The organism is Phytopseudomonas dryadis (genome assembly GCF_004327355.1).
Classification (GTDB): domain Bacteria; phylum Pseudomonadota; class Gammaproteobacteria; order Pseudomonadales; family Pseudomonadaceae; genus Aquipseudomonas; species Aquipseudomonas dryadis.
Map to the genome: position 1 here is coordinate 170608 of NZ_QJUM01000004.1, position 57671 is coordinate 228278.

Consider the following 57671-nt stretch of genomic DNA (forward strand, 5'->3'; position numbering starts at 1 on the left):
AGCAGGAAAGCTGGGAGCCCATGCTGCGTGAGCTGCAGGGCGCAGGGGAGCAACTGATCCTCAAGGACGTGCCGCCCGGACGCTTCGCCCTGCAGTTGTTTCAGGACAGCAACGGCAACGGTCGCCTCGACCTCAGCCCGCGAGGAATTCCCCTCGAGCCAGTCGGGTTTTCCAGCAACCCGTCACTGTTCAAGGGCAAGCCCAAGCCAAAGGACGCTCAGTTCGAGCACGGTGAAGAGGACACTCTGATCGGCGTACGCCTGCACCAGCCCCGAGGTGGACGCCAGGCGGACTGATGCCGGTCAGCGGTGATACTGAGCGGACAGCTCGTGCACGGCCTCGAGGAAGGCGCCGGCATGGGCCGGGTCGACTTCCGGGGTGATGCCGTGTCCCAGGTTGAACACGTGGCCGCTGCCAGTGCCGTAGCTGGCGAGAATGCGCGCGACCTCGGCGCGGATCGCCGCAGGCTTGGCATACAGCACGGTGGGATCCATATTGCCTTGCAGCGCCACCTGGGCGCCGACGCGGCTGCGCGCTTCGCCGATGTCACAGCTCCAGTCCAGGCCCAGCGCGTCGGCACCGGTAGCCGCCATCGACTCCAGCCACAACCCACCATTCTTGGTGAACAGGATCACCGGGATGGTGCGCCCGTCATGCTCGCGAATCAGGCCGTCGACGATCTTCTGCATGTAGGCCAGGGAGAACGTCTGGTAGGCCGCCGAGGACAGGTTGCCGCCCCAGGTGTCGAAGATCTGCACGGCCTGGGCGCCGGCGCGGATCTGCCCGTTGAGGTAGGCGGTGACCGATTGCGCCAGCTTGTCGAGCAGGGCGTGCATGGCCTCGGGGTTGTCGTAGAGCATGGCCTTGATTTTGCGGAAGTCTTTCGACGAGCCGCCCTCGACCATATAGGTCGCCAGCGTCCACGGGCTGCCCGAGAAACCGATCAGCGGCACACGGCCACCCAGTGCCGACTTGATGGTACGTACCGCATCCATCACGTAACCGAGATCCTTTTCCGGATCGGGAATCGGTAGCGCGTCGACATCCGCGGCGTTGTCGATCACCTTGCGAAAACGCGGCCCCTCGCCGGTCTCGAAATACAGGCCCTGGCCCATGGCGTGGGGAATGGTGAGGATGTCGGAGAACAGGATCGCCGCGTCCAGCTGCGGATAACGATCCAGCGGCTGCAGGGTGACTTCGCAGGCGAACTCGGGGTTCATCATCAGGCTCATGAAATCGCCGGCCCTGGCCCGGCTGGCCCGGTACTCGGGCAGGTAACGACCGGCCTGACGCATCATCCACACCGGCGTGACGTCGACGGGTTGCTTGAGCAGAGCACGCAGGAAACGGTCGTTCTTCAGGTCAGTCATGGCACATGGATTCCAGGGACGGCAGACCCGCCATTGTCGCAAAGCACGGCGAAAAAGACACGGCACCCGGGGCCAGCTGCGGCTTTTGGCCACGGCAAAAGGGGTCTTTATATTCCCTGATTAGGTAAAAGAAAGAAAACGATATATCTAAAACAGAGATTAGACGTGATCGTTAGTTCTTTCTGGTTCTATATTGGAGGCCATCTATAACGAATCGAATCTCGGAGTTCAGCATGGCCCGTCACTTCCGCCTCCCCAGCCGCCGCGCCTTCACCCTGGGACTGCTGGCGGCCGCCAGCGCCTTGTGGCTGCCCTGGCAAGCGGCCCACGCCGAGGGCGCCAAGACCCTGCGCATTGGCTATCAGAAGTTCAACAGCGTGAACATTCTCAAGGGCAGCGGCGCCCTGGAGAAGGCGCTCGAGGCTCAAGGCGTGAAGGTGAGCTGGTACGAGTTCGCCGCCGGCCCGCAACTGCTGGAAGCGCTGAGCACAGGCGCCATCGACCTGGGCCACGCCGCCGATGCGCCCTCGGTATTCGCCCAGGCAGCCGGCAAGCCAGTGGTCTACCTGGCGGCCGAGCAGCCCTATCCCAAGGGCATCGGCATCCTGGTGCAGGATCAGGGGGATATCCAGAACATCGCCGACCTCAAGGGCAAACGCGTAGCCACTGGCCGGGGCTGGAATGCCCAGTACCTGCTGGCCCTGGCCCTGCAGGAAGCCGGCCTGAGCTACAGCGACATCACGGCGGCCTACGTCAACAATGCCGCCGATGCCATCGCCGCGCTGCAATCGGGCTCGGTGCAGGCCGCCACGCTGTGGGACCCCTTCCTCGCCGCGGCCGAGAAGACGCTGGCGGTGCGCAACCTGCGCGACGGCCAGGGCCTGACCAACAACCGCACCTTCTACCTGTCCACGGCCGACTTCAGCAAGGCCAACGCCGCGCTGGTGAAAACCTTCTTCGCGCAACTGGCCGAGGTCAGCGACTGGGCCAACAAGAATCCCCAGCAGGTCGCCGAGCTGCTGGCACCGCAACTGGGCATCGCCCCGGACGTGCTGCTACTGGCCACCCAGCGGCGTGACTACGCGGCCGAGGCCATCACCCCGGCCATCGTCGCCGAGCAGCAGAAACTGGCCGACACCTTCCTGGGCCTGGGGCTGATCCCGAAACCACTGCGCGTCGACGACGCCGTCTATCCAGAATCGCTGTTGCCCTGACCCGGGCGAAGCAGGCGCCTGTCCCGAGGACGGCCCGTCCCGCCTGAACGGCGGGGCGCATCGTTCATCCCGCCTGCGCCCTGTCCTTGAACCGCACCACGGTAGAGCCGCCATGACCTCACGCAAACCGATTCGCTTCAATGCCTTCAGCATGAACGCCGCCAGCCATCAGTCACCCGGCCTGTGGCGCCATCCGCGCAATCGCAGCCAGCAGCACAACCGCCTGCCTTACTGGCTGGAACTGGCGCAGCTACTCGAACGCGGGCTGTTCGATGCACTGTTCATCGCCGATGTGCTGGGCGTCTACGACGTCTATCAGGGCAGCCCCGAAGCAGCCCTGCGCGGCGGCGTGCAGGTGCCGGTCAACGACCCGTTGCTGATCGTACCGGCCATGGCCGCCGTCACCCGGCACCTGGGCTTCGGCGTGACCTTCTCGCTGACCTACGAACACCCCTATCCCTTCGCCCGGCGCATGTCGACCCTGGATCATCTGAGCGACGGCCGGGTCGGCTGGAACATCGTCACCGGGTACCTGGACAGCGCAGCGCGCAACCTGGGGCTCGACCGGCAACTGGGCCATGACCAGCGCTACGAGCTGGCCGAGGAATACCTGCAAGTCCTCTACAAACTGTGGGAGCGAAGCTGGGAGGACGGCGCGGTCAACCGCGGCAATCCCCACGGCCCGTACATCGACCCGGACAAGGTGCACCCGATCGGCCACCACGGCGCCCATTACCAGGTGCCCGGCATCCACCTTTGCGAGCCATCCCCGCAACGCACCCCGGTGCTGTTCCAGGCCGGCGCCTCGCCCCGGGGCCAGGCCTTCGCCGCCCGCCATGCCGAATGCGTGTTCATCAGCGGCCCGACCCAGACCGTGCTCAAGGGGCTGGTGGACGGTCTGCGCCAGGCCCTGCACGACGCCGGCAGACAAGCCGAAGAACAATTGATCTACGCCCAGGCGCTGGTCATCGTCGCGCCGAGTCGCGCCGCCGCCGAAGCGAAACTGGCCGACTATCGCCGCTACGTGGACGTCGAAGCCGCACTGGCGCTGCTCTCCGGCTGGACCGGCATCGACCTGTCGAACCTGCGCGGCGACCAGGTGATCGAGTACCTGGAAAACGATGCCGGACGCACCGCCCTGGCGTCCTTCACCCGCAGCGACCCGAACCGCCAGTGGACGGTGGCCGAGGCCGCCGAGTTCGTCTGCCTGGGTGGCCGCGGGCCGGTCATGCTCGGCTCACCCGGCGAGGTCGCCGACCAGTTGGAGGAATGGCTGGACGCCACCGGCATCGACGGCTTCAACCTGACCTACGCCGTCGCCCATGACGACCTCGACGCCGTCGTCGACCTGCTGGTGCCCGAACTGCAACGCCGCGGCCGCTACCGGCAACACTACGAGGCCGGCAGCCTGAGGCACCAGCTGTTCGGCCGGGGCGACCGGCTCGAGCCGCGCCACGCCGCCCATCAGGCGGCTATTTAGCCAGTTCGAGGCGACGCCGCCCTTCGGCATCAGCCGTGCGCATGGCCGCCAGGACACTGCGGGCATCCACCGGGAAGGGTTCGTTGTGGATGCTCTCGCCCACCGCGCAGGCCAGTTCGGCGGCACGCAGCAGGTAGTCGTCGCCAACCTCGCTCAGGCCGATATCGGCCAGGGTCACGGGCAGGCCGATGGCGATGCAGAAGGTGTACACCTCATCGATCAGGGCCGGCTCGCTGTCGCGCAGCATCAGCATGCTCAGCACGCCGAAGGCGACCTTCTCGCCATGCCAGTAGTCATGGGTTTCGTCGAGCGCGGTGAAGCCGTTGTGGATCGCATGGGCCGCGGCCAGGCCACCGCTTTCGAAACCCAGGCCGGACAACAGGGTGTTGGCCTCGATGACATGTTCCAGCGCCGGCGTCACCACCTGCTGCCGACAGGCCTGCAGAGCCAGCGGGCCGTACTCCAGCAGTGTGTCGTAGCACAGCCGGGCCAGGGCATGGGCCGTACGCGGCCCCGGACGGCCGGTCATGTTGGCGGCGCCGCGGATGCGGCAGTCCTCGGCCTCGAACCAGGTGGCCAGGGCATCGCCCATGCCGGAGACCAGAAAGCGCGCCGGGGCCTGGGCGATGACCTGGCTGTCGACCAGTACCAGATCGGGATTGCGCGGCAGGATCAGGTAACGCTTGAAGGCCCCCTCGGCGGTATAGATCACCGACAGCGCGCTGCACGGCGCATCGCTGGAGGCCAGGGTCGGCACCACCGCCACCGGCAGGCCCAGCTCATGGGCCAGGGCCTTGGCGGTATCCAGCGCCTTGCCGCCGCCCATGCCGACGATGACCTGGGGCTGGCTGTCGCCAGCCAGCGTCACCAGGCGGCCGATTTCCTCGTCGCAGCATTCGCCGGCGAAACGTACCTTCAGGCATTCGACATGACCGGCACAGGCCTTTTCCAGGGACGCGCCCAGATGGTCGTCGGCGAAGGGATCGAGCAGCGCCAGCGCCTTGCCGCCGAAACGCGACAGCTCGACACCGAGCTGTTCGAGAGCGCCGCGCCCCTGGACATAACGGGATGGGAAAATGGCAGTGGTAAGCATGGGAACCTCCTGAGAAAAGCTCTGGAGGTAGTGTAGAAGCGGGGCGGGCGCGACCTATTGCCTCAGGTCAGCAAAGTGGCGGAAACGACGAGGCCGGCTGATCGCCGGCCTCGAAGCGGACTGCCGAGATCAGACCTGCAGGTAATCCAGGATGCCTTCGGCGGCATTGCGGCCTTCGAAGATCGCCGTCACCACCAGGTCGGAACCGCGCACCATATCGCCACCGGCGAAGATCTTCGGGTTGCTGGTCTGGTGCTTGAACCGACTCTGCTCGGGGGCGATCACCCGGCCCTGGCTGTCGGTCTGGATCTGCAACGCGTCGAACCAGGGCGCCGGGCTCGGACGGAAACCGAAGGCGATCAGCACGGCTTCGGCCGGGATGATTTCCTCGGAACCGGGGATCGGTTCGGGGCTGCGCCGGCCACGGGCATCCGGCTCGCCGAGACGGGTCTCGACCACCTTCACGCCTTCGACCCGGTCTTCGCCGACGATGGCGATGGGCTGGCGGTTGAAGAGGAATTTCACCCCTTCTTCCTTGGCGTTCTTCACCTCCTTGCGCGAGCCGGGCATGTTCTCCTCGTCGCGGCGGTAGGCGCAGGTCACCGACTTGGCGCCCTGGCGGATCGAGGTGCGGTTGCAATCCATGGCGGTGTCACCGCCACCGAGCACGACGATACGCTTGCCCTTCATGTCGACGAAGTCTTCCGGCGACTTCTCGAAACCGAGGTTGCGGTTGACGTTGGCGATCAGGAAATCCAGGGCGTCGTGCACGCCCGGCAGGTCTTCGCCGGGGAAGCCGCCCTTCATGTAGGTGTAGGTGCCCATGCCCATGAACACGGCGTCGTACTCATCCAGCAATTGCTGCATGGTCACGTCCTTGCCGACCTCGGTGTTCAGGCGGAACTCGATGCCCATGCCGGTGAAGACTTCGCGGCGGTTGCTCAGCACGCTCTTTTCCAGCTTGAACTCGGGGATGCCGAAGGTCAGCAGGCCGCCGATTTCCGGGTTCCGGTCGAACACCACCGGGGTCACGCCATTGCGCACCAGCACGTCGGCGCAACCCAGGCCGGCCGGGCCGGCACCGACCACGGCGACACGCTTGCCGGTCGACTTGACCCTGGACATGTCCGGGCGCCAGCCCATGGCGAAGGCGGTGTCGGTGATGTACTTCTCCACCGAGCCGATGGTCACCGCGCCGAAGCCGTCGTTCAGGGTGCAGGCACCTTCGCAGAGGCGATCCTGCGGGCACACGCGGCCGCAGACTTCCGGCAGGGTGTTGGTCTGGTGGCTCAGTTCGGCGGCGGCGAGGATATTGCCCTCGGACACCAGCTTCAGCCAGTTGGGAATGAAGTTGTGCACCGGGCACTTCCATTCGCAATAGGGGTTGCCGCAGCCCAGGCAGCGGTGCGCCTGGTCGCTGGCCTGAGCCGGCTTGAAGTTGTCGTAGATCTCGACGAACTCTTTCTTGCGCTGACGCAACAGCTTCTTCTTCGGGTCTTTGCGCCCGACTTCGATGAACTGGAAGTCGTTATTCAGACGTTCAGTCATAAAAACCTCTTAACAGCAGCGGCAAGCTTCAAGCTGCAAGCCGCAAGACAATCACGGTGGCCGGCAAGCCCGCTGCTTCTAACTTGCAGCTTGAGGCTTGCCGCTTGCAGCTGCTTCATTGCGGGTTGGCCCGGGTACTGGACAGCAGCGATTTGAGGTTCGCCGCCTTCGGTTTGACCAGCCAGAACTTGCGCAGGTAGTCGTCCAGGTTCTCCAGCAGATTGCGGCCCCACTCGCTCGACGTCTCGTCGACGTATTCGGCCAGTACGCGCTGCAGGTGGCTGCGGTAGGCCTCCATGGATTCGTTGTTGATCCGCTGGATCTCCACCAACTCGTGGTTGACCCGGTCGTAGAAGCTGTTGTCCAGGTCCAGCACGTAGGCGAAACCGCCAGTCATGCCCGAGCCGAAGTTGTAGCCGGTCTTGCCCAGTACGCAGACGAAGCCGCCGGTCATGTACTCGCAGCAGTGGTCGCCCACGCCCTCCACCACCGCATGGGCGCCGGAGTTGCGCACGGCGAAACGCTCGCCGGCGGTCCCCGTGGCGAACAGCTTGCCGCCAGTGGCGCCATACAGGCAGGTGTTGCCGATGATGGCGCTGTCCTGGGTCTTGAACGGGCTGCCCTTGGGCGGCACGATCACCAGCTTGCCGGCGGTCATGCCCTTGCCGACGTAGTCGTTGGCGTCGCCTTCGAGGTATAGGTTCAGGCCGCCAGCGTTCCACACGCCGAAGCTCTGCCCCGCGGTGCCCTTGAAGCGGAAGGTGATCGGCGCCTTGAGCATGCCCTGGTTGCCATGCGCCCGGGCGATCTCGCCGGAGACACGGGCACCGATGGAACGGTCGCAGTTGCAGATGTCCAGGTTGAACTCGGCGCCGCTGGCGCTGGCGATCGCCGCGCTGGCCATCTCGACCATCTTCTCGGCCAGCAGGCCCTGGTCGAACGGCGGGTTCTTCTCCACTTCACAGAACTGCGGCTTGTCCGCCGGGATGTGGTCGCTGCCCAGCAGCGGGCTCAGATCCAGGTGGTTCTGCTTGGCGCTCTCGCCCGGCAGCATCTGCAGCAGGTCGGTGCGCCCGATCAGCTGTTCCAGGCTGCGCACGCCCAGCTTGGCCAGCCACTCGCGGGTTTCCTCGGCGACATAGGTGAAGAAGTTCACCACCATGTCGACGGTGCCGATGAAGTGATCCTTGCGCAGCTTGTCGTTCTGCGTCGCCACGCCGGTGGCGCAGTTGTTCAGGTGACAGATGCGCAGGTACTTGCAGCCCAGGGCGACCATCGGCGCGGTGCCGAAGCCGAAGCTCTCGGCGCCGAGGATGGCGGCCTTGATCACGTCCAGGCCGGTCTTCAGGCCGCCGTCGGTCTGCACCCGCACCTTGCCGCGCAGGTCATTGCCACGCAGGGTCTGGTGGGTCTCGGCCAGGCCCAGTTCCCAGGGCGCACCGGCGTACTTGATCGAGGTCAGCGGCGAAGCGCCGGTGCCGCCGTCGTAGCCGGAAATGGTGATCAGGTCGGCATAGGCCTTGGCCACACCGGCGGCGATGGTGCCGACGCCGGCTTCGGAAACCAGCTTGACCGAGACCAGGGCCGACGGGTTGACCTGCTTGAGGTCATAGATCAGCTGCGCCAGATCCTCGATCGAGTAGATATCGTGGTGCGGCGGCGGCGAGATCAGGGTGACGCCGGGTACCGCGTAACGCAGCTTGGCGATCAGGCCGTTGACCTTGCCACCGGGCAGCTGGCCGCCCTCGCCGGGCTTGGCGCCCTGGGCCACCTTGATCTGCAGCACTTCGGCGTTGACCAGGTACTCCGGGGTCACGCCGAAACGGCCGGTGGCTACCTGCTTGATCTTGGAGCTGCGGATGGTGCCGTAACGGGCCGGGTCTTCACCGCCCTCGCCGGAGTTCGAGCGCCCGCCGAGGCGGTTCATCGCTTCGGCCAGGGCCTCGTGGGCCTCGGGCGACAAGGCGCCCAGGGAGATACCGGCGGCATCGAAGCGCTTGAAGATCGCTTCCAGCGGCTCGACCTCGTCCAGCGGCAGGGGCTGGTCGGCCAGCTTGACCTGCAGCAGGTCGCGCAGCATGGACACCGGACGGGTGTCCACCAGGGCAGTGTATTCCTTGAACTTCTCGTAGCTGCCCTGCTGCACGGCAGCCTGCAGGGTGTTGACCACATCCGGGTTGTAGGCGTGGTACTCGCCGCCGTAGACGAACTTGAGCAGGCCGCCCTGCTGGATCGCCTTGCGGTTGTTCCAGGCTTCGCCGGCCAGCGCCTTCTGCTCGGCTTCCAGGTCGACGAAGCGCGCGCCCTCGAGGCGGCTCGGCACACCCCGGAAGCACAGCTCGGTGACCTCGTCGGCCAGGCCGACGGCTTCGAACAGCTGGGCGCCGCGGTAGGAACCGACGGTGGAGATGCCCATCTTCGAGAGGATCTTCAGCAGGCCCTTGGAGATGCCCTTGCGGTAGTACTTGAACACCTCGTAGAGATCGCCCAGCACTTCGCCGGTACGGATCAGGTCGCCGAGCACTTCGTAGGCCAGGAACGGATAGACCGCCGAGGCGCCGAAACCGATCAGCACCGCGTAGTGGTGCGGGTCACGCGCGGTGGCGGTTTCCACCAGGATGTTGCAGTCGCAACGCAGGCCGGTCTCGGTCAGGCGGTGGTGCACCGCGCCGGTGACCAGCGCCGCGTGGGCCGGCAGCTTGCCCGGGGCGATATGGCGATCGCTGAGTACCAGCAGCACCTTGCCGCCGCGCACGGCTTCCTCGGCCTGATCGGCCATGTTGCGCACGGCCGCTTCCAGGCCGATCGACTCGTCGTAGTTGAGGTCGATGATCTGCCGCTCGAACCCCGGGCGATCCAGGTTCATCAGCGTGCGCCACTTGGCCGGCGAGATCACCGGCGAGCTGAGGATCACCCGCGAGGCATGTTCCGGCGACTCCTCGAAGATATTGCGCTCGGCGCCGAGGCAGATCTCCAGGGACATGACGATGGCTTCGCGCAGCGGATCGATCGGCGGGTTGGTGACCTGGGCGAACTGCTGGCGGAAGTAGTCGTACGGCGAGCGCACGCGCTGGCTCAGCACCGCCATCGGCGTGTCGTCGCCCATGGAGCCGACCGCTTCCTGGCCCTGTTCGGCGAGCGGGCGCAGCACCTGGTCGCGCTCCTCGAAGGTGACCTGGAACATCTTCATGTACTGCTTGAGCTGGTCGGCTTCGTAGAAGGCCGAGCCATGGTCGTTGTCTTCCATGGTCGCCTGGATGCGCAGGGCGCTCTTGCGCAGCCATTGCTTGTAGGGGTGGCGCGACTTCAGGCGGTTGTCGATGTCGTCGGTTTCCAGCACCTGGCCGGTTTCGGTGTCCACGGCGAGGATCTGCCCGGGGCCGACACGGCCTTTGGCGATCACGTCTTCGGGCTGGTAATTCCACACGCCGATTTCCGAGGCCAGGGTGATGTAGCCATTGCGGGTGGTGACCCAGCGCGCCGGGCGCAGACCGTTGCGGTCGAGCAGGCAGACGGCATGCCGGCCATCGGTCAGCACCACGCCGGCCGGGCCGTCCCAGGGCTCCATGTGCATGGAGTTGTATTCGTAGAACGCGCGCAGGTCGGCGTCCATGGTCTCGACGTTCTGCCAGGCCGGCGGAATGATCATGCGCACGCCGCGGAACAGGTCGATGCCGCCGGTGACCATCAGTTCGAGCATGTTGTCCATGCTCGAGGAGTCGGAACCCACGCGGTTGACCAGCGGGCCCAGCTCGTCCAGGTCGGGAATCTGGCCATTGGCGAACTTGGTGCGACGCGCCTGGGCCCAGTTACGGTTGCCGGTGATGGTGTTGATCTCGCCGTTGTGGGCGAGGAAACGGAACGGCTGCGCCAGCGGCCACTTCGGCAGGGTGTTGGTGGAGAAGCGCTGGTGGAATACGCAGATGGCGGTCTGCAGGCGCTCGTCACCCAGGTCCGGGTAGAACTGCTGCAGGTCGGCCGGCATCATCAGGCCTTTATAGATGATGGTCTTGTGCGAAAAGCTGCAGATGTAGTGCTCGCTGTCGCCGGCATTGGCCACCGACGAACGGCGCCGGGCGCTGAACAGCTTGATGGCGAACGCCTGATCGCTGAGGTCGTCACCGGCGATGAACACCTGCTCGATCTGCGGCAGGCGCTCGAGAGCCAGGCGGCCGAGCACGCTGGTATCGATCGGCACCTTGCGCCAGCCGACCAGGGTCAGGCCGGCCGCCTGGATTTCGCGGTTCATGTGTTCGCGGGCCACGTCGGCCTTGGCCGTGTCCTGATTGAGGAAGACCATGCCCACCGCATACTGCTTGGGCAGCTCGACGCCAAAAGTATCCTTGGCCACCGCCCGCAGAAACAGATCGGGCTTCTGGATCAGCAAGCCACAACCGTCACCCGTCTTGCCGTCGGCGTTGATGCCCCCACGGTGAGTCATGCAGGTGAGCGCTTCGATCGCGGTCTGCAACAGGTGATGGCTCGCCTCACCTTGCATATGGGCAATCAGGCCGAAGCCGCAGTTATCCTTGAACTCATCAGGATGGTACAGACCTGCTTTCATAGGGAACTCTCACCAGACTGCCTCTAAATTCAGGCATTTTTTCTTTCTAAATCAGACTATTACCTTGCGCGCAGGACGATGCGCCAGCTTTGCGCAGGCAAAAGGGAGGTCATTGTACATATCCGGACAGGGCGTCACAAATCTATTGTGACGAAACAACAGAAGCCAATGTCGCAAAATTGAAAGAATGCTCGCTACAGCCATGCTAGCCAATACGGCTGCGCGAGCATTATCCAATCAACGCTACGGCGTGATCTCCTGGGTGACGCTGGCGAAGGTGCGCGGCCAGGGCTTGCCCGCCTGCACCTGGGCCGGCAGCGCTTTCAACGCGGCCTGGGCGGCATCGCGACTGGCAAAGCTGCCGTAGGTCACGACGAACAGCGGCTTGCCCTGATGCTGCTTCTTGAAATAGCGGTATTGCCCGCCATTGGCACGAACGAAGGCCTGCGCACTGCTTTCCGAGCTGGTGCCCAGAATCTGCAGGGTGTAATGCGACGCCGTTTGCGTCGAGTACCAGGCCGAACCCGAAGCCGCCTGAGCGGGCGGCGCGGGTGCGGGTGCCGCGGGCTTAGGCGCCTGCGCCACCGGCTTCGGTGGCTGAGCGGCCGGCGCCTGGGCCGGTGGCGGCGTGACCACCGGCGCCGGCTCGGGCGCAGCGGGCGGCAAGACAACGGGTGGCGGTGCATTGGCGATCGGCTCGGCAACCTCGGCCTCGCCATCCCCATCGACCTCGCCGGTCGCCGCCTGCGCCAGAGGCTGACGAATCACCGGCTGAGACTGGCCGACCAATGGCAAAGGCAACGGCTGATTGCTTCCGGCGAACTCGATGGCCGGAGCGGGCTCCTGGGCGTTGCCCGCGGGCGCAGCCGGTGCACTCGGCTGCGCAGTCTGGCCAAGCGGCACCTGCGCCACTGGCTGCGCGACATCGGCCGGGTCGGAGCGCCCCTGCATCAGCCAGGCAGCCACCACGCCGATGCCCACGACGGCCAGGGCCAGCAGGTGTTTCTTCGGCAGGCTGAAGGCGAAGCCGGAGCGCTTGGCCGCGCCACGGCGGCTGGCCATGGCGTCGATCAGCACCTCCCGCGCCACGCGGTTGATCTCGCCCGGCCAGCCGCCGGAACGCTCATGGATCGACTCGATCTGCTCGTCGGAGAACACCTCCAGCCCCTGGGCAGCGCCTTCCAGACGCTGGGCCAGGTAATCGCGCGTCTCGTCTTCCTCGTAGGGCTGCAGTTCGATGACGTGGAAGGCTTCCGCGCCATCGGCCATGGCATCCAGACGTTCGATCAGCTCGCTGTCGGCGAACAGGAACACGTGGGCACGGCCATCGCCATTGCCCTCGGCCAGGGCCAGCAGGGCCTCCAGTGCGGCATCGCTGAGCTCCTCGGCATCGTCCACCAGCAGGTAGACCTCCTGGCCGGTCAGCGCCAACTGGCCAACCTGCGCCAGCAACGCGGCCGTATCGGTCTGCTGAGCGTTCAGGCCCTGGGCGACATGGCGCAGCAAGGTCGCCGGGTCCGCCGCCCCCTGGGCCGAGACCACGACATTGTGTACCGCCTGCTTGTTGGTGCTGGCCACCAGGGCCTGACGCAACAGGGTCTTGCCGCTGCCCTCCGGCCCCGTCACCACCAACAGCAACTGGCTGTAGCGCGCCAGATGATGCAGTTGCCCGAGTACCGGCTTGCGCTGGGCAGGAAAGAACTTGAAGCCCGGCACCCGCGCGGCAAAGGGGTCATGGGTGAACTGATAGTGATCGAGAAACGCTTCGTCGGCATGCAAACTGGTCATTGAACACTCACTGATTGTTAAGCCGAGCCACCAACGCCGCGTAATCGGCGCTCAACGTGGCATTCAAGATGTCCCGCGGGTACTCACTGGTGACCACCGCTTCACCCACTGCACGCAACAGCACCAGGCGCAGTTGGCCATCCTGCACCTTCTTATCGACCGCCATATGCTCAAGAAAGTGCTCCGGCGTCATCTCCGCCGGTGGCACCACCGGCAAACCGGCGGCCAGGAACAGGCGCATGCAGCGATCCCGCTCGTTGCTGTCGATCCAGCCGAGGCGGCAGGACATCTCCAGCGCCATGACCGTCCCTGCCGCCACCGCCTCGCCGTGCAGCCAGACGCCGTAGCCCATATGGGTCTCGATGGCATGGCCGAAGGTGTGCCCCAGATTGAGCGTGGCCCGCACGCCCGACTCGCGCTCGTCGGCGCCGACCACCCGCGCCTTGGCCGCACAGGAACGCTCGATGGCCGCCGTCAGGGCCACCTGATCCAGCGCGCGCAGGGCCGTCATGTTGGCTTCCAGCCAGCCGAGGAAGGGCTCGTCGCAGATCAAGCCGTACTTGATCACCTCGGCCAGTCCCGCCGACAGCTCGCGCGGCGGCAGGGTGACCAGGCTGCGGGTATCGATCAGCACGGCCTGGGGCTGGTAGAACGCCCCGACCATGTTCTTGCCCAGGGGGTGGTTGATGCCCGTCTTGCCGCCGACCGACGAGTCGACCTGCGACAGCAGGGTGGTGGGTATCTGGATGAAATTCACTCCGCGCTGATAACAGGCGGCGGCAAACCCCGCCATGTCGCCGATCACCCCGCCGCCCAGGGCAATGACCGTGGTACGGCGGTCATGCCGGGCACCGAGCAGACCATCGAAGATCGTCTGCAGCGTCTGCCAGTTCTTGAACGCCTCGCCATCGGGCAGGACGATCGAGGTCACCCGGTAACCGGCCAGCGCCGACTCGAGCGCGGCGAGATAGAGTGGCGCGACCGTCTCGTTGCTGACGATGGCGACCTGCCGGCCGACGATATGCTGCGCCAGCAGATCGGCACGTTGCAGCAGATCGGCACCGATATAGATGGGGTAACTGCGCTCAGCGAGATCGACCTGGAGTGTTTGCATGGAGCCCCCGATTGGAAAGGGCTCTAGGATAGCGCAGTTCGGCCCGCGCTTTAACGGGGCGCGAGCGCTTCCAGCCGCTCGAGTATCTCCTGAACGACCATGCGCGGCGGACGCTCGTCGGTTTCCACGATCACGTCGGCGATTTCCCGGTAGAGCGGATCGCGGATCGCCAGCAGGTCGCCCAGCACCTTGCCCGGGTCGGGGGCACGCAAAAGGGGACGGTTGCGATCCCGCGCGGTACGGTCGATCTGCTGCTCCACGGAAGCATGCAGGTAGATGACCCGACCGCCAGCGCGCAGGGCCTGGCGATTCTGCGGGCGCAGCACGGCGCCGCCGCCGGTGGCCAGTACCAGGCCATCGGCATCGCAGAGCTCGCCGATCACCGCCTGCTCGCGCTCGCGGAAGCCCTGCTCCCCTTCGACGTCGAAGATCCAGGGGATATCGGCACCGGTACGCTGTTCGATCTCCTTGTCGGAGTCCTTGAATGGCAACCGCAACTCTTTGGCAAGCAAACGCCCGATGGTGCTTTTTCCAGCGCCCATCGGGCCAACAAGGATCAGATTACGCACAACTCACCGACTCACGGCCACCGCTTGAGTGTTCATGATGCGCGGCGTGATGAAAACCAGCAACTCGGACTTGTTGTCCTGCACGATATCGCGGCGGAACAGCCGGCCCAGGTAAGGCAGGTCGCCCAGGAATGGCACCTTCTCGACAGATTTGCTCTGGGTATTGGAGAACACGCCACCGATGACGATGGTCTCGCCATCGGAAACCAGCACCTTGGCATTAACCTCGTTCTTGTCGATGGGCGGCACGCCGTTGAGCGCATTCTGGAAATTCGGGGCATCCTTGGTGACCTTGACCTCCATGATGATGCGGTTATCCGGGGTGATCTGCGGCGTCACCTCCAGCGACAGCGCCGCCTCCTTGAACGAGGTACTGGTCGCGCCACTGGAGCTGGCCTCCTGGTAGGGAACCTCCTGGCCTTTGAGGATCTTGGCCGTCTCCTTGTCCGAGGTCACCACCTTGGGCTGGGAAACGATCTCGCCATTGCCCGAGCTTTCCATGGCCGATAGCTGCAGATCCAGCACCAGGTTGTCGCTCAGGAAACCGATGCCGATACCGGAGGTGCTGCCCGACACCCCCATGTCGACGAAGGGCACGGGGGCCACCCCGGTCTCGGCCTCGTAATCGCCAATCGTGCTGCTGCCCGGGAAATAGCGAACCCCATCCTCGAAGGTCTGCGCCCCATCCTTGCCGTACACCCCCCAGTTGCCGCTGGTGGCAGTACCGCCCCAACGTACGCCCAGCGCCTTGTCGTAATTGACGTTGGCTTCGACGATGCGCGCCTCGATCATCACCTGGCGCACCGCCACGTCCAGCTGCGCCACGATACGCCGCAGTTCGTCCAGGCGCTCCTGGGTCTGGTAGGCGATGATGCTGTTGGTACGATCGTCGACGGTGATCGAGCCGCGCTCGTCGATTGCGCCATCGGCGCTGGTCACCGACTGGAACAGCTTGGCCATGTCCGCCGCCTTGGCGTAGTTGACCTGAATCAGCTCGCGGCGCAGCGGCGCCAGTTCGGCGATCTGCTTCTGCGACTCGAGTTCCTGACGCTCACGGGCGGCGATCTCCTCGGCCGGCGCGACCAGCAGGACATTGCCGATCTGGCGCTTGTCCAGGCCCTTGGTCTTGAGCACCAGGTCCAGGGCCTGGTCCCAGGGCACGTTCTGCAGGCGCAGGGTGATATTGCCGGCGACCGTATCGCTGGCCACCAGGTTGAGGTCGGTGAAGTCGGCGATCAACTGCAGCACCGAGCGCACATCAATGTCCTGGAAGTTCAGCGACAGTTTTTCACCGCTGTAGGTGAAACGATCCGCCTTGCGCTTGTCGACGTCCTCCTGGGTCAGTGGCTTGATGCTGAGCGTGAGCTTGTTGTCGGTCTGATAGGCCAGGTAATCGTAGGCCCCCACCGGCTCGATGACGATACTGGCGTTGTCACCACTGCCCGTGGCACTGACGAACTGCACCGGCGTGGCGAAGTCCTTGACGTCCAGACGCACCCGCAGCGACTCGGGCAACTGGGTTCTGGAGAAGTCCAGGCGGATCTTGCCGCCCTGGTCCTGAATATCCGGGCTCACCGAGGCATCGGACAGGGTGATGACCACATTGCCCTCGCCCTGCTCGCCACGCTGGAAATCGATATTGCTGATCGCCTTGCCCACCGCGCCGAACACCTTCGGCTTGGGCGCCGCGGCCGGCGTCGTGGAGGCCACCGGAGCCGGGGCGGCGCTGGCTGGCGCCGCGGTCACGCCGGTACCGACCTGCACGTAGAGGTTGTTGCCGTCGGTGCGCGTGTTGTAGGGCGCCAGATTGGTCAGGTTGATGATCAGCCGGGTGCGATCCTTGGCCTCGACCACGGTCACGCTACGGGCGTTGCCCATGCCCAGCTCGCGGTTCTTGACCCCCAGCTTGTTGGCCACGCCCGGCAGATCCAGGGCGATTCGCGCCGGCTGCTCGATGGTATAGCCGCGCGGCGCGGCGACGGGCTCGTCGAAGGAGAGCTTCAGCTCGACGCGATCACCCGGCAGCGCAGCGACATCCAGCGCCTGCAGGTTGGCCGCCAGTGCTGCGGGAGAGAGCAGGATCGCAAGCAGCGAAACGCCGAGACGCGAGAAAGAGCTGTTCATGCTTAGGTTCCGTTTGGCAGACCGGTTATTTCTGTTCATGTTCACCTCGCTCCTCAAGAGCGCTCTTTAAGAGGGAGGGTACGTGGGCGTTCGAGCCAGCCACCGTCACCATCGGGGACGATCTCGATCACTTCGATCTTGGCACTGTCGATGGAGACGATGCGGCCATCGTTGCGCCCCAGGTAATCCCCGACCCGGACGCGATGGACACCACCGGCGCCATTGACCAGCGCGAACGAGCCGCGCTCGTTGGACAGCGTGCCGACCATCTCGAACACCTCGATATTGAAGCCTTCGAGGAACTGCTTGACGCGCGTCTCATCCGGCTTGATCTCCGCCGAGCCCTTGGGGCGGTTGACCACATCGATCTTGACCGGGGGCTGGAACGGACTGCGCAGATTCGCCGCGCTGTAGGTGAAGCTCTCGTAAGGCTGGAACTTGGGCAGCGGCTCGATCGAGCCCTTGGGCCGTGCGCGCACCTCATCCATGTACGCCTGCAAGTCGGCAAAGTCGCCGCCACCGCCACAACCACCCAGGCTGACCAGCACCAGGCACGACAGGAAAGCACGCTTCATGGCTGAACTCCCTTGTCGTTGTAGCGGTAGGTCTTGGCCAGGATGCTCATGCGCAGCTTGGAGGTGCTATCGGCGCTGGCCGGCACCATCTCGAAGTCATGCAGGGTGACGATACGCGGCAAACTGGCCACGCCACTGACGAAAGTCGCCAGATCGTGGTAAGCGCCGACCACCTTGATCTGGATCGGCAGCTCGATATAGAACTGCTGGGTCACCTCGGGCAGCAACCTGATCTCCTCGAACTCCAGACCACTGCCCAGGCCGGTACGGGTGATGTCCTCGAGCAAGCCGGGCACTTCGGTATCGCTGGGCAGTTGCTTGAGCAACGCGCCGAACGACACCTCCATTTCCTTCATCTGCTCCTTGTAGGCTTCGAGGTTGGCGGCCTGGAATGCCTTCGACGAGAACTGCTCCTTCAGCGTCGCTTCCTCGCCACGCTTCTGATCCAGGTTCGCCTGCAGATCCTTCAGGTGAAAGTTGTAGCCCAGCGCCAGTACCAGCACCACGGCCAGCACACCGGCGATGACCTTGACCGCCGCCGGCCAAGAACCGATGTTGTTGAGATCGAGATCGTTGATATCGATCTTGCGCAGGCTTTCCAGCGAATCACTCAGACTCATGGCTTGACCTCCGCATCATCGCCCTGCGGCTGCGTCTGCTGGACAGTCAGCTGGAACACGTTGGCCTGATCCAACGCACCCGCGGTGACGGCCTTGACCTCGGTCAGGTTCGGCGCCTGCAGCCAATCGGAAGCATCCATGTTACGCATCAAGTTCGAAACCCTGTTGTTCGATTCCGCCGCACCGACGATGGCAATGTTCTTGCCGGTCATTTTCACGGCGGTGAAATACACGCCATCGGGCAGGGTTCTGACCAACTGGTCGAACACACGCCCGATGATCGGACGATTGCCCTGCAGGTCCTGAATGATCTTCATCCGCTCGAGCAGTTGCTGACGACGGGTTCTCAACTCGCTGATCTCGGCGATTCGCGCATCCAGCACGGCGATTTCCTTACGCACGAAATCGTTACGCGCCTGCTGATTGCTGATCGCGCCATTGAGGTACTGGTCACCCAGGAACACCAGGCCGGCGGCCACGACCAACAGACCGGCCAAGGACACCAGAAAGCGCTGCTTGCGCTCTTCGCGCAGCTGTTCGCGCCAGGGAAGGAGGTTAATCCGCGCCATCAGTCGAAACTCCTCATCGCCAGGCCGCAGGCAATCATCAGCGACGGTGCGTCACTGGCCAGCGCCCCCGCGTTCACCTTGCCGCTCAGCGCCATGTCCGCGAAGGGATTGGCCACCAGTGTCTGGGTGCCGATCTTCTGCTGGATCAGACGATCGAGATCGGGGATCGAGGCGGTCCCGCCCGCCAGCAGGATGTAATCGACATCGTTGTACTGGCCGGCGGCGAAGAAGAACTGCAGGGACCGGGAGACCTGCTGCACCACGGCATCCTTGAACGGCTGCAACACTTCGCTGTCATAGTCGTCCGGGAGGCCTCCCTGTTTTTTCGCCAGGCCGGCTTCGTCGACCGACAGACCGTAACGACGCTGGATCTCCTCGGTCAGTTGCCGGCCGCCGAACAACTGCTCACGGGTATAGATGGTGCGCCCGTTGTGCAGCACGCTCAGCGTGGTCATGGTGGCGCCGATGTCGACCACCGCCACGGTCAGCTCGTCGTGGCCGCCGCCCAGTTGCTCGGCGAGCAGCCCGTAGGCGCGCTCCAGTGCGTAGGCTTCGACATCGACCACCTTGGCGGTCAGGCCGGACAGGGCCAGAGCGGCCTCGCGCACCTCGACGTTCTCCTTGCGGCAGGCCGCCAGCAGAACCTCCACCCGTTCCGGATTGCGCGCCGAGACACCCTGAACCTCGAAGTCGATCGCCACCTCCTCCAAGGGATAGGGGATGTACTGATCGGCTTCGATCTTCAACTGGTTCTCGAGCTCGTCATCCGACAGACCGGCTTCCATCTCGATGGTCTTGGTGATCACCGCGGAACCGGCGACGGCGACGGCAACCGTCTTCACCCCGGTCTTGGCTTTCGCCAGTACACGCGACAATGCCTGCCCGACGCCTTCGAGCTCGGCGATGTTCTTTTCCACGACAGCATTGGCTGGGAGCGGCTCGACAGCGTAAGCCTCTACCTTGTAGCGGCTTCCTGAGCGACTCAATTCGAGGAGCTTGACGGAGGTCGAACTTATATCGATCCCCAAAAGCGTATTCGCTTTCTTACTGAAGAGCCCTAGCACGACCGATTTCCTATTGGCATCCGCAACTTACGGACTATTTATGTTTTTTCACATTAAATAACAGTCTTGACAGAAGCGCAAATGGCTCTCCGGCAAAAAAAACGCTTATAATGTGAACAGTTTTTGCCTTTTAGCTTTGTCTTCCGCTTAACTCATTCTTTTATCTGGAAATCCAAAAATCTTGATGCGTTTGCTGAAGTTTTTCTGCTGGTCCGGCGTCGCTGTTTTTTGTGCGCTGCTACTCAGTCTGAGCGGTGCCTTCCTGTACTTGAGTCCCACCCTGCCCTCCGTCGATGCGCTGCGCAGCATAGAGCTACAGATTCCGCTTCGCGTCTACAGCAGCGATGGCAAACTCATCGCCGAATTCGGCGAAATGCGTCGCTCGCCCATCGCCTTCGCCGATATCCCCCCCGACTTCATCAGCGCCCTGCTCGCCGCGGAAGACGATAACTTCGCAAATCATTATGGCGTCGACCTTACAAGTCTGATGCGCGCTGCCACGCAATTATTGAAAACCGGGCAAATCCAGTCGGGCGGCAGCACCATCACCATGCAAGTGGCGAAGAACTTCTTCCTCACCAGCGAGCGCAGCTTTTCGCGCAAGATCACGGAAATCCTCCTGGCCCTGCAGATCGAGCGCGAACTGAGCAAGAACGAAATCCTCGAGCTGTACGTCAACAAGATCTACCTGGGCCACCGCGCCTATGGCATCGAAGCCGCCGCCCAGGTCTATTACGGCAAATCCATCCGCGACTTGAGCCTTTCCCAGCTCGCGACGATAGCCGGTCTTCCCAAGGCCCCCTCGAGCTTCAACCCGCTGGCCAACCCGACCCGCGCCAAGGAGCGACGCGACTGGATTCTCGGCCGCATGCAACGTCTGGGCCGTATTGACCAGGAACGTTATCAGGCCGCCCTGGCCGAACCCCTCGGCGCCAGCTATCACGTACCGACCCCCGAGGTACCGGCGCCCTATGTCGCCGAAATGGCGCGCGCGGAAATGGTCGGACGCTACGGCAGCGACGCCTACACCCAGGGCTTCAACGTCACCACCACCGTGCCCAGCGACCTGCAGCAGGCCGCCAACCAGGCCGTGCGCGACGGCCTGATCGACTACGATCAGCGCCATGGTTACCGCGGCCCGGAAAGCCGCCTGCCCGGCATGACCCGGGAAACCTGGCTCAGCGAACTGAACAAACAGACGCCACGCGGCGGGCTCGATCCGGCCATCGTCACCCAGGTGGAAAAAAGCGGCATTCTGGTACTGACCCGCAGCGGCAAGGAAGAAGCCGTGTCCTGGGACAGCATGAAATGGGCCCGCCCCTTCCTCAACACCAACAGCCTCGGCCCACGCCCACAGCAACCGGCGGATGTGGTACAGATCGGCGACCTGATCCGCGTGCAGCGTCAGGCCGACGACAGCCTGCGCTTCGTGCAACTGCCCAGCGCGCAGAGCGCCCTGGTGTCGCTGGACCCGCAGAACGGCGCGATACGCGCCCTGGTCGGCGGCTTCTCGTTCGAGCAAAGCAACTACAACCGCGCCGTGCAGGCCAAGCGTCAGCCGGGCTCGAGCTTCAAGCCGTTCATTTACAGTGCGGCGCTGGACAGCGGCTACACCGCCGCCAGCCTGGTCAACGACGCCCCCATCGTGTTCGTCGACGACTACCTCGATCAGGTCTGGCGCCCGAAGAACGACAACAACACCTTCCTCGGCCCCATCCGCCTGCGCGAAGCGCTGTACAAGTCGCGCAACCTGGTGTCCATCCGCCTGCTGCAGGCCATCGGCATCGAGCACACCCTGAACTACATCAGCCGCTTCGGCTTCAACAGACAGGATCTGCCGCGCAACCTGTCCCTGGCCCTCGGCACCGCCAACCTGACGCCGATGGAAATCGCCAGCGGCTGGACCAGCTTCGCCAATGGCGGGTACAAGATCCAGCCCTACCTGATCCAGCGCATCGACAACCGTCATGGCGATCCGCTGTTCATCGCCAGCCCGCCAACCGTTCCCGAAGGGGCGCAACCGGAGGTGCCGCCGCCGGTCAACGAGGAAGGCGTGATGAGCATTGGCGAAGCGGCGCCGGAGCAATTGCCCGAGGCGCCGCCGAAGGTCGATGCCGAACGCATCATCGACGAACGCACCGCCTACATCATGACCAGCATGCTGCAGGACGTGATCAAACGCGGTACCGGCCGCCGCGCCATGGCCCTGGGACGCACCGACCTGGCGGGCAAGACCGGCACCACCAACGAATCCAAGGACAGCTGGTTCTCCGGCTACAACGCCGACTACGTGACCACCGTGTGGGCCGGCTTCGACCAGCCGGAAAGCCTGGGTCGCAACGAATATGGCGGCACCGTGGCCCTGCCGATCTGGATGAACTACATGGGCGCCGTGCTCAAGGACAAGCCGAGCCATGTGCCGGAAGAGCCCGATGGCATCCTCACCCTGCGCATCGACCCGCACAGCGGCCGCGCGGCCACACCCGGCACACCGGATGCCTACTTCGAACTGTTCAAGAGCGAAGACTCGCCGCCACCGATGAACGAACTGGATCCCGGCATGGGCATCCCCGGCAGCCCGCTGCCCGCCGACGAAGCCGCTCCTATCGATCTGTTCTGAAAGGGCAGCGGCAAGCTGCAAGCGGCAAGTAGAAGCGCGTTCCGCTGTGCGCTTGAAGCTTGAAGCTTGAAGCTTGAAATAGTGTTGATAACTGACGAAAAGTGTCAACGCCATCCACGACAGTAGCCGCTCGCAACCACAGGGTTCGCCTGTAGGAGCCCCGACCTCGGGGCGAATTGATTGCGGCCATCCTGCAAAAACGGCGTCGTGCCCACCATTCGCTGCGAGGTCGCAACACCTACACAAGCCTGGTCATCCTCTGCGCTTATCGCTGAATCCCGTGCAGGATGGGTCGGACCAGCGACATATGCTGGGACACAGCCATGAAAAAACCCGCCGAAGCGGGTTTTCTTCACAGCACCTGAACAGCCGGTCAGCCGTTGAACACCTCGTTCACCGACTGCAGCGGGTAGTGCTTCGGATAGGGCAGCGTCGCCACGCCGCTCTCGATGGCCGCCTTGGCCACCGCGTCGGAGATCACGGTGATCAGACGGGCATCCATCGGCTTCGGAATGATGTACTCGCGACCGAACGCCAGCGAGATGCCGCCATAGGCATCGCAGACTTCCTGGGGCACCGGCAGCTTGGCCAGTTCGCGCAGGGCGTTGGCGGCGGCGATCTTCATTTCCTCGTTGATGCGGGTGGCACGCACGTCCAGCGCGCCGCGGAAGATGAAGGGGAAACCCAGGACGTTGTTGACCTGGTTCGGGTAGTCCGAACGGCCGGTGGCCATGATCACGTCATTGCGGGTGGCGTGCGCCAGCTCCGGGGCGATCTCCGGGTCGGGGTTGGAACAGGCGAAGACGATCGGGTTCGGCGCCATCAGCTTGAGGCCTTCGGCGCTCAACAGGTTGGGGCCGGACAGGCCGACGAAGACATCGGCACCCGACAGCGCGTCGTCCAGCGTACGCTTGCTGGTTTCGGTGGCGAACACCGCCTTGTACTGGTTCAGGTCGTCACGCCCGGCATGCACCACGCCCTTGCGATCGACCATGAAGATGTTCTCGACCCTGGCGCCCATGCTCACCAGCAATTTCATGCAGGAGATGGCCGCGGCACCGGCACCCAGGCAGACGATCTTGGCTTCGGGCAAGGTCTTGCCGGCGATTTCCAGGGCGTTGAGCATGCCGGCGGCGGTGACGATCGCGGTGCCGTGCTGGTCATCGTGGAAAACCGGGATGTCGCACTGCTCGATCAGGGCGCGCTCGATCTCGAAGCACTCGGGTGCCTTGATGTCTTCCAGGTTGATGCCACCGAAGGTGATGGAAATGCGCTTGACCGTGTCGATGAAGGCCTGCGGGCTTTCCGCATCGACTTCGATGTCGAACACATCGATACCGGCGAAACGCTTGAACAGCACACCCTTGCCTTCCATGACCGGCTTGGAGGCCAGCGGGCCGAGATTGCCCAGCCCCAGAATGGCGGTGCCGTCGGAAATGACTGCCACCAGGTTGCCTTTGCCGGTGTAACGGTAGGCCAGCTCGGGATCGCGGGCGATCTCGCGCACCGGCTCGGCCACGCCCGGGCTGTAGGCCAGGGACAGGTCGCGTGCGGTGGCCGTGGGCTTGGTCAGCTCGACACTCAGTTTTCCCGGACGGGGCTTTTCGTGATAGTCGAGAGCGGCAGTTTTCAGATCAGACATAGTGGCATTTCCGCTTTTTGGGGCTGTGAACAGGCAGGCGGCCGAGGATACGCAAGTTGCATAGTGCTGCACAAGACTGTGCGGTCAGCTTGGAGACGCACCTTCAGTGCACCCATTTGAACCAATCGCCGCCACGCGGCTTGCCCTGTGGATCGGGATTATTGAGCAGACGCCAGCCTGCGCCCGCGCAGCAGCATCACGGGATCACGGCAACACCTGCAGCATGGCGCCGTGGCTCAGAGGCAGCATCCAGCGCGCCTGGTCGCCCTTGGTGCCGCCCTGCCGGGAACGGTCGATCATCCAGCCGCGCGCCTCGACCCGCTTGCCCGACAGCCCGCTCAACAGGGCCGGGTCGAAAGTGTCGAGCGCATCCGGCGCGATACGCAGCACCACCGAGTGTCCCAGCTCGAGCCACAGGCCGCCGCGGTTACGCTCGACACGCTGCACACGCCCCTGGATCAGCATGAAGCCGCTGCCCTTGACCCCGGCCACACCCTGCACCCGGCTTCGCTTCCACAATCCAGCCCGGGCGCTGCGCGCCTCGCGTTCCGCCGCGCGATGGCAGTCGACCAGCGCCACGTTCGGCGCGATGGCGACCAGATGGCCCAGCCCCTCGCTCAGCAGTTGCGCTTCCAGGTTGCGGCCCCGGCCGTCGTACAGGTGGGCCAGGGTGCGCCCATAGCGATCACGCCCCTGCTCGCCCACCTGCACCGAGACGCGACCGTCATTGGCCGCCACCAACTCGCCCAGGCGCTGCCGCGCCCGCTCGGCGAAGGGCTCTGCCGCACGCCCCTTGCGCGCCAGCTCCGGACTGTTGAGGCCGATCAGGCGCACGCTGCGGCCATCGACCAGGCGCAGGGTGTCGCCATCGACCACCCGCTGCACCTTGGCCACCGGCAACGGGCCCGGCGCAGGGCAGAAGGCCTGGGCCGGCAGGCAGACCACGGAAACGAAAAAGGCGCCCACGAGGGACGCCTTCCTGATCAGCGCGAAACCAGCCATGAGGCCCGACTTCGCTACTCGGCCGCTTACTTGGCGCCGAACACACCGAAACGCTGCTTGAAGCGGTCGATACGGCCGCCAGCGTCCAGCACTTTCTGCTTGCCGGTGTAGAACGGGTGGCACTCGGAGCACACGTCCAGGCTCAGCGGCTTGGCCAGGGTGGAGCGAGTCTTGATGACGTTACCGCAGCTGCAGGTAGCGTCGATGGCGACGTATTCCGGATGGATATCAGCTTTCATGGGGGTATTCCTCAGGTTTTGTGCCGCCACCTGACCCGATGTCAGGTACCGCACGCAGGTTGGCCGCGGATAATACCAGAGCGCCCCGGCGATGCAAGCCACAGACTCAGCCGGCCGTCGCCAGGGGGCATGCTAGCAGGCCGTTGAAAAACGTTTGCGAGGCAGCCAGCGCAATACCGATGGCGGTCCCGCAAAAACAGGCGAAAAAACGCAATTTACTGGCTGTAAATGAGCATTACTCGCTCCGCTCGCCCTTCGGGCCGCACTAAAGTGCGTTAGCCGCAAGCGGCTTGTTGAGCCTATTAGAACGCAGGGATGGCAACATAGGTGGTTTTCCAAGGGCCTGCTAAGATCGCGCCTCGCCTGCCTGGAACCTCGCCACGTGCCCGACGCCATTCTGCGACTCGCCCTGCCCTCTCCGCTGCGTCGCCTGTTCGACTACCGTGCCCCGCCCGGCGTGTCGGCCCGCGACCTGCAGCCCGGCGCGCGCCTGCGCGTGCCCTTTGGCCGGCGCGAACTGATCGGCGTACTGGTCGAAGTCTGCGAGCACAGCGAGGTGCCGGCCGACAAGCTCAAGCCCGCCCTGCAACTGCTCGACCTGCAGTCGCCGCTCCCACCCGCGCTGTTTCGCCTCTGCCAGTGGACGGCGCAGTACTACCAGCACAGCCTGGGCGACACCCTCAACTGGGCGCTGCCGGTGCTGTTGCGCCAGGGCGAGCCGGCCGAGGCACGCCAGGAGCGCTTCTGGCTGATCGCCGAGGGCGCTCGCCAGGACGACCCGCGCCTGGCCCGGGCGCCGCGCCAGCGTGCAGCGCTGAAGACCATCGCCCAGCATCCCCACGGCGTCGCCCACCAACTGCTCAGCCAGTTGCAGATCAACAAGGACAGCCTGGACCTGCTCCGGGAAAAGGGCCTGGTGCGCCTGGAAGTACGCCGCCAGGCCAGCAGCGAGCGCCACGCCAACTGGCTGGCCCAGCCCGAACTGCCGCTGAACGTCGAACAACGCGCCGCCGCCGAAGCGGTGCGCGCCGGCTTCGACAGCTTCAACGCCTTCCTGCTCGCCGGGGTCACCGGCAGCGGCAAGACCGAGGTCTACCTGCAGCTGATCCGCGAAACCCTGGAAGCCGGCAAGCAGGCACTGGTGCTGATCCCCGAAATCAACCTGGGGCCGCAGACCCTGGCGCGCTTCGAGCGCCGCTTCAACGCGCGCATCGCCCTGCTGCACTCGGCGGTCAACGACCGCGAACGCCTGGACGCCTGGCTGGCCGCTCGCGATGGCGAGGCCGACATCATCATCGGCACCCGCTCGGCCCTGTTCACGCCGATGAAGCGCCCCGGCCTGATCATCATCGACGAGGAGCACGACGCCTCCTATAAACAGCAGGAAGGCCTGCGCTACCACGCCCGTGACCTGGCGGTGGTACGCGCCCACCAGGAAAACGTGCCGATCCTGCTCGGCTCGGCCACGCCGTCGCTGGAAAGCCTGCACAACGCCCACAGCGGACGCTACGCCATGCTGCGCCTGAACCAGCGGGCCGGCGGCGCGCAGGCCCCGCGCTTCCTGCGCCTGGACATCAAGAGCCGGCCGCTCGACGCGGGGATTTCCGGGCCCATGCAGCAGGCCATCGCCCAGACCCTGGCGGCCGGCCAGCAGGTGCTGGTGTTCCTCAACCGTCGCGGCTTCGCCCCGACCCTGCTGTGCCACGAATGCGGCTGGCTGTCGGAATGCCCGCGCTGCGATGCGCGCATGACCGTGCACCAGCGCAGCCATGAGCTGCGCTGCCACCACTGCGGCCACGTCGAACGCCAGCCGAGCAATTGCCCGAGCTGCAACAATGTCGACCTGCGCCCGGTCGGCGCGGGCACGGAACGCGCCGAGGAACGCCTGGAAATCCTCTTCCCCGGCGTACCGGTGTTGCGCGTGGACCGCGACAGCACTTCGCGCAAGGAGGCGATGAACACGCTGTTCAACACCGTGCAGCGGGGCGAGCCGTGCATCCTGGTCGGCACCCAGATGCTGGCCAAGGGTCACCACTTCCCGCGGGTGACCCTGGTCGCCATCCTCGATGCCGACGGCGGCCTGTTTTCCGCCGACTTCCGCGCCAGCGAGCGCATGGCGCAGTTGATCGTCCAGGTCGCCGGGCGTGCCGGACGCGCCGAGGAACCCGGCAAGGTGATCATCCAGAGCCACCTGGCCGACCACCCGCTGCTGGTGCAACTGACCGAGCAGGGCTACTTCGCCTTCGCCGAACAGGCCCTGAGCGAACGCCGCGCCGCCGGCCTGCCGCCGTTCTGCCACCTGGCCCTGCTGCGCGCGGAAGCGCACAAGCCGGGTCAGGCCGAAGGCTTTCTCGACGACGCCTGCAGCGAGGCCGAACAGCTGCTGGGCGACCTGCAACTGAGCGGCATCGAACTGCTCGGCCCGGTACCCGCGCCGATGGAACGCCGCGCCGGACGCTACCGCGCGCAACTGCTGCTGCAGGCCAACGCCCGCGCGCCCCTGCACAGACTGCTCGCCCACTGGCTGCCGATCCTGGAGAGCATGCCCAGCGGCCGCGCCGTGCGCTGGTCGCTGGACGTCGACCCGATCGATCTTTTTTAGGCTGGAGGCTGGAGGCTGGAGGCTGGAGGCTGGAGGCTGGAGGCTGGAGGCTGGAGGCTGGAGGCTGGAGGCTGGAGGCTGGAGGCTGGAGGCTGGACAGCGTTGTGGTCGGCCTTACTCCAGTCAAGCTTTTTCGTTCAGCCCTCAAGCCTCCAGCGTTGTTGTCGGCTTTTCATCCCGCTGGTGGCTTGCCGCTCCCCCCTATAGACCCCGATAATATGCGGTCTTGCCCATGCCTTATGCCGACCGAGTTCCCATGAAAGACAGCATTCGCCACCTGATCCAGCAAGCCCTGACCCGCCTGACCGCCGATGGCGTGCTGCCCGAGGGCCTGAGCCCGGCGATCCAGGTGGAGAACACCAAGGACAAGAGCCACGGCGACTTCGCCAGCAATATCGCCATGATGCTGGCCAAGCCCGCGGCGCTGAAGCCGCGCGACCTGGCGCAGAAGCTGATCGACGCCCTGCCCGCCGACGCGCAGATCGCCAAGGTCGAGATCGCCGGCCCCGGCTTCCTCAACTTCTACCAGAACAGCCAGGCCCTGGCCGAGCGCCTCGACGCGCAACTCGCCGATACGCACCTCGGCGTGCGCAAGAACGGCCCGGCCGAACGCGTGGTGGTCGACCTGTCCTCGCCGAATCTGGCCAAGGAAATGCACGTCGGCCACCTGCGCTCGACCATCATCGGCGACGCCGTGGCCCGGGTGCTGGAGTTCCTCGGCGACGAAGTGATCCGGCAGAACCACGTCGGCGACTGGGGCACCCAGTTCGGCATGCTGCTGGCGTTCATGGAAGAGAATCCGGCCGCCGCGGAAAGCGAACTGGCCGACCTCGAGGGCTTCTACCGTGCGGCCAAGAAACGCTTCGACGAATCCGCCGAGTTCGCCGAGCGCGCCCGCGCCCTGGTGGTGCAACTGCAAGCCGGCGAGCCCGAGTGCATGCGCCTGTGGCAACGCTTCAATGCCATCTCCCTGTCGCATTGCCAGAAGGCCTACGATCGCCTGGGCGTCAAGCTGACCCCGGCCGACGTCAAGGGCGAGAGCGCCTACAACGATGACCTGGCCAACGTGGTCGCCGACCTGCGCAGCCAGGGCCTGCTCAGCGAAGACAACGGCGCCCAGTGCGTCTTCCTCGACGACTACCAGAACGCCGAAGGCAAGCCGCTGCCGGTGATCGTGCAGAAGGCCGGCGGCGGCTACCTGTACTCGACCACCGACCTGGCGGCCATGCGCTACCGCAGCCGGGTGCTCAAGGCCGACCGCTCCCTGTACTTCGTCGACCAGCGCCAGGCCCTGCACTTCCAGATGGCCTTCGAGGTGGCGCGCCGCGCCGGCTTCGTGCATGACGGCATGCGCCTCGAACACATGGGCTTCGGCACCATGAACGGCGCCGATGGCCGCCCGTTCAAGACCCGCGACGGCGGCACGGTGAAACTCATCGACCTGCTCGACGAGGCCGAAGCGCGCGCCTACGACCTGGTCAAGGCGAAGAACGCCGAGCTGGGCGAGGACGAACTGCGGCAGATCGCCCGCGCCGTGGGCATCGGCGCGGTGAAATACGCCGACCTGTCCAAGCACCGCACCAGCGACTACAGCTTCAACTTCGAACTGATGCTCAGCTTCGAGGGCAACACCGCGCCCTACCTGCTGTACGCCTACACCCGGGTCGCCAGCCTCTTCCGCAAACTGGGCCGCAGCTTCGAACAGGTCGAGGGCCGCATCGAACTTCACGCGCCCCAGGAACTCGAACTGGGCGGCAAGCTCGCCCAGTTCGGCGAAGTCCTGGTAAGCGTCGCCGAAAAAGGCACGCCGCACCTGCTGTGCGCCTACCTGTACGACGTCGCCGGGCTGTTCTCCAGCTTCTACGAGAACTGTCCGATTCTGTCGGCCGACGACCAGGCGACCCAGCACAGCCGCCTGCGCCTCGCCGCGCTGGCCGGCCGCACCCTCAAGCAAGGCCTGCAATTGCTCGGCCTGGAAACCCTGGAGCGCATGTAAGTGGCAACCCGCAAGAAGCCCGCCGCCAAGCGCGGCGCCAGCCGCTACAAGGCACCGAGCAAACGCCCCGTACCGGGCTGGATCTGGCTGGCCTGCGGCCTGGTGGTCGGCGTGTTCATCATGCTGCTGGTCAACCTGCAACCGGGCAGCGACGCGATCAAACGCGACAAGGCCCAGCCCGAGCGGGCCGGCACCGCGCCCAAACCGACGCCTTCGGCGACCAGCCAGGAACCGGGCAAGCCCAAGTACGACTTCTACACCCTGCTGCCCGAGTCGGAGGTCATCGTGCCGCCGGACGCCGTACCGCCGCCCGCTCCACCGGCACAACCGACCGTGACGCCCGAGGAGGCGGCGAAGATCGACGCCGCCCGCGCCCAGGCCGCGCTCAACGGCGAAACACCGCCACCACCGCCCCCGGTCGCGCCGGCCGCCCAGGCGCCGCTGACCACGCAATTCTTCCTCCAGGCCGGCTCGTTCCGCCGCAAGGACGACGCCGAAAGCGTACGCGCGCAGATCATCCTGCTCGGTCAGAGCGTGCGCGTGGAATCCGGCACGGTGCGTGACGAAACCTGGCACCGGGTACTGGTCGGCCCCTTCACCAACCGCGAGCAACTGGCGCAGTCGCAGAAGGCCCTGGCCGCCAACGGTTTCAGCAACCTGTTGTTGCAGCAGCGCCAGAGCCGCTGAGAACAGGCCAGACGGCCGATAGGAGCGCTAAAGGCTGGAGGCTGAACGACAAGCAGACCGCACAGGCTCTTTCGTCCAGCTTTCCAGCCCACAGGATGGGTCGGGCCGCGTAGGCGAAACCCATCAATTGCCGATGGGTTGCACCCATCCTACGACCGGCCGCTATCGTCTTGACCCGATCACGAAACGAAAACCGCCTCTATTCGATCGCCCTGTACCCAAGGCCAGCCAGCAGGAAGGGCCGTTTCCCTACCGTTCATGCCGACCGGCTTGAACCGCACGCACGCCATCCCCATATACAGGGTCAACCCCGGAGCTGCCGAAGGAGCACGCCCTTGACCACTATCGTTTCAGTCCGCCGCCACGGCAAAGTCGTCATGGGTGGCGACGGCCAGGTTTCCCTCGGCAATACCGTGATGAAAGGCAATGCGAAGAAGGTTCGCCGCCTCTACCACGGCCAGGTCATCGCCGGGTTCGCCGGCGCCACCGCCGATGCCTTCACCCTGTTCGAACGCTTCGAAGGCAAACTGGAGAAGCACCAGGGCCACCTGATACGCGCGGCCGTCGAGCTGGCCAAGGACTGGCGTACGGATCGCTCGCTGAGCCGCCTGGAAGCCATGCTCGCCGTCGCCAACAAGGACGCCTCGCTGATCATCACCGGCAACGGTGACGTGGTCGAGCCCGAGCACGGCCTGATCGCCATGGGTTCCGGGGGCGGCTACGCCCAGGCCGCCGCCCTGGCCCTGCTCCAGCACACCGAGCAGATGAGCGCCCGGGAAGTCGCGGAAACCGCGTTGAACATCGCCGGTTCCATCTGTGTCTTCACCAATCAGAACCTGACCATCGAGGAACTGGACTCGGCCTGCTGAGCCGCGTCCGGACCGGAGCCGCCCCATGTCCATGACACCCCGCGAGATCGTCCACGAACTCAATCGCCATATCATCGGCCAGGATGACGCCAAACGCGCCGTGGCCATCGCCCTGCGCAACCGCTGGCGGCGCATGCAACTGCCGCTCGACCTGCGCGCCGAAGTCACGCCCAAGAACATCCTGATGATCGGCCCCACCGGCGTCGGCAAGACCGAGATCGCCCGGCGCCTGGCCAAGCTGGCCAACGCCCCCTTCCTCAAGGTCGAAGCGACCAAATTCACCGAAGTGGGCTACGTCGGCCGCGATGTGGAGTCGATCATCCGCGACCTCGCCGATGCCGCGGTGAAAATGCTCCGCGAGCAGGAAATGGTCAAGGTGCGCCACCGCGCCGAAGACGCCGCCGAGGACCGCATCCTCGACGCCCTGCTGCCGCCCGCGCGCAGTGGCTTCAACGAGGAAGCGGCGTCCAGCGGTGATTCCAACACCCGCCAGCTGTTCCGCAAGCGCCTGCGCGAAGGCCAGCTGGACGACAAGGAAATCGAGATCGAGGTCGCCGACACGCCCGCCGGCATCGAGATCATGACCCCGCCCGGCATGGAAGAGATGACCAGCCAGTTGCAGAACCTGTTCTCCAACATGGGCAAGGGCAAGAAGAAGAGCCGCAAGCTCAAGGTCGTCGACGCCCTGAAACTGGTGCGCGACGAGGAAGCCGGACGCCTGGTCAACGAGGAAGAACTCAAGGCCAAGGCCCTGGAAGCCGTCGAGCAGCATGGCATCGTCTTCATCGACGAGATCGACAAGGTCGCCAAACGCGCCAACGCCGGTGGCGCCGACGTGTCCCGCGAAGGCGTACAGCGCGACCTGCTGCCGCTGATCGAAGGCTGCACGGTGAATACCAAGCTGGGCATGGTCAAGACCGACCATATCCTGTTCATCGCCTCCGGCGCCTTCCACCTGAGCAAGCCCAGCGACCTGGTGCCGGAGCTGCAGGGGCGCCTGCCGATCCGCGTCGAACTCAAGGCCCTGTCGCCGGAAGACTTCGAGCGCATCCTGACCGAGCCGCATGCCTCGCTGACCGAGCAATACGCCGCGCTGCTGAACACCGAAGGGCTCAAGGTCGAGTTCGCCGCCGACGGCATCAAGCGTCTCGCCGAGATCGCCTGGCAGGTCAACGAGAAGACCGAGAACATCGGCGCCCGCCGCCTGCACACCCTGCTCGAGCGCCTGCTCGAAGAGGTATCGTTCAGTGCCGGCGACCTCGCCGGCCAGCAGAACGGCGAGGCGATCCGCATCGATGCCGCCTACGTCAACGGCCACCTCGGCGAACTGGCCGAAGACGAAGACCTGTCGCGGTATATCCTCTAAAAGCAGCGGCAAGCTGCAAGCCACGAGCTTCAAGCCAAGAGCGGCCCGCTTTTGACTCCAGCTTGTGGCTTGCAGCCTGCGGCTTGGAGCCGCCCCATGCGTATCCCTACCTCGATCAAGCTGCACAAGGCCTCACGCACGCTGGAGTTGCACTACGGCAGCGACGCCTATGAGCTCTCGGCGGAATTTCTGCGCGTGCATTCGCCGTCGGCCGAAGTACAGGGCCACGGCAAGCCGATCCTGCAGACCGGCAAGCTCAACGTCGCCCTGGTCGGGATCGAACCCGCCGGCAACTACGCCCTGAAGCTGACCTTCGACGACGGTCACGACAGCGGCCTGTTCAGTTGGGACTACCTCTATCAACTGGCCATCCGTCACGACGAATTGTGGCGTGACTACCTCGCCCAGTTGGCAGCGGCCGGCAAGTCCCGCGACCCCGATGAGTCGGTGGTACGCCTGATGCTCTGAACGAAGCCTTGCAGCGGCACACACGACCTCCCCCGCGGCACGCCCGCCGTACGCCCCACCGCGAGCAACTTGCGCAAAGCGCAAAACTCGGGTAACCAAGCAAGAGTCAGGTTCATGTCTTCATCCCCAGCGGATGAAGCACACACCGCCAACCGCAAGCCGTTGCCTGCAATGGCTGTCGGTACCCGACTCGGGACAAGGGAGCGTCGTAGATGAGTGACAAGAACAATGATGACCTGAAACGCCAAGCCTCCGAGAACACCCTGGGCCTCAACCCGGTCATCGGCATCCGCGGCAAGGATCTGCTGAGCTCCGCGCGCCTGCTGCTGACCCAGGCCATCCGCCAACCGCTGCACAGCGCCAAGCACGTCGCCCACTTCGGGCTGGAACTGAAAAACGTCCTGCTCGGCCAGTCCCAGCTCAGACCGGACGACAGCGATCGCCGCTTCGCCGATCCGGCCTGGAGCCAGAACCCCCTGTACCGACGCTACCTGCAGGGCTACCTGGCCTGGCGCCGGGAACTGCACGACTGGGTCGAACACAGCTCGCTGTCGGAGCAGGACGCCAGCCGCGGCCATTTCGTCGTCCACCTGCTGACCGAGGCCCTGGCGCCCAGCAACGGCATGGCCAATCCGGCGGCGCTCAAGCGCTTCTTCGAGACCGGCGGCAAGAGCCTGCTCGACGGCCTCTCGCACCTGGCCAAGGATCTGGTGCACAACGGCGGCATGCCCAGCCAGGTCGACATGAAGGCCTTCGAAGTCGGCAAGAACGTCGCCACCACCGAGGGCGCCGTGGTCTTTCGCAATGACGTGCTGGAGCTGATCCAGTACCGGCCCATGACCGAGCAGGTGCAGGAACGCCCACTGCTGGTGGTGCCGCCACAGATCAACAAGTACTACGTCTTCGACCTGTCGCCGGAAAAGAGCCTGGCGCGCTTCCTCCTGCGCAACGGCCTGCAGACCTTCGTGGTGAGCTGGCGCAACCCGACCAAGGCCCAGCGCGAGTGGGGCCTGTCGACCTACATCGAGGCACTCAAGGAAGCCATCGAGGTGGTCACCGCGATCACCGGCAGCAAGGACCTGAACATCCTCGGCGCCTGTTCGGGCGGGTTGACCACCGCCTCCCTGCTCGGCCACTACGCGGCCCTGGGCGAGCAGAAAGTCCATGCCCTGACCCTGCTGGTCAGCGTGCTCGACACCCAGCTCGATAGCCAGGTAGCGCTGTTCGCCGACGAGAAGACCCTGGAAGCGGCCAAGCGCCGCTCCTACCAGGCCGGTGTGCTGGAGGGCAGCGACATGGCCAAGGTGTTCGCCTGGATGCGCCCCAACGACCTGATCTGGAACTACTGGGTCAACAACTACCTGCTCGGCAACGAGCCGCCGGTGTTCGACATCCTCTACTGGAACAACGACACCACGCGCCTGCCGGCCGCGCTGCACGGCGAATTCATCGAGATGTTCCAGAACAACCCGCTGACCCGCGCCGGCGCGCTGGAAGTCTGCGGTACGCCGATCGACCTCAAGCAGGTGAGCTGCGACTTCTTCGTGGTGGCCGGCAGCAATGACCACATCACGCCCTGGACCTCCTGCTACAAGTCGGCCCTGCTGTTCGGCGGCAAATGCGAGTTCGTGCTGTCCAACAGCGGCCATATCCAGAGCATTCTCAACCCGCCGGGCAACCCCAAGGCGCGCTACATGACCAATCCGGACATGCCCAGCGATCCCAAGGCCTGGCAGGAAGAGGCGACCAAGCACACCGACTCCTGGTGGCTGCATTGGCAGAAGTGGCTGAACGAACGCTCCGGCAAGCTGAAGAAGGCCCCCGCCGCCCTGGGCAACAAACGCCACCCCGCCGGCGAAGCCGCGCCCGGTACCTATGTGCATGAACGCTGAGCCGCCGTCGCGGCTGTTCGTCGAGTTCGCGCGACGGCCAGCGTGCGCATCCAGCATTTCGGCCAATCACTGACAGGGGCAGGCGCATGTCGTTACCTTTCGTGTTTCGCACCATCGACCTGGGTGGCCAGACCATCCGCACCGCCGTGCGTGCCGGTAGCCCCGACAAGGTGCCGCTGCTGATCTTCAACGGCATCGGCGCCAACCTCGAACTGGTGATGCCCTTCGTCCGCGCCCTGGATGCGGACCTGGAGGTGATCGCCTTCGACGTGCCCGGCGTGGGCGGTTCCTCGACACCGGCCACGCCCTACCGTTTCCCCGGCCTGGCGAAGCTGGCGGCGCGCATGCTCGACTACCTGGACTACGGCCAGGTCAACGTCATCGGCGTATCCTGGGGCGGCGCCCTGGCCCAGCAGTTCGCCCATGACTACCCGGAGCGCTGCAAGAAGCTGGTGCTGGCCGCCACCTCGGCCGGCGCGGTGATGCTCCCGGGCAAGCCCAGGGTGCTCTGGCGCATGGCCAGCCCGCGGCGCTACGTGCAGCCGTCCTATGGCGTGCACATCGCCGCGGACATCTACGGCGGCGCCTTCCGCCGCGACCCCAAGCTGGCCCTGGCGCATGCCAGCAAAGTGCGCTCCGGCGGCAAGCTGGGCTACTACTGGCAACTGTTCGCCGGCCTCGGCTGGACGAGCATCCACTGGCTGCACAAGATCCGCCAACCGACCCTGGTGCTGGCCGGCGACGACGACCCGATCATCCCGCTGGTCAACATGCGCCTGCTGGCCTGGCGCATTCCCAATTCCGAGCTGCACGTGATCGACGACGGCCACCTGTTCCTGGTGACGCGCGCCGAAGCGGTCGCGCCGATCATCATGAAATTCCTGGCCGAGGAACGGCAGCGCGCCGTCATGCACCCACCGCACGCCAGCGCCGTGCGCAGCGGACACTGAGCAGACGGACCAGCGCTGTACTAGTGTAAGAGTCGGGTAGTGACAGCCCATGCCTCTCAGCCTGAAGGGAGTGTTGCCCATGCCAGACAGCCGCCGCACCGACAGCCTGCCCGACCCGGCCAGGGCGATGAATGCCCAGAACGCCGTCATCGGCCTGCGTGGCCGCGATCTGCTTTCCAGCGTGCGCACCCTGGCCCTGCAAGGACTCAAGCAGCCCGTACACAGTGCCCGTCATGCACTGGCCCTGGGCGGGCAACTGGGACGCATCCTGCTTGGCGACACCCTGCACCCGGTCAACCCGCGGGATACGCGTTTCACCGACCCCACCTGGCAACTCAATCCCCTCTACAGACGCAGCCTGCAGGCCTACCTGGCCTGGCAGAAGCAACTCAACCGCTGGATCGACGAAAGCGACCTCGGCGCCGATGACCGCGCCCGCGCGCGTTTCGTCTCTTCGCTGCTCGGCGACGCCCTGTCACCCTCCAATACCCTGCTCAACCCACTGGCGCTCAAGGAGCTGTTCAACAGCGGCGGCAGCAGCGTGTTCAGGGGCCTCGGCCACCTGCTCGACGACCTGCTGCACAACCATGGGCTACCCAGCCAGGTCAGCAAGCAGGCCTTCGAAGTCGGCCGCAACCTGGCCAGCACACCTGGCGCGGTGGTGTTTCGCAACGAGCTGCTGGAACTGATCCAGTACAGGCCCATGAGCGAAAAACAGTACGCCAGGCCGCTGCTGATCGTGCCGCCGCAAATCAACAAGTACTACATCTTCGATCTCGGCACCGACAAGAACTTCGTCCAGTATGCGCTGAAGAACGGCCTGCAGACCTTCATCATCAGTTGGCGCAATCCGGATGCGCGGCACCGCGAATGGGGCCTGTCGAGTTACGTCCAGGCCATCGAGCAAGCGCTGGATGTCTGCCGCACGATCACCGCGAGCAAGTCCGTCACCCTGGCCGGAGCCTGCGCCGGCGGCCTGAGCATCGCCGCGCTACAAGGCCATTTGCAGGCCAGAAAACAACTGCGCAAGGTGGGCTGCGCCACCTACATGGTCAGCCTGCTCGATAGCCAGATCGACAGCCCGGCGCTGCTCTTCGCCGATGAGCAGACCCTGGAAGGCGCCAAGCGCCGCTCCTACCAGCAGGGCGTGCTGGACGGCCGCGACATGGCCAGGGTGTTCGCCTGGATGCGGCCCAACGACCTGATCTGGAACTACTGGGTCAACAACTACCTGCTCGGCAAGCAGCCGCCGGCCTTCGACATCCTCTACTGGAACAACGACAACACCCGCCTGCCCGCCGCCCTGCATGGCGACCTGATCGACTTCTTCAAGCACAACCCGCTGATCCGCAGCGGCGGCCTGGAGGTCTGCGGTACGCCGATCGACCTGCGCAAGGTCACTGTCGACAGCTTCAGCATTGCCGGCATCAACGACCACATAACGCCCTGGGACGCGGTGTATCGTTCGACGCTGCTGCTCGGCGGCAAGCGCCGCTTCATCCTGTCCAACAGCGGCCATATCCAGAGCCTGCTCAACCCGCCGGGCAACCCCAAGGCCAACCACTTCGAAAACGGCAAGCTCACCTCCGACCCACGGGCCTGGTACCACGAGGCCGAGCCCGTCGCGGGCAGCTGGTGGCCGCAGTGGCTGAGCTGGATACAGGAACGCTCCGGCGCCCGGCGTGAAACGCAGATGGCCCTGGGCAATGCCGAGTACCCGCCCATGGAAGCGGCGCCCGGCACCTACGTCCATGTGCGTTGAAGCGGCGATACGCATGCCCGCTGACCGCGTCCCACCTGCGCAGCGCAAGAGCAACGGATGAAAACCCGCGAGCGCATCCTCGAAGCCGCGCTGCAACTGTTCAACCAGCGCGGCGAACCCAATGTCTCCACCCTGGAGATCGCCACGGAACTGGGCATCAGCCCCGGCAACCTGTACTACCACTTCCACGGCAAGGAGCCGCTGATCCTCGGCCTGTTCGAGCGCTTCCAGGGAGAACTGTCGCCGCTGCTCGATCCACCCGCCGAAGTGCGTCTTGGCGCGCAGGACTACTGGCTGTTCCTGCACCTGATCGTCGAGCGCATGGCGGCCTATCGGTTCCTCTTCCAGGATCTCTCCAACCTCGCCGGGCGACTGCCCAAGCTGGCGCACGGCATGCGCCTGTGGCTCAACAGACTCAAGCGCGCCCTGGCTTCCCTGCTGGCCCGCTTGCAAGCCCAGGGGCAACTGCCCAGCGACAGCCACTCGCTGGGGCAACTGGTCGAGCAGATCACCCTGACGCTGCTGTTTTCCCTGGACTACCAGCGCATCCTCGGCGGCAAGGTCGATAGCCGCCTGGTGGTCTACCAGGTGATGATGCTGGTCGCGCCGCACCTGCAGCACGAGTCACGCCTCACCGTCGAACACCTGGCCCGCCGTTACCTCGAGCCCTGACAACGAAAACGCCCGGCACTGGGCCTAATGCCGATCAGATAAGGCTTTGTGCGCCTACAGAAGAAGGGCGGCAAACCGCCGCCCGTGTAGGAGCGTCGACCTCGGCGCGATGCAATGGCGGCCATTCCACAAAACCAGTGGTGCGATCCGCAATCGCCGCGGGGTCGCGGCTCCCACAGGGCCAGGGCAAACCGCCGTTTTGCGGGCCAATGCTTAACTGACTGGCATTAGGCACTGGACCGGGCGTTTTCTGTAGCGCAGTGCAGCCTCAGGACTGACTGGTGGACGTCGGCGCTGCCGGAGCGGACGGTGTAGCCGCCGGCACCGGGTTTACCGCAGGCGTGGCCGCTGCCGTCGGAGTCGCCTTGCTCGCCGCCGGTTTCTTCGCCGCGGCGGGCTTGCTCGCAGGCTTGGCGGCCGGTTTGGGCGCCGCTTTCACGGCAGGCTTGACTGCCGCCTTGGCAGCAGGCTTGGCGGCACTTTTGCTCGCCGCCGGTTTGGCCGCGGGCTTGCTGGCGGCCGGCTTGGCAGCAGCAGCTTTCGCCGCTGGCTTGGCCGCAGGTTTCGCGGCGGCAGACTTGGCCGCTGGCTTACTGGCGACTGCCGGCTTGGCGCTGGACTTGGCGGCCGGTTTGGCCGCGGCCGCCTTGCTCGCCGGTTTGCTGGCAGGCTTGGCTGTCTTGGCCGCAGCAGCCGGCTTGGCGGCTGGCTTGGCAACGGCCTTGGCCGAAACGCCAGTGAGTTTCTCCAGCTGCTTGGTCAGCAGGTCGACCTTGTCGTTGAGCGTCTTGACCTCATTACGGCTGGGCACGCCAAGGCGCGAAATGGCATTGTTCAAACGCTTGTCGAACGCCTCTTCGAGCTCGCCCCACTTGCCGATCGCCTTGTCCTTGACCTCGTCGACCCTGGACTTGGCGCTGCCGACCCGGGAATCGATCGACGACTTGACCGACTCGGCCTGCTTGTCGACTCCGCTCTTGGCAGCCTTCTCGGCTTTCTCGCCATCCTTGACCAGCGTGTCGAACAGCTTGGTGCCGTCCTTGCTGACCTTGGAGTAGGCGCCCAAACCTGCCAGCCAGATCTGGCGCGAGTATTTTTCAACCTCGCCGATCCACGAGCCGGTCTGTTTCTCGGTTTTCTTTTTGACAGCCATCCTGCTCTCCTTATTTGGTACGCGCGACGTGCTCGAGCAACGCGCTCAGCTCATCCAGCTTAGCAGAGAGAGTTTCTATATCCTGCCGGGATGGAATGCCGATGCGGTTGAGGGCGCCAGCCACTCGGGAGTCGAATGCCTGCTCGATCCTGTCGAGCTGCGCACCGACTTTGTCTTTGACACTGAAAACACTGCTCTTGACGCTGTCGAGCTGGCTATTCGCTGCCTCGACCTGTTCATTGACCCGTGTCTTGCCCTGCTGTTCAACCCCTTCGCCGATCCTGATCAACTCCCTGAGGTAATCGGCCCCTTCCTGGCCCACCTTGACATACATACCCAGGCCCGCCAGCCAGACCTTCCTGGCATAGGATCTGGCGTCACTGAAGACGGCCACTTGGGTATCGACAAGCGTTTTTTTCCTGATGGCAACGTTCGACATGCTGCACCTCACACAGTGGCTGGGAGATCGCCCACAACGACAGGCTTGGGTGCACCGTAACGGGGAAAACTAGAATGCGCATACTAATCGGGACGCCAGCGCGGATACCGACGGGGTCAGCGCAGAAAGGCGCTCGATGGCGGGAGCGGTATGAACCGGAGCGAGCCTTGCGCTCGCTGGCCGCAGCCTGCAACCAGATAGGCTGGCCACAGACTACAGACAGGACGACTCAGGATGCGCTTGGAGGCGTCACACCATTGGTCGTGGTAGCGGCTGGCGCAGGGCTGGCGGCGGCTTCGCTGACAGGCTTGGCAGCCGTGGGCGAACTGACTGCAGGCTTATCAGCAGCAGCGACTGGCTTGGCGGCGGCTTTAGCGGCAGGCTTGGCAGCGGCAGGCTTGGCAGCGGCCGGTTTGGCAGCAGCTTTAGCAGCAGGCTTGGCGGCAGCCGGTTTGGCGGCAACTTTAGCAGCGGGCTTGGCAGCAGCCGGTTTGGCCGCGGCTTTAGCGACAGGCTTGGCTGCGGCCGGTTTAGCGGCAGCTTTAGCAGCAGGCTTGGCAACGGCCGGTTTAGCGGCAGCTTTAGCAGCAGGCTTGGCAGCAACCGGTTTAGCGGCAGCTTTAGCAGCAGGCTTGGCGGCAGCCGGTTTGGCCGCGGCTTTAGCAGCGGGCTTGGCAGCAGCCGGTTTGGCCGCGGCTTTAACGACAGGCTTGGCAGCGGCCGGTTTGGCGGCGGCTTTAGCAACAGGTTTGGCAGCGGCCGGTTTGGCGGCAGCTTTAGCAGCAGGCTTGGCGGCAGCCGGTTTGGCCGCGGCTTTAGCAGCGGGCTTGGCAGCAGCCGGTTTGGCGGCAGCTTTAGCAACAGGCTTGGCAGCGGCCGGTTTGGCGGCAGCTTTAACAGCAGGCTTGGCAGCAACCGGCTTGGCGGCGGGCTTGCTGCGGCTGGTCAATACCTTGTTGGCAGCTTCACGAACCTTGCCTACGCCCTGAGCCAGCCTGAGGCTTTCCTGAGCATCGCGCTTGAGCTGCACGATGTACTGACGGGTTTCGCTTTGCCGGGCCTGCAGAGAATCGAGCAGCTCTTCCAACTCGCTTACAGCAGACTTGGCCTTGGCTTGCGCCTTGGCCTTGCCGGCAGTTGCAGCGGCTTGCAGCTTGGTGCGGGTCTTGTGCAGTTTTTCCTGGGCGCTGCCACGCTGCTTTTCCAGTTTGGCGAGCACTTTTTCGGCATCGACCAATGCTTGCGAGCAGGCATTTTCAAGATGCTCGAGCAAACTGCCGGACAGTTGTTGCAGCAAATGCAAAGGAGTGGTGACCGATTTCTTTTTCACGTCTTTTTTCGTGGCCGACATAGCGCGCCTCCTGGCGGATGAGATGAGCCCATACTAGACGCCTGAATCTGCGCTCGCCAGAGGCTGTTTGCAAGCATATACGTAAGGGACTCGAGCCCTCATGGCAACGAGGGCTCGGAAAGAAGCGTGGCGAAGGCCCACGCAAAGGGCTGGTAGAACCAGCGGTGCCGCGCAAGGCGGCGCCTATCGGATGCGGCCCCCAGGGTCATGGCCGCCTATAGCGCGGCGGCAGTGGCCTGCTGCTTGTGGGCATTGTGCAGCACTTCGATCAGGCAGTCTTCCAGTTCGAAACGCTCGTGGAGCATCTGTCCCAGGCGTTTGAGCGCTTCGCCCAGCGACGCGCTGTCGCGACAATCGCCCGTATCACAACGATCGTTGAACGACAGCGCCGCCTCGGTGATCGCTTCGATGCGCGGGTAGATCTGCCTGGCCAGTTCGAGACCGCGATGGTCACCGAAGGCCTCGGCTTCGTTGGTCAGTTGCTCGTAGACCTCGAAGTGGCCAGCCGATACGTAATCGACCAGAATCTCGCAGAATTTCTGCAGGGCGGATATGTCGCCGGCATCGTCAATGGCCGCATAGGCTTTGACCAGGTCGGCGCGTTCCTGCAACCAGCGGTCGATCAGCAGGTGGACACCCCCCCATCGTTCCTGGGCGTTCTGACAACTCTCGAGCATGATGACCTCGCTTCCCTTATCGGTATTTCCTGTAGGCATCCAGGCCGCGACAGCTGCTGAATCAGGCCGCGGCAGGCCTGAGTCGAGTTGGACGCCCGGCAGCGCTCTCATCTGCACCGGAGCCAGCGAAAACGTCCATACATCGACCCTTGAGCCTGCAACCTAACATGATTGAGCGCATCTTCCGAACGGTGATTTCGGGCATGGCATGCGCGCCAGATTATGCCCGCTCGCCATGCCCTTCAAGGCATCTTCGTCAGAAACCCGGGCTTGCCGCACCTCGCCTGGCCTGTGGTGCGCCGGCCTGATCGCCAGCGTGGCCGCCCTATACGGCCAGCGGTGCCGGCAAGGCCTGCCCGCTCAGGCGTCGATCGAGCAGCCCGAGCCCTTCCTGGAACAGCTGGTTGCTGCGCTCCACCTCACCCAACTGCGCCAGCAGGCGCGCCAGTTCGGCACAGGTTTCCGGATGCCGTTCGAACGCCAGGCTGCTTTCGAAATACTCGCGGGCCTTGCCCCACAGCTGGTTGTGCAGGCACAGGCGGCCAAGGGTCAGCAACAGGCCGGCGTCCTCGGGATGCTGCTTCAGCCAGCCTTCGGCAGCCTGCAGCTGCCGGGCCGGATCACGCCCCCGCAGCAGCCCGTAGAGGCGCACCAGACGGCTGTCGTACTGGCGGCTCAGGGCCTTGTGCAACAGCTCTTCGGCGCCAGGCTCGGCGCCCAGCATGCGCAGCCGCTCGGCGTACACCGCGAGCAGTTCCGGCTCATGGCGCAAGCTGGAGGACAGGCGCTCCCAGGTCTGCGCCAACGAGGCCAGGGTACTGCCCGTGTCGCCCGCCACGCCGTCGATGCTGGCCAGCCGGCCGCGCCAGGCCTGGCGCTCGAGCTCGTCCAGCTCGGCCGTGCCCAGGGCCTTTTCCTTGCGCAACTCCGGCAGCAGCCCCAGTAGCGCCGGCCAGTCGCCACGCAGCAGGTACAGCTGCTGCAGCTGACGCAGCACCAGAGGGTGTCGCGGATAGCGCTCGTGCATCACCTGCAGGGTTTGCAGAGCCGTGTCGACCTGTCCGCGCGCCAGCTGCAACTCGGCGTGGGTCAGGGCGATGGCCAGCTCGGCGTTCGGCTGGCGCTCGAGCGCCTCGGCCAGCAAGGCATCGCTGTCTTCGTACTGCTCCAGCTGATTGGCGGCACGCGCGGCCCCCAGGTAGTGCATCAAGGGTTGTGGTTCGCTACGCGCGGCCCGGCGCAGATGGGCCAGGGCCTTGCTCCAGCGCCCTTCGGCCAGCTCCAGAAAGCCGTGTTCCGAGGCGTGCCGTACGCGGCGCCGGCGATGCAGGCGCGACCAGGGGTTGACCAGCCCGGCCGAGGTGAGCACGGCGCGCAGCAGCAGGCGCAGCAGATAAATCAGCAGCCAGAGCGCGACGATCAGGACCACGAACGCCCACAACGTCGACTCGTAACGCAAGCCCTGATAGGCGAACAGCACATAGCCCTTGTGTTCGGCGATGGCCAGCCCGAGCAGGGCCAGTGCGCCAACGACCAGCAGACAGACGAGCAGCAGATAGGCCCGCTTCATGGGCGCGCCTCCTCGATCTCCGTCGGCGCATCTTCGCGCTCGAGCCGCTCGCGGGCCGATTGCTTGTGCTGGATATAGGCCTGCACGGCATTCAGGGCCTGGCTCAACTCGGGCGCCTCGACCTCGATCGGCTGCTCGACCAGTTCGCCGATGCGTTTGCGCAAGGCGCGACTGTCCGGGTTGTCACGATTGAAATGGGCGTCGAGCACATCGGCGGCCTGCTGCAGGGCCTGGCGGTAGACCTGGGTCTGGCCGTGCAAGGCCGCCCACTGCGCCTGCTCCAGGGCCAGGCTCAGGGCCAGGCGCACCTGGGTCAGGCTCTGCCCGGCGAGCAGCGGGCGGATGTTCTGGTCGGCATTGAAATCGAGGCGGAAATACTGCGACAGCGTGTGCAGCCCCCGAGCCCACCAGGAGCCCGGCTGGCTTTCGGCGGCCAGTTCCCCCAGCACACCGCCCTCGGCGACGAAGGCCGGGCTCAGCGCGTTGAGCTGTGCCGCCTGCTCGCGCAGTGCCCCGAGCTGGAGGAACAGGCCGGTACGATCCGGATTGTGCGTCGCCCGCAGCGCCTCCAGGCTCTTGGCCAACTGCTCACGGGCGGCGAAGGCGGCCGGGTCGTCCTGATCGCGGAGGATCTCGTCGGCACCCTGCACCAGCGCCTCGGCGCTGTTGATGTCCTGCAGCGCGGACAGCCTCAGGCTGGCCAGGCGCAACAGGTGCTCGGCCTCGGCCAGACGCCAGTCCTGGCGGCTGGCGCCGAGTACGGTTTCCAGACGCTGGTTGAGCAACTGCTGATCGCCCTGCAACTGAGCCACCAGACGCCGCCGGGTTTCCAGTTCCTCCATCGACGGCAATTGCTCCAGGCGACGGTCCAGGCCCTCGGTACGCTGGGACAACGCCGCCGTCTTGCTACGCGCATCCTCCAGTTGGCCAGCCTGCTGGGCGCTGCTGGACTGCAAGGCGCGCAGCTGCCATGCACTCCAGGCACCGACCCCGACGCCGGCCACGGCAATCAGCAGGGCAACCACGGCCAATGCCGTGCCGCGCGAAGCGGGTCTGGCTTCGACGGCGACGGGGGAGGGCTCGGACTCGGAGACTTGCTGCACCGGTTGCTCTTTTGGGGAAGTCGCTTCGCTCACGTATCCATCCTTTGCATCACTAGTCGGGGGAGGCCTGCGCATGCAAGGCCGCCAACAACGCCGCGGCACCAGCGCCACGACAATCCACAACGATCCGTGCGCCCTGCCCCCGGGCCATTTCGGCGACCCGTGGGCTGGGCACGAACAGGGGCATCCGCGCCACCTGCGGCCAATCGTCAGCAGCCAGCTGCAGCAAATGCGCCAGCCCCTGCCCACTGCTGACCACCAGCCCATTCAAGCGTTCCACCTGTAGACGCTGCTGCAAGGCAGCGGCTGGATAGCTCGGCAGGAAGCGCCGGTAGACGGGCAGATAGTCAACCTCCACGCCTTGCTCGCGCAAGCGTTCGGCGAGCAACTCGCGGCCGTCTTCGCCGCGGATGATCAGCACGCGCGGTATCAGCGCCGCCGCCAGCACCTCGCGCAGTTGCGGCAGATCCAGCAGCGCCTCGCTGTCGTCGCCAGCGCTCGGCCAGTGAACCGGCAGGCCGTAATCCGCGAGGATCTGCGCCGTCCCCGCGCCGACGCAGAACCAGGGCTGCTCGGCCAGGGGCTGCGGCCAGTAGCGATCGAGCAGGTCGAGGCCCAGGCGCGCCGCCGGCTTGCTCACCACGATCACCGCACTGTAGCGGTTCAGGTTGCAGAGGGTCGCACTCTGCGCCGGGGTTTCCGCCAGGGGCTCGATGCCCAACAGCGGCAGGCAGCTGCTGTGAATGCCATGCTCGGCCAGGCTGGCGGCCAGGCTCCGGCACTCCGGTTCCGGCCGCGTCAGCAGCAGACGCCAGGCGCTCACTCGGTAGCGGCCTCGCCATAGACCGCCTGCAGGATCGCGCCCGCGCCCTGGGCGAGCAGCGCCTCGGCCACCTCGATGCCCAGCCGCTCGCCATCCCCGGCGGCGGCACGCTGCTCGGCGCGCAGCAACAGCTCGCCGTTGGGCGAACCCACCAGGCCACGCAACCACAGCTGCTCGCCATCGAGCACCGCATAACACGCGATGGGTACCTGGCAGCCACCATTGAGGCGCTTGTTCAGCGCCCGTTCGGCGCTCACCCGCAGGGCCGTCTCGGTATGGTTCAACGGCGCCAGCAGCGCCTGCAGTTCGCTATCGGCGCTACGGCACTCGATGCCCACCGCGCCCTGGCCACCGGCTGGCAGGCTGTGTTCGACGCTGATCGAGGCGCGGATGCGGCTCTCGAAACCCAGACGGATCAAGCCGGCGGCGGCGAGGATGATGGCGTCGTATTCGCCGGCGTCGAGCTTGGCCAGGCGCGTGTTGACGTTACCGCGCAGGAAGTGGATGTTCAGGTCGGGGCGGCGTGCCAGCAGCTGCGCCTGGCGGCGCAGGCTCGAGGTGCCGACCACGCTGCCGGCGGGCAAGGCATCGAGGCTGTCGAAGGTGTTGGAGACGAAGGCATCGCGCGGATCCTCGCGCTCGCAGATGCAGAACAGACCCAACCCCTCGGGGAAGTCCATCGGCACGTCCTTCATCGAATGCACGGCGATGTCGGCCTGATCCTCGAGCAGGGCGGTTTCCAGTTCCTTGACGAACAAGCCCTTGCCGCCGATCTTGGCCAGGGGCGCATCGAGCAGCTTGTCGCCACGACTGACCATCGGCACCAGGCTGACGGCCAGGCCTGGATGCGCCTGCTCCAGGCGGGCCTTGACGTGTTCGGCCTGCCACAGGGCCAGGGCACTCTTGCGGGTAGCGATGCGGATTTCGCGGGGCATGGGACAATTCCAGAAAACGAACTGCCACGGATGATAACAGGCAACTACAGCTGCAAGCTGCAAGCTGCAAGCTGCAAGCTGCAAGCTAGCGTGGCCGGAACCTCACGATCGCAGCAAGCTTCTGCTTTTGCGCTCTTACTTGAAGCTTGTGGCTTGAAGCTTGCCGCTCAAAGATGATTCATCAGCTTGCGCACACCGGCCACATGCCGGCGGCTGACCACCAGCGCATCGCCATTGAGGCCCCTGAGGAACAACTGGAAATGTCCCAGGGGCGTGCGTTGCAGGCGTTCGATGCGTTCGCGGGCGACCAGGGCGTTACGGTGGATACGCACGAAACGGTCACCGAACTCGTCCTCGAGTGCCTTGAGCGGCTCGTCGAGCAGCACCTCGCCACCGTCGTGGCGCAGGGTCACGTACTTGTGGTCGGCGATGAAATAGATGACCTGATCCAGCGGGATCAGCTCGATGCCTTTGCGCGTTCGGGCGCTGATATGACTGCGTGGGCCGGTGCCGCTTTCCGCCGCCGGCCGGGTCAGCGCCGCGAGCTGTATGCGATTGAGGCGCTCGGCTTTCTTCAGCGCCTCGCCGAGGTGTTCGGCGCGGACCGGTTTGACCAGATAGCCCACGGCACTGACCTGGAAAGCCTCCAGGGCGAACTCGTCGTGGGCGGTACAGAAAATGACGGCGGGCGGTGCTTCACGCTCACAGAGTTTGGCCGCCACCTGCAGGCCGTCCAGACCCGGCATGCGGATGTCCAGCAGCACGATATCCGGCTTGAGGCTTTCGATCAGGGTCAACGCCTCTTCGCCATTGCTCGCGGCGGGCTCGAGAACACGATACCCCTCCAGCTCTGCAACCATGCGGCTGAGTCGCTCTCGGGCCAGTGGTTCGTCATCGACGATCAAGACATTCATAATGCTCTGGCTTCCTGCGTGAGTCCCGCACAAGGATAGCGTAGACGGGTGTAATGGCGGCCGTCACGGCGCTCCACGCTGAGACTTGCCAGCGGCCCGAAAAGTGCCGCAAGACGCGCATCAATGTTGGCAAGCGCCTGATGCGTTCCGCGTGAAGCCTGCTGCTCGTCCCCGTCTTCGTATGGATTGCTGACGCTCAGGTTGAATACGCCATCGGCGTAATTGGCGGCTATCTGCACCAGTCCCCCCTCGATGCGCGGTTGGATACCATAGATCAAGGCATTCTCCAGCAACGGCTGCAGCGTCAGCTGGGGAATGGGCAGGTCAGCCGGCACGGCCTCGATCTCCCATTGCAACTGTAGTCGGTCGCCGAGCCGGTAATGCTCGATCGACAAATAGCGTTTGGCCAGTTCCAGCTCCTCGCTCCAGCGCACCAGACTACCGGGCTTGGCCAGGCTGGCACGGAACAGATCGGACAGATCCAGCACCGCCTGTTCAGCCTTTCCAGGATCTATGACCACCAGGCTGGCGATGCTGTTCAAACTGTTGAACAGGAAGTGCGGACGGATCCGTGCCTGCAGCGACTCGATACGCGCGCGCAGCTCGGCCTGCTCCTGCCGCCGCCACTGACTCTGCAGGTAGAAATAGCGCAACAGCAGCGCCGACATGATCAGGCTGATCAGGGCATGGCGCAGGTACAGGTTGACCTCGCCATCGCGCGGCAGCGGTCCGCCGAGGTCGTAGTAATCGGCAATCGCGGTGCAGCCCAGGGTCAGGCCGACCACGATGGCGCAGCACAGGCCGCCGGCCCAGGCGGCACGCAGCCGCGCCAGCAACGGGCGCAGGCGACAGAGCAGGGCCGAGGACAGCAGCACGATCCACTGCACGAACAGCGAGGTCAGGGCCAGGCGCACCCAGTCGAAACCGGGCAGCATCGGTTCGGCGAGCACCAGCACCAGCACCAGCAACTCGGCGAGCAGCACGGTACTGAGCAGGGCTTCGGGTTCGCACAGCTCCGGCACGAAGAAGTCGTTGACCTGGGCGCTGACTGGTTTTTTCTGGGTCATGGGCATCGGCGCAGTTTCCGCGCACGCCGGGGCGGCGACAAGAGAGCCGGCACCCGCCGGGCGAAATAAAGCCCCGAAATGCCGGCAGGCAGAAAAAACTGTGATCGGGACGACACTCGCCCCAGGCCGCCTTGCCGAGCGACCCGACGACGCCATGGCGGCGAAACCCGCCCCGACCCTGTTATTATCGGCGCACGTTTTCCGTCACGACGGTCGCCGCCAGGCCCGTCCGAACCTGCGCACAGTCGAGCCAATTCAATGAGCAACGAAAAAACCAACCAGTCCTGGGGCGGCCGCTTCAGCGAACCCGTCGACGCCTTCGTCGCCCGCTTCACCGCCTCCGTGGCATTCGACAAGCGCCTGTACCGCCACGACATCATGGGCTCCATCGCCCACGCGACCATGCTGGCCAAGGCCGGCGTGCTGACCGACGCCGAGCGCGACGCCATCGTCGACGGCCTGCAGCAGATCCAGGGCGAGATCGAGGCCGGCAGCTTCGACTGGCGCGTCGACCTCGAAGACGTGCACATGAACATCGAAGCGCGCCTGACCGAGCGCATCGGCGTCACCGGCAAGAAACTGCACACCGGCCGCTCGCGCAACGACCAGGTGGCGACCGACATCCGCCTGTGGCTGCGTGACGAGATCGACCTGATCCTGGCCGAGATCACCCGCCTGCAACAGGGCCTGCTGGAGCAGGCCGAGCGCGAAGCCGAGACCATCATGCCCGGCTTCACCCACCTGCAGACCGCGCAACCGGTGACCTTCGGCCACCACCTGCTGGCCTGGTTCGAAATGCTCAGCCGCGACTACGAGCGCCTGGTCGACTGCCGCAAGCGCACCAACCGCATGCCGCTGGGCAGCGCCGCGCTGGCCGGCACCACCTACCCGATCCAGCGTGAAATCACCGCCGAGCTGCTGGGTTTCGACGCCGTGGGCGGCAACTCGCTGGACGGTGTGTCGGATCGCGACTTCGCCATCGAATTCTGCGCCGCCGCGTCGCTGGCGATGATGCACCTGTCGCGCTTCTCCGAAGAGCTGGTGCTGTGGACCAGCGCGCAGTTCCAGTTCATCGATCTGCCGGATCGTTTCTGCACCGGCAGCTCGATCATGCCGCAGAAGAAGAACCCCGACGTGCCCGAGCTGGTGCGCGGCAAGAGCGGCCGCGTGTTCGGTGCGCTGACCGGCCTGCTGACCCTGATGAAGGGCCAGCCGCTGGCCTACAACAAGGACAACCAGGAAGACAAGGAACCGCTGTTCGACGCCGCCGATACCCTGCGCGATTCGCTGCGCGCCTTCGCCGACATGATCCCGGCGCTCAAGCCCCGGCACGCGATCATGCGCGAGGCAGCGCTGCGCGGCTTCTCCACCGCCACCGACCTGGCCGACTACCTGGTGCGCAAGGGCCTGCCGTTTCGCGACTGCCACGAGATCGTCGGCCACGCGGTGAAATACGGCGTGGACAGCGGTAAGGATCTGGCCGAGATGAGCCTCGAAGAGCTGCGCCAGTTCAGCGACCAGATCGAGCAGGACGTGTTCGCCGTACTGACCCTGGAAGGCTCGGTCAACGCCCGTGACCATATCGGCGGCACCGCACCGCGCCAGGTCCGCCAGGCCGTGGCGCGTGGCAGGGCCCTGCTCGCTTCGCGCTGATCATGCGGCCCGGCCGGCGTATCTCGGTGGTCGGCTGCTCGGGCGCGGGCAAGACCACACTGTCGCGCCGCCTGGCACGACGGCTCGGTTATCGCCATGTCGAGCTGGATGCGCTGTATCACCAGCCTGACTGGCAAATCCTTCCCACCGAGCAGTTCCAGGCGCAGGTCGCTGACGCGACCCGCGGCGATGGCTGGGTCATGGAAGGTAACTATTCTTCGGCCCGCCCGCTGGTGCTGGAACGCACGGACATGGTGATCTGGCTGGATCTGCCGCGGCCGACCGTGATGCGCCAGGTGCTGTGGCGCACCTTGCGCCGGCTGTTCGGCCGCCAGGTATTGTGGAACGGCAACCGCGAGCGCTGGACCAACCTGTTCAGTTTCAAGCCCGAGCAATCCATTCTGGCCTGGGCCTGGACACGCCACGCCAGCTACCGGCAGCGCTATGGCGAAGAAATGCGCAATGCGCCCGCCGACCGACACTACCTGCGCCTGGACTCACGCCAGGCCGTCGAGACGTTCCTGGCCAGCCTGCCGGACGACTCGCCCGCTCGTTAGAATCCGATCCATCGTCTTTCTGGAAAACCTGCCTCCATGTCACTGAATATCCGTCCTGCGGTGCGCGAAGACGCCGCCCTGATCCTGCGCTTCATCACCGACCTGGCGATCTACGAAAAAGCCGAACATGAAGTCAAGACCGACGTCGCCGGCATCGAAGCCAGCCTGTTCGGCGACGCCAGCACCGCCCATGGCCTGATCTGCGAACTGGACGGCGAGCCCATCGGCTACGCGGTGTATTTCTTCAACTACTCGACCTGGCTGGGCAAGCACGGCCTGTACCTGGAAGACCTCTATGTCACGCCGCAGCAGCGCGGTATCGGTGCTGGCAAGGCGCTGTTGCGGCACCTGGCCAGACTGGCCGTGGCCAGGGGCTGCGGTCGTTTCGAATGGTCGGTGCTGGACTGGAACCAGCCGGCCATCGATTTCTACCAGTCCATCGGCGCCAGGCCCCAGGACGAGTGGATCGGCTATCGTCTCACCGGCCCGGCGCTGGAAGCCTTCGCCGCGGGTTGATCACCCCGCGAGTCGCGCTCGCATGTGGCTCATGAAGGGGGCCATGGCCTAAACAGATAAGGTTTTGCCTCATCGGCGCCTACATAAGCGCGCAGCATTGCCACATCCGTGTAGGAGATTCTATGTCAACGGAGCTCCTTGTTTGGGGTTGTAGTCGACCTGTTTCTGCATGAGGGCAAAGGCGATGCGGGCGAGCTTACGGGCCAGGATGGTCAGGGCTTCGGTTCGTTTGAGCCCACGTTTCAGGTAGCCCTGATAGGTTTCTTGCCACCGCTGAGTACGGGCAGCAGCCATCGCCGCGTTGTGCAGGAGACGACGGATCTCCGGGTCGCCCTGCTTGGTCAGTTTGCGTTGGCCGCAGTAGCGGCCCGATTCTTTCAGGCGCACGTCCAACCCCAGGAAGGCGATGAACGCATCGCTATTGCGGAAGGTGCCTCTGAGCAAGGCCATGTTCAGGGCTGCTGCCGTCAGTGGACCAATACCTTCAACCGCCTGACAGCGCTTGCTCTGTTCGGCCAGGCCTGATTCGTTCAGGGCTTGGTCGATAAGCTTTTTCAGGCGCTCTTCAAGTGCGCTCATGCGCTTGAGCAACGGCTTGAGGGCATTTTTCAGCAGAGGATCCTGGGAAAAGCTTTGCCGCAATGCACCCGCGCTACGAACCAGGACGGCTCGACGATGCAGCAGGGTTTGCAGGCGTGTGTAGGCCTTGTGGGGCGGCTCCCAAGGTTGCAGTTGCGCCATTTCGTGGGCCAGGTAGCGCGCGAGTAATCGGGCATCACTGCGGTCATCCTTGTTACGTCCACCGATTCCTTTGCGGTAATTGCTGAGTCGGTAGCCATTGATGATATAGACCGAATGACCTCGAGCGTGCGCCAGGGACGCCACGTCCAGGTGGTAGATACCGGTGGCTTCAATGGCGATGGCGCTACGCGCGGGGAGGCTCTTGAGCCATGTTTTGATCGAGCGAGTGTCATTGGGTATCTCAGAGGCCTGACCGGAGTCAGCCCGGTAGAGGCTCAGGGAGTCCTTGGCGACATCGATACCGATAACGGGACGAGGGCTTGTCATGGTGTGCTCCGACGGTGAAGATTGAGCGACCTGTCGGGACTCACGTTGCGCAGGCTTGCCGGTATTGTCGGTTCGGGTTGTCGCTCCGACCGAAGGATTCCTTATCGGCGCTTGTGGTGAGTGTGGGGTGGGGGAATTCTCCTACAGTCTGGCTTTGTCGCTTGCAGAAGCCGCGTATGTCCCTCCACCCCCCGACAGGTTCCTAGCCTAGAACATACAAGCCGCGACCCCGCGGCGAATCGTGACCATAGCGCGATTTCTGCAGCATGGCCGCCAGCGCATCGCGCCGGGGGCGACGCTCCTACAGGCGAGCCCTGATTCCGAACGGACTCTTGCAGGCCAGGGATCAAGACGGTATCTACGGAAGTCCGACAACACGACACTCGCCGCCATTGCACCGCGGCAGGTTCTTTCACGCACTCCCACTCGACAACGATCGCCAGTGAGCGTTCCGGGCTGTTGGCTGCACAGGCTCTGGCCTGATACGCTGCCGCCGCCCCGGGCGCCCGCCATGCAGCCTGCGCGCAGCGGCGACCCGGCAATCCCCACCATGGACTGGAGCGACACCATGAAGAACCTGTTCTTCTTCGACGCGATGCTGACGCCGAAAATCATCACCTTCGTTTACTGGCTGCTGTTGCTCAGCGTGCTGGTCAGCGGGCTGAGCATGATGTTCAGCGGTTATGGCAGCTTCCTCGGCGGCCTTGGCACGCTGATCGGCGGTGCCATTGGCGCGCGGATCTGGTGCGAACTGATGATCGTGCTGTTCAAGATCCACGAGAACCTGCAGAAGATCGCCAACCGCGGTTGACTGCCGGCAGCACGGGCAGCGTGCCTCCCGGGGCGGTGGCGCGCGTTTCCGGCACGATGGCGCTGCCGCCCGGCCACTGGCACACTGCGTATCTCTTTCAGCCACGCACAGACACGCAGCCATGAGCGCCCACGATGAACAAGACGACGAACGCTTCGCCGAACTGACCCTGACCCAGGCCATCGAAAACCAGCTCGAGGCAGGCGAGCCGGCTGCCACCCGGGCGGTGCTGAACAAGCTCGTCCTGGTGGGTTACGAGCGCGACGAGATCGTGCAGATGATGGCGCTGGTACTGGCCGACGAAGTGGATGCCATGCTGCGCGATGACCGTGCCTTCGACGCCGTGCGTTACGAACAGGGGTTGCGCGCCCTGCCCGAGCTACCCGCCGAGCCCGATCCGCAATGACACCATCGTGAAGCCGGCCATTGCGCTGCGCGACGCGCCAGGCTGCTAGCGCCCGCTGCCAAAGAGATCGCTGGAGCCACGCGCCGATGCTCTATCTCGCCTTTTCCCGCTCCTGCATCATGCTCGTGCTGATGGCCACCGCGAGTACCTGGGCCCTGTCGGCAGAAACGCTGCGCATTGGCGCCGAAGATGACTGGTATCCCTATACCGCCTATCGCCACGGCGAAATCCAGGGCATGTCGGTGGACATCGTCAAGGCCGCCTTCGCCGCCAGCGGCACGGCCATCGAGCTGGTGCCCTATCCCTACGCGCGGTGCATGCAACTGACCCATGAAGGCCAGTTGGCGGCCTGCTTCAATACCTCGCCGGACCGGCGTATCGACAGCGAATTCCTGCTCCCGGAAGAGTCGCTGTTCAGCGACGACATCCTGCTCTGGGCCAACCGCGAGGGCGCCCAGCCCGACGAGCACCTGCAACGGCTGGCCAACCGCCGGGTCGCGGTGACCATCGGCTACGAGTACGGCCCGGTGTTCGATAACAACCGCCAGGTGCTGCGCATCCCGGTGCGCCGCGACCTCAGCGGTTTCCTCATGCTGCAGCGCGGCCGGGTCGACTTCGTCGCCGCCTACCGCGGCACCGCCCAGGCGCTGTTTCAGGAAAACCCGCAACTGGCCGGGCAGTTCGTTCCGGTGGCCGTCCTGCACCGACCGCAGCTGTACCTGAGCCTGTCGCGCCGCCACCCGCACGCCCGGGAGCTGCTCGAACGCTTCGACAGCGGCATGCGCACCATCCGCGGCAACGGCCACTATCGGCAGATCCTCGAACACTGGCATCACGACACCGAGCCGGCAGATTGAGGATTGCTTCGCTACACTGCCAGGACCGCCAACAGCGCGGCACCCGATAACAACAAGCAGGAGTCCCCATGGCATTCACCCCGGAACTGGTCGCCGAACTGGAAATCCTCTCGCTGTTCAACCTGGACAACAGCCAGGAGGGGCTGAAAATCCACCACAACGCAGCGCCTTCGGCGATCGCCGCGACCCAGCGGCTGCACGAGAAAGGCCTGATCACCCTCAACGACGGCGGTTACCTGACCAGCCTCGGCCGCGATGCCGCCGAGAATGCCCAGGGGCTGCTGACCATACTCACCGCCGCGCAACCCGCCTGAGCCGGATCGTCCCCCTCGCGCGCCCGCCATCGACGGGGCGCGCGACAGCGCCTGCGGGATCGCAATAACGTCACGCATGCCGGCGGTACTGCCCGCCATCGATGCCGACTGATAGTCTTGGCGCAATTCCCTGCCGAGCTCGAGCATGAAGCGCCACCTGGAAATCCGCCCGGATATCGACGACGGCATCGACCGCAAGGTGCTGAGCCAGTTGCGGGCGCGCTTCATCAAGATCAATCACGGCCGCCTGGCCCGCGCCATGCTGGCCCTCTCGCCGCGCCAGCAACTGGCGTTGAAGCTGCTGCCACTGCTGTTCCACGTCAACCACCCGCTGCTGCCGGGTTATGTCTCGGGGCTGACGCCAGCCGGCCTCAGCGGCTTCGAGCCGGACGCCGGCCTGCTCGCCGAAGCCCAGCGCCTGACCCGCTCCTTCGCCTACAAGCCGAGCCGTGGCCGTGCCCCCGGGCCGATCCACGGCCTGTTCCTGATGGGCAGCCTGGGCACCGTGGCGCAGGCCGAGCAGAGCGACATGGACCTGTGGGTCTGTCATGCCGCGGACCTGGACAACCAGGCGCGCCACGAGCTGCGCAAGAAATGCGACCTGCTGCAGGCCTGGGCCGCGAGCCTGGGCGCCGAGGCGCACTTCTTCCTCATCGACCCGGAGCGCTTTCGCGAAGGCGACCGCGAAGCCCAGCTGACCTCCGACGACTGCGGCACCACGCAACACTACCTGCTGCTCGACGAGTTCTACCGCACGGCGATCTGGCTCGGCGGCCGCACACCCCTGTGGTGGCTGGTGCCGGCCTATGAGGAACAGCGCTACCAGGCATTCACCGAGGTGCTGCTGAGCAAGCGCTTCATCCGCGCCGACGAGGTGCTCGACCTCGGCCACCTGGCCCACGTGCCCTCTGGCGAGTTCATCGGCGCCGGCATGTGGCAGTTGTTCAAGGGTATCGAATCGCCGTTCAAGTCGGTGCTCAAGCTGCTCCTCACCGAGGTCTACGCCAGCGAGCACCCGCGGGTCGAGTGCCTGTCGCTGCGTTTCAAGCAGGCGGTGTACGACGGCCACCTGGATCTGGACGAACTCGACCCCTACATCGTCATCTACCGGCGCCTGGAGGAATACCTCGGCGCCCGTGGCGAAACCGAGCGCCTGGAGCTGGTGCGCCGCTGCCTGTATCTCAAGGTCAACAAGAAGATCAGCCGGCCGCCGCGCAACCGCAGCAAGAGCTGGCAACGCCTGCTCCTCGAGCGCCTGACCCGGCAATGGCAGTGGAACGAGCGCCAGCTGGCCATGCTCGACAGCCGCAGCCAATGGAAGGTACGCCAGGTCAGCGCCGAACGCCGCGCCCTGGTCAACGAGCTCAACTACAGCTACCGCTTTCTCTCGCTGTTCGCCCGTAGCCAGGCCAGCGATCACAGCATCAGCAGTCGCGACCTCGGCATACTCGGCCGCCGCCTGTATGCCGCCTTCGAGCGCAAGGCCGGCAAGGTCGAATTCATCAACCCGGGCATCGCCCCGGACCTGGGCGAGGACACCCTGACCCTGGTGCATTGCCCCACGCCCCGGGAAAACCGCTGGGCGTTGTACAACGGCAGCCTCGGCGCCCAGGAATGGCCGGACTTCGCGCCGCTCAAGCGGGCCCGCGAACTGCTCGAGCTGCTCGCCTGGTGCCACCGCAACGGCGTGATCGACGCCGGTACGCGGCTGTCGCTGCATCCCGGCAGCAGCGACCTCAGCGAGCAGGAGCTGAACAACCTGCGGATCTGCCTGCAGCAGGCGTTTCCCCTGCCCCTGAGCAGCGTGCCGGAGAGTGTCCTGCTGCGCGCCAGCCGACCGAGCCAGGTGCTGCTGCTGATCAACGTCGGTATCGACCCGCTGAAACAGCACAGCCAGATGAACGTGCACATGACCAGCGACCGTACCGACGCCCTGGGTTACTCCGGCGTGCGCGAGAACCTGGTGCTGACCCTCGATCAGATCACCCTCAACAGCTGGAACGAGCTCATGGTCAGCCGTTACGACGGGGCCAACGCCCTGCTCGACTGCCTGAGCGACTTCCTCAACGCCCTGCCCGCCAGTGGCGAGCGGCCCAACCTGCACGTGCGCTGCTTCTGCCGCAATCGCGCCAGCGCCATCGCCGAACGGGTCGAAGAGCTGCTGCGCGATACCCTGGCCAGCCTCGATAGCGGTCGCCGCAGCCGCTACCTGCTGCAGATCACCCAACGCTACCACCTGATCGACCTGGTCCCGGGGCAGGTCAGTCATGCCGCGCTGGACAACCTGCCGTCCCTGCTCGAATACCTCGCCCAGGAACGCCCGGAGTACCGGCCGCTGCAGCTCGACCGCAAGGTCCTGGAGGGCCAGGATCTGGCGCTGATCCTGGCCGAGGGCCGCCCGGCGTGCATCCAGGTGTTCTACCGCCTGCACGAGAACAGCGGCATGGCCGAGATCACCGTGCTCGACGAGCACGATGCGGTATGGCGCCAGCAGGTCGCCTTCCATGACGAACAGAGCCTGCTGACGCCGCTGCAGCGTTTTCTGCAATCGCTGCTGTACCGCCGCAACGCCCTGCTGCCGCTGGACAACCCGCAGCCACCGACGCCCCTGGAAATCCTCTACTACCAGATACTGCCCGCCGCCCCCATGCGCGCCCAGCGCCTGGAACGGCGACCGCCGCCCATGGCCCTGGTCAGCCATCCGTTCTACGACGTGCAGGCCATCCTCGAGCCGGCCCATGGGCAGCGCGTGCATGTCACCCTGTACTGCAACCATCGGGAGTTTTCCGAACTGGAGTACGGCGAGGATCTGTTCAGCACCGTGGCCCGCCACATCCTGGCCCAGCGTCGCGACGGCGAGCGCTACCCCTTCTACATCACCGACCTGGATCTCTCGGCGCTACTGGGCGACGGCCAGCCACAGGTCGTTCATTACCTGCGCCACAAGAGCAGGCTGGAAGCAGCGCTCAACCAGGCGCTGCTACAGGCCTGAACAGCA

Annotated in this window: 48 protein-coding genes (1 of these 48 running past the window's edge); 22 read left to right on the forward strand and 26 right to left on the reverse strand. The window is 65.1% G+C overall.

Going from position 1 to position 57671, the window contains the following annotated elements; genetic code table 11:
- Positions 1–296 carry the 3' portion of a DUF2141 domain-containing protein gene (locus tag DNK34_RS04940; protein WP_131174406.1) on the forward strand. 106 nt of this gene lie to the left of the window's left edge, so only the last 296 of its 402 coding nucleotides appear in the window; the start codon falls outside the window, past its left edge; it ends in the stop codon at positions 294–296.
- A 6-nt stretch (positions 297–302) separates the two neighbouring features.
- On the opposite strand, the gene hemE is transcribed toward DNK34_RS04940, so the two are convergent.
- Positions 303–1370 carry a uroporphyrinogen decarboxylase gene (gene hemE, locus DNK34_RS04945; protein WP_131174407.1) on the reverse strand — a complete coding sequence of 356 codons (1068 nt, stop codon included), beginning with the start codon at positions 1368–1370 and terminating at the stop codon, positions 303–305.
- A 233-nt stretch (positions 1371–1603) separates the two neighbouring features.
- On the opposite strand from hemE, the gene DNK34_RS04950 reads away from it, so the two are divergent.
- Together DNK34_RS04950 and DNK34_RS04955 are read left to right on the forward strand one after the other, a co-directional pair.
- Entirely contained in the window at positions 1604–2584 is a 981-nt protein-coding gene (locus DNK34_RS04950; protein WP_131174408.1) for an aliphatic sulfonate ABC transporter substrate-binding protein, read from the forward strand.
- A 112-nt stretch (positions 2585–2696) separates the two neighbouring features.
- Positions 2697–4064: an LLM class flavin-dependent oxidoreductase gene (locus DNK34_RS04955; protein WP_131174409.1), complete on the forward strand. Its 1368-nt coding sequence runs from the start codon at positions 2697–2699 to the stop codon at positions 4062–4064.
- Here DNK34_RS04955 and DNK34_RS04960 read toward each other — a convergent pair.
- From DNK34_RS04960 to DNK34_RS05010, 11 genes are all read right to left on the reverse strand, one after another.
- Complete coding sequence (locus DNK34_RS04960) at positions 4057–5157, reverse strand: glycerol dehydrogenase (protein WP_131174410.1); 1101 nt, start codon at positions 5155–5157, stop codon at positions 4057–4059. The two genes, DNK34_RS04955 and DNK34_RS04960, sit on opposite strands and share 8 nt — an antisense overlap.
- Before the next feature lie 129 nt (positions 5158–5286).
- Positions 5287–6705 (reverse strand): FAD-dependent oxidoreductase, encoded by a 1419-nt coding sequence (locus tag DNK34_RS04965; protein WP_131174411.1) that lies wholly within the window; start codon positions 6703–6705, stop codon positions 5287–5289.
- A 115-nt stretch (positions 6706–6820) separates the two neighbouring features.
- Positions 6821–11269 (reverse strand): glutamate synthase large subunit, encoded by a 4449-nt coding sequence (gene gltB / locus DNK34_RS04970; RefSeq protein WP_131174412.1) that lies wholly within the window; start codon positions 11267–11269, stop codon positions 6821–6823.
- 243 nt (positions 11270–11512) lie between these two features.
- Positions 11513–13057 (reverse strand): SPOR domain-containing protein, encoded by a 1545-nt coding sequence (locus DNK34_RS04975; RefSeq protein WP_131174413.1) that lies wholly within the window; start codon positions 13055–13057, stop codon positions 11513–11515.
- A gap of 7 nt (positions 13058–13064) precedes the next feature.
- Complete coding sequence (gene aroB / locus DNK34_RS04980) at positions 13065–14171, reverse strand: 3-dehydroquinate synthase (protein ID WP_131174414.1); 1107 nt, start codon at positions 14169–14171, stop codon at positions 13065–13067.
- 50 nt (positions 14172–14221) lie between these two features.
- A complete protein-coding gene (aroK, locus tag DNK34_RS04985; RefSeq protein ID WP_131174415.1) occupies positions 14222–14740 on the reverse strand; it encodes a shikimate kinase AroK in 519 nt (172 codons plus the stop codon).
- A gap of 3 nt (positions 14741–14743) precedes the next feature.
- Positions 14744–16864 (reverse strand): type IV pilus secretin PilQ, encoded by a 2121-nt coding sequence (locus DNK34_RS04990; RefSeq protein ID WP_131174416.1) that lies wholly within the window; start codon positions 16862–16864, stop codon positions 14744–14746.
- A gap of 53 nt (positions 16865–16917) precedes the next feature.
- Positions 16918–17439 (reverse strand): type 4a pilus biogenesis lipoprotein PilP, encoded by a 522-nt coding sequence (gene pilP / locus DNK34_RS04995; RefSeq protein WP_131174417.1) that lies wholly within the window; start codon positions 17437–17439, stop codon positions 16918–16920.
- Positions 17436–18059 carry a type 4a pilus biogenesis protein PilO gene (pilO, locus tag DNK34_RS05000; protein WP_131174418.1) on the reverse strand — a complete coding sequence of 208 codons (624 nt, stop codon included), beginning with the start codon at positions 18057–18059 and terminating at the stop codon, positions 17436–17438. The genes pilP and pilO overlap by 4 nt, the downstream gene beginning before the upstream one ends.
- Positions 18056–18628, reverse strand: coding sequence for a type 4a pilus biogenesis protein PilN (pilN, locus tag DNK34_RS05005; protein WP_131174419.1), 573 nt, complete (start codon positions 18626–18628; stop codon positions 18056–18058). Before pilN ends, pilO begins: the two co-directional genes overlap by 4 nt.
- Positions 18628–19692, reverse strand: coding sequence for a pilus assembly protein PilM (locus DNK34_RS05010; RefSeq protein ID WP_131174420.1), 1065 nt, complete (start codon positions 19690–19692; stop codon positions 18628–18630). Before DNK34_RS05010 ends, pilN begins: the two co-directional genes overlap by 1 nt.
- A gap of 181 nt (positions 19693–19873) precedes the next feature.
- On the opposite strand from DNK34_RS05010, the gene DNK34_RS05015 reads away from it, so the two are divergent.
- Positions 19874–22312 carry a penicillin-binding protein 1A gene (locus tag DNK34_RS05015; RefSeq protein WP_131174421.1) on the forward strand — a complete coding sequence of 813 codons (2439 nt, stop codon included), beginning with the start codon at positions 19874–19876 and terminating at the stop codon, positions 22310–22312.
- A 373-nt stretch (positions 22313–22685) separates the two neighbouring features.
- Here DNK34_RS05015 and DNK34_RS05020 read toward each other — a convergent pair whose 3' ends face one another.
- From DNK34_RS05020 to rpmE, 3 genes are all read right to left on the reverse strand, one after another.
- Complete coding sequence (locus DNK34_RS05020) at positions 22686–23954, reverse strand: malic enzyme-like NAD(P)-binding protein (RefSeq protein WP_131174422.1); 1269 nt, start codon at positions 23952–23954, stop codon at positions 22686–22688.
- Between the two features lie 204 nt (positions 23955–24158).
- Positions 24159–24956: a thermonuclease family protein gene (locus DNK34_RS05025; RefSeq protein WP_131174423.1), complete on the reverse strand. Its 798-nt coding sequence runs from the start codon at positions 24954–24956 to the stop codon at positions 24159–24161.
- A gap of 26 nt (positions 24957–24982) precedes the next feature.
- Positions 24983–25195: a 50S ribosomal protein L31 gene (gene rpmE, locus DNK34_RS05030; protein ID WP_042552353.1), complete on the reverse strand. Its 213-nt coding sequence runs from the start codon at positions 25193–25195 to the stop codon at positions 24983–24985.
- A gap of 382 nt (positions 25196–25577) precedes the next feature.
- Between rpmE and DNK34_RS05035 the strand changes: the two genes are divergently transcribed.
- From DNK34_RS05035 to DNK34_RS05080, 10 genes are all read left to right on the forward strand, one after another.
- Complete coding sequence (locus DNK34_RS05035) at positions 25578–27797, forward strand: primosomal protein N' (protein ID WP_131174424.1); 2220 nt, start codon at positions 25578–25580, stop codon at positions 27795–27797.
- 256 nt (positions 27798–28053) lie between these two features.
- A complete protein-coding gene (gene argS / locus DNK34_RS05040) occupies positions 28054–29793 on the forward strand; it encodes an arginine--tRNA ligase (RefSeq protein ID WP_131177279.1) in 1740 nt (579 codons plus the stop codon).
- The gene (locus tag DNK34_RS05045) at positions 29794–30480 is read left to right on the forward strand and encodes an SPOR domain-containing protein (protein ID WP_131177278.1); all 687 of its coding nucleotides are present in this window, start codon (positions 29794–29796) and stop codon (positions 30478–30480) included.
- Between the two features lie 335 nt (positions 30481–30815).
- Positions 30816–31349, forward strand: coding sequence for an ATP-dependent protease subunit HslV (gene hslV / locus DNK34_RS05050; protein WP_131177277.1), 534 nt, complete (start codon positions 30816–30818; stop codon positions 31347–31349).
- Between the two features lie 25 nt (positions 31350–31374).
- Complete coding sequence (hslU, locus tag DNK34_RS05055; RefSeq protein ID WP_131177276.1) at positions 31375–32715, forward strand: ATP-dependent protease ATPase subunit HslU; 1341 nt, start codon at positions 31375–31377, stop codon at positions 32713–32715.
- A gap of 96 nt (positions 32716–32811) precedes the next feature.
- On the forward strand, positions 32812–33183 hold the full coding sequence (locus tag DNK34_RS05060) for a gamma-butyrobetaine hydroxylase family protein (RefSeq protein ID WP_131177275.1): 372 nt from the start codon (positions 32812–32814) through the stop codon (positions 33181–33183).
- A gap of 212 nt (positions 33184–33395) precedes the next feature.
- Positions 33396–35075: a class II poly(R)-hydroxyalkanoic acid synthase gene (gene phaC / locus DNK34_RS05065; RefSeq protein ID WP_131177274.1), complete on the forward strand. Its 1680-nt coding sequence runs from the start codon at positions 33396–33398 to the stop codon at positions 35073–35075.
- An 86-nt stretch (positions 35076–35161) separates the two neighbouring features.
- Positions 35162–36025: a poly(3-hydroxyalkanoate) depolymerase gene (phaZ, locus tag DNK34_RS05070; RefSeq protein ID WP_131177273.1), complete on the forward strand. Its 864-nt coding sequence runs from the start codon at positions 35162–35164 to the stop codon at positions 36023–36025.
- A gap of 79 nt (positions 36026–36104) precedes the next feature.
- A complete protein-coding gene (gene phaC / locus DNK34_RS05075) occupies positions 36105–37787 on the forward strand; it encodes a class II poly(R)-hydroxyalkanoic acid synthase (RefSeq protein WP_131177272.1) in 1683 nt (560 codons plus the stop codon).
- Positions 37788–37844: 57 nt separating this feature from the next.
- Entirely contained in the window at positions 37845–38459 is a 615-nt protein-coding gene (locus DNK34_RS05080; RefSeq protein ID WP_131177271.1) for a TetR/AcrR family transcriptional regulator, read from the forward strand.
- Between the two features lie 268 nt (positions 38460–38727).
- Here DNK34_RS05080 and DNK34_RS05085 read toward each other — a convergent pair whose 3' ends face one another.
- The 10 genes from DNK34_RS05085 to DNK34_RS05130 all read right to left on the reverse strand — a co-directional run bounded on the left by DNK34_RS05085 (position 38728) and on the right by DNK34_RS05130 (position 48491).
- A complete protein-coding gene (locus DNK34_RS05085) occupies positions 38728–39612 on the reverse strand; it encodes a phasin family protein (protein WP_131177270.1) in 885 nt (294 codons plus the stop codon).
- Between the two features lie 10 nt (positions 39613–39622).
- Entirely contained in the window at positions 39623–40051 is a 429-nt protein-coding gene (locus DNK34_RS05090) for a phasin family protein (RefSeq protein WP_131177269.1), read from the reverse strand.
- A gap of 229 nt (positions 40052–40280) precedes the next feature.
- Positions 40281–41402, reverse strand: coding sequence for an AlgP family protein (locus tag DNK34_RS05095; protein ID WP_131177268.1), 1122 nt, complete (start codon positions 41400–41402; stop codon positions 40281–40283).
- A 215-nt stretch (positions 41403–41617) separates the two neighbouring features.
- Positions 41618–42079, reverse strand: a complete 462-nt coding sequence (gene rsd, locus DNK34_RS05100) for a sigma D regulator (protein WP_131177267.1) — start codon at positions 42077–42079, stop codon at positions 41618–41620.
- Between the two features lie 325 nt (positions 42080–42404).
- Positions 42405–43649: a heme biosynthesis HemY N-terminal domain-containing protein gene (locus DNK34_RS05105; RefSeq protein WP_131177266.1), complete on the reverse strand. Its 1245-nt coding sequence runs from the start codon at positions 43647–43649 to the stop codon at positions 42405–42407.
- Entirely contained in the window at positions 43646–44785 is a 1140-nt protein-coding gene (locus DNK34_RS05110; protein WP_131177265.1) for a uroporphyrinogen-III C-methyltransferase, read from the reverse strand. The genes DNK34_RS05105 and DNK34_RS05110 overlap by 4 nt, the downstream gene beginning before the upstream one ends.
- A gap of 19 nt (positions 44786–44804) precedes the next feature.
- Complete coding sequence (locus tag DNK34_RS05115; protein WP_131177264.1) at positions 44805–45575, reverse strand: uroporphyrinogen-III synthase; 771 nt, start codon at positions 45573–45575, stop codon at positions 44805–44807.
- On the reverse strand, positions 45572–46510 hold the full coding sequence (gene hemC / locus DNK34_RS05120; RefSeq protein ID WP_131177263.1) for a hydroxymethylbilane synthase: 939 nt from the start codon (positions 46508–46510) through the stop codon (positions 45572–45574). Before hemC ends, DNK34_RS05115 begins: the two co-directional genes overlap by 4 nt.
- Positions 46511–46677: 167 nt before the next feature.
- Positions 46678–47424: a LytR/AlgR family response regulator transcription factor gene (locus tag DNK34_RS05125; RefSeq protein ID WP_131177262.1), complete on the reverse strand. Its 747-nt coding sequence runs from the start codon at positions 47422–47424 to the stop codon at positions 46678–46680.
- Positions 47421–48491, reverse strand: coding sequence for a sensor histidine kinase (locus DNK34_RS05130; protein WP_242675109.1), 1071 nt, complete (start codon positions 48489–48491; stop codon positions 47421–47423). Before DNK34_RS05130 ends, DNK34_RS05125 begins: the two co-directional genes overlap by 4 nt.
- Positions 48492–48749: 258 nt before the next feature.
- Here DNK34_RS05130 and argH point away from each other — a divergent pair, with 258 nt between their 5' ends.
- From argH to DNK34_RS05145, 3 genes are read left to right on the forward strand one after another with little or no spacing between them, the layout of a single operon-like run.
- Complete coding sequence (gene argH / locus DNK34_RS05135; protein WP_131177260.1) at positions 48750–50144, forward strand: argininosuccinate lyase; 1395 nt, start codon at positions 48750–48752, stop codon at positions 50142–50144.
- 2 nt (positions 50145–50146) lie between these two features.
- On the forward strand, positions 50147–50701 hold the full coding sequence (locus tag DNK34_RS05140; protein WP_242675108.1) for an AAA family ATPase: 555 nt from the start codon (positions 50147–50149) through the stop codon (positions 50699–50701).
- 36 nt (positions 50702–50737) lie between these two features.
- Positions 50738–51217: a GNAT family N-acetyltransferase gene (locus DNK34_RS05145; RefSeq protein WP_131177258.1), complete on the forward strand. Its 480-nt coding sequence runs from the start codon at positions 50738–50740 to the stop codon at positions 51215–51217.
- A gap of 120 nt (positions 51218–51337) precedes the next feature.
- Here the strand turns inward: DNK34_RS05145 and DNK34_RS05150 are convergent, their stop codons facing one another.
- Positions 51338–52285 (reverse strand): IS110 family transposase, encoded by a 948-nt coding sequence (locus DNK34_RS05150; RefSeq protein ID WP_131177257.1) that lies wholly within the window; start codon positions 52283–52285, stop codon positions 51338–51340.
- 511 nt (positions 52286–52796) lie between these two features.
- On the opposite strand from DNK34_RS05150, the gene DNK34_RS05155 reads away from it, so the two are divergent.
- The 5 genes from DNK34_RS05155 (at position 52797) to DNK34_RS05175 (ending at position 57665) form a co-directional block, all read left to right on the forward strand.
- Positions 52797–53096 carry a DUF4282 domain-containing protein gene (locus DNK34_RS05155; RefSeq protein ID WP_242675107.1) on the forward strand — a complete coding sequence of 100 codons (300 nt, stop codon included), beginning with the start codon at positions 52797–52799 and terminating at the stop codon, positions 53094–53096.
- A gap of 121 nt (positions 53097–53217) precedes the next feature.
- The gene (locus tag DNK34_RS05160; protein ID WP_131177256.1) at positions 53218–53502 is read left to right on the forward strand and encodes a hypothetical protein; all 285 of its coding nucleotides are present in this window, start codon (positions 53218–53220) and stop codon (positions 53500–53502) included.
- Positions 53503–53588: 86 nt separating this feature from the next.
- A complete protein-coding gene (locus DNK34_RS05165; protein WP_131177255.1) occupies positions 53589–54359 on the forward strand; it encodes a substrate-binding periplasmic protein in 771 nt (256 codons plus the stop codon).
- A gap of 68 nt (positions 54360–54427) precedes the next feature.
- Positions 54428–54673, forward strand: coding sequence for a TIGR02647 family protein (locus DNK34_RS05170; RefSeq protein ID WP_131177254.1), 246 nt, complete (start codon positions 54428–54430; stop codon positions 54671–54673).
- 145 nt (positions 54674–54818) lie between these two features.
- Positions 54819–57665, forward strand: a complete 2847-nt coding sequence (locus tag DNK34_RS05175) for a class I adenylate cyclase (RefSeq protein WP_131177253.1) — start codon at positions 54819–54821, stop codon at positions 57663–57665.
- The last annotated feature ends 6 nt before the right edge of the window (positions 57666–57671 follow it).

Excerpts from the sequence above, each read along its gene's own strand:
- hemE (WP_131174407.1), bottom strand. The coding sequence starts at position 1,370 with ATGACTGACCTGAAGAACGACCGTTTCCTGCGTGCTCTGCTCAAGCAA.
- DNK34_RS05165 (WP_131177255.1), top strand. The coding sequence starts at position 53,589 with ATGCTCTATCTCGCCTTTTCCCGCTCCTGCATCATGCTCGTGCTGATG.
- DNK34_RS05140 (WP_242675108.1), top strand. The coding sequence starts at position 50,147 with ATGCGGCCCGGCCGGCGTATCTCGGTGGTCGGCTGCTCGGGCGCGGGC.
- aroB (WP_131174414.1), bottom strand. The coding sequence starts at position 14,171 with ATGCAAACACTCCAGGTCGATCTCGCTGAGCGCAGTTACCCCATCTAT.
- DNK34_RS05080 (WP_131177271.1), top strand. The coding sequence starts at position 37,845 with ATGAAAACCCGCGAGCGCATCCTCGAAGCCGCGCTGCAACTGTTCAAC.
- DNK34_RS05095 (WP_131177268.1), bottom strand. The coding sequence starts at position 41,402 with ATGTCGGCCACGAAAAAAGACGTGAAAAAGAAATCGGTCACCACTCCT.
- DNK34_RS05085 (WP_131177270.1), bottom strand. The coding sequence starts at position 39,612 with ATGGCTGTCAAAAAGAAAACCGAGAAACAGACCGGCTCGTGGATCGGC.
- DNK34_RS05125 (WP_131177262.1), bottom strand. The coding sequence starts at position 47,424 with ATGAATGTCTTGATCGTCGATGACGAACCACTGGCCCGAGAGCGACTC.
- DNK34_RS05060 (WP_131177275.1), top strand. The coding sequence starts at position 32,812 with ATGCGTATCCCTACCTCGATCAAGCTGCACAAGGCCTCACGCACGCTG.
- DNK34_RS04950 (WP_131174408.1), top strand. The coding sequence starts at position 1,604 with ATGGCCCGTCACTTCCGCCTCCCCAGCCGCCGCGCCTTCACCCTGGGA.
- pilO (WP_131174418.1), bottom strand. The coding sequence starts at position 18,059 with ATGAGTCTGAGTGATTCGCTGGAAAGCCTGCGCAAGATCGATATCAAC.
- phaC (WP_131177274.1), top strand. The coding sequence starts at position 33,396 with ATGAGTGACAAGAACAATGATGACCTGAAACGCCAAGCCTCCGAGAAC.
- DNK34_RS05020 (WP_131174422.1), bottom strand. The coding sequence starts at position 23,954 with ATGTCTGATCTGAAAACTGCCGCTCTCGACTATCACGAAAAGCCCCGT.
- pilN (WP_131174419.1), bottom strand. The coding sequence starts at position 18,628 with ATGGCGCGGATTAACCTCCTTCCCTGGCGCGAACAGCTGCGCGAAGAG.
- DNK34_RS04955 (WP_131174409.1), top strand. The coding sequence starts at position 2,697 with ATGACCTCACGCAAACCGATTCGCTTCAATGCCTTCAGCATGAACGCC.
- DNK34_RS05105 (WP_131177266.1), bottom strand. The coding sequence starts at position 43,649 with ATGAAGCGGGCCTATCTGCTGCTCGTCTGTCTGCTGGTCGTTGGCGCA.
- phaC (WP_131177272.1), top strand. The coding sequence starts at position 36,105 with ATGCCAGACAGCCGCCGCACCGACAGCCTGCCCGACCCGGCCAGGGCG.
- DNK34_RS05155 (WP_242675107.1), top strand. The coding sequence starts at position 52,797 with ATGCAGCCTGCGCGCAGCGGCGACCCGGCAATCCCCACCATGGACTGG.
- hslU (WP_131177276.1), top strand. The coding sequence starts at position 31,375 with ATGTCCATGACACCCCGCGAGATCGTCCACGAACTCAATCGCCATATC.
- rpmE (WP_042552353.1), bottom strand. The coding sequence starts at position 25,195 with ATGAAAGCTGATATCCATCCGGAATACGTCGCCATCGACGCTACCTGC.
- DNK34_RS04975 (WP_131174413.1), bottom strand. The coding sequence starts at position 13,057 with ATGACCAGTTTGCATGCCGACGAAGCGTTTCTCGATCACTATCAGTTC.
- DNK34_RS05150 (WP_131177257.1), bottom strand. The coding sequence starts at position 52,285 with ATGACAAGCCCTCGTCCCGTTATCGGTATCGATGTCGCCAAGGACTCC.
- DNK34_RS05145 (WP_131177258.1), top strand. The coding sequence starts at position 50,738 with ATGTCACTGAATATCCGTCCTGCGGTGCGCGAAGACGCCGCCCTGATC.
- DNK34_RS05175 (WP_131177253.1), top strand. The coding sequence starts at position 54,819 with ATGAAGCGCCACCTGGAAATCCGCCCGGATATCGACGACGGCATCGAC.
- rsd (WP_131177267.1), bottom strand. The coding sequence starts at position 42,079 with ATGCTCGAGAGTTGTCAGAACGCCCAGGAACGATGGGGGGGTGTCCAC.
- DNK34_RS05170 (WP_131177254.1), top strand. The coding sequence starts at position 54,428 with ATGGCATTCACCCCGGAACTGGTCGCCGAACTGGAAATCCTCTCGCTG.
- gltB (WP_131174412.1), bottom strand. The coding sequence starts at position 11,269 with ATGAAAGCAGGTCTGTACCATCCTGATGAGTTCAAGGATAACTGCGGC.
- DNK34_RS04990 (WP_131174416.1), bottom strand. The coding sequence starts at position 16,864 with ATGAACAGCTCTTTCTCGCGTCTCGGCGTTTCGCTGCTTGCGATCCTG.
- pilP (WP_131174417.1), bottom strand. The coding sequence starts at position 17,439 with ATGAAGCGTGCTTTCCTGTCGTGCCTGGTGCTGGTCAGCCTGGGTGGT.
- hemC (WP_131177263.1), bottom strand. The coding sequence starts at position 46,510 with ATGCCCCGCGAAATCCGCATCGCTACCCGCAAGAGTGCCCTGGCCCTG.
- DNK34_RS04965 (WP_131174411.1), bottom strand. The coding sequence starts at position 6,705 with ATGACTGAACGTCTGAATAACGACTTCCAGTTCATCGAAGTCGGGCGC.
- argH (WP_131177260.1), top strand. The coding sequence starts at position 48,750 with ATGAGCAACGAAAAAACCAACCAGTCCTGGGGCGGCCGCTTCAGCGAA.
- argS (WP_131177279.1), top strand. The coding sequence starts at position 28,054 with ATGAAAGACAGCATTCGCCACCTGATCCAGCAAGCCCTGACCCGCCTG.
- DNK34_RS04960 (WP_131174410.1), bottom strand. The coding sequence starts at position 5,157 with ATGCTTACCACTGCCATTTTCCCATCCCGTTATGTCCAGGGGCGCGGC.
- phaZ (WP_131177273.1), top strand. The coding sequence starts at position 35,162 with ATGTCGTTACCTTTCGTGTTTCGCACCATCGACCTGGGTGGCCAGACC.
- DNK34_RS05090 (WP_131177269.1), bottom strand. The coding sequence starts at position 40,051 with ATGTCGAACGTTGCCATCAGGAAAAAAACGCTTGTCGATACCCAAGTG.
- DNK34_RS05025 (WP_131174423.1), bottom strand. The coding sequence starts at position 24,956 with ATGGCTGGTTTCGCGCTGATCAGGAAGGCGTCCCTCGTGGGCGCCTTT.
- DNK34_RS05130 (WP_242675109.1), bottom strand. The coding sequence starts at position 48,491 with ATGACCCAGAAAAAACCAGTCAGCGCCCAGGTCAACGACTTCTTCGTG.
- DNK34_RS05160 (WP_131177256.1), top strand. The coding sequence starts at position 53,218 with ATGAGCGCCCACGATGAACAAGACGACGAACGCTTCGCCGAACTGACC.